Source organism: Shewanella sp. YQ_9 (genome assembly GCF_043103185.1).
GTDB lineage: Bacteria > Pseudomonadota > Gammaproteobacteria > Enterobacterales > Shewanellaceae > Shewanella > Shewanella algae.
Window position 1 is genome coordinate 57,174 of sequence record NZ_JBICJO010000011.1, and the last position, 55,869, is coordinate 113,042.

General features: G+C 53.0%; 55 protein-coding genes, 4 tRNA genes and 1 pseudogene (2 of these 60 running past the window's edge). 27 read left to right on the top strand and 33 right to left on the bottom strand.

The genetic code is table 11. From position 1 onward, the window contains the following. From ACF8D4_RS03080 to ACF8D4_RS03105, 6 genes are all read right to left on the bottom strand, one after another. Positions 1-1,547: the 5' portion of a methyl-accepting chemotaxis protein gene (locus ACF8D4_RS03080; RefSeq protein ID WP_071237049.1), read on the bottom strand. The gene continues 76 nt to the left of window position 1, outside the view; 1,547 of the gene's 1,623 nt are visible here — the first part of the coding sequence; it begins with the start codon at positions 1,545-1,547; its stop codon lies beyond the left edge, outside the window. A gap of 165 nt (positions 1,548-1,712) precedes the next feature. Then, a tRNA-Leu gene (locus ACF8D4_RS03085) sits at positions 1,713-1,799 on the bottom strand. A 32-nt stretch (positions 1,800-1,831) separates the two neighbouring features. Next, positions 1,832-1,918, bottom strand: a tRNA-Leu gene (locus tag ACF8D4_RS03090). Positions 1,919-1,958: 40 nt separating this feature from the next. Further along, positions 1,959-2,045, bottom strand: a tRNA-Leu gene (locus ACF8D4_RS03095). A 52-nt stretch (positions 2,046-2,097) separates the two neighbouring features. Continuing rightward, a tRNA-Phe gene (locus ACF8D4_RS03100) sits at positions 2,098-2,173 on the bottom strand. Positions 2,174-2,438: 265 nt separating this feature from the next. After that, positions 2,439-3,200 carry an outer membrane protein assembly factor BamD gene (locus ACF8D4_RS03105; protein WP_025012059.1) on the bottom strand — a complete coding sequence of 254 codons (762 nt, stop codon included), beginning with the start codon at positions 3,198-3,200 and terminating at the stop codon, positions 2,439-2,441. A gap of 122 nt (positions 3,201-3,322) precedes the next feature. On the opposite strand from ACF8D4_RS03105, the gene rluD reads away from it, so the two are divergent. From rluD to clpB, 3 genes are all read left to right on the top strand, one after another. Next, positions 3,323-4,297 carry a 23S rRNA pseudouridine(1911/1915/1917) synthase RluD gene (gene rluD, locus ACF8D4_RS03110; RefSeq protein ID WP_025012060.1) on the top strand — a complete coding sequence of 325 codons (975 nt, stop codon included), beginning with the start codon at positions 3,323-3,325 and terminating at the stop codon, positions 4,295-4,297. A 1-nt stretch (position 4,298) separates the two neighbouring features. After that, positions 4,299-5,012, top strand: a complete 714-nt coding sequence (gene pgeF, locus ACF8D4_RS03115; protein WP_345851245.1) for a peptidoglycan editing factor PgeF — start codon at positions 4,299-4,301, stop codon at positions 5,010-5,012. A 96-nt stretch (positions 5,013-5,108) separates the two neighbouring features. Next, positions 5,109-7,682 (top strand): ATP-dependent chaperone ClpB, encoded by a 2,574-nt coding sequence (gene clpB / locus ACF8D4_RS03120; RefSeq protein WP_025012062.1) that lies wholly within the window; start codon positions 5,109-5,111, stop codon positions 7,680-7,682. A 115-nt stretch (positions 7,683-7,797) separates the two neighbouring features. On the opposite strand, the gene ispB is transcribed toward clpB, so the two are convergent. After that, positions 7,798-8,769, bottom strand: a complete 972-nt coding sequence (gene ispB / locus ACF8D4_RS03125) for an octaprenyl diphosphate synthase (RefSeq protein WP_025890099.1) — start codon at positions 8,767-8,769, stop codon at positions 7,798-7,800. 273 nt (positions 8,770-9,042) lie between these two features. Between ispB and rplU the strand changes: the two genes are divergently transcribed. The 10 genes from rplU to ACF8D4_RS03175 all read left to right on the top strand — a co-directional run bounded on the left by rplU (position 9,043) and on the right by ACF8D4_RS03175 (position 17,370). Continuing rightward, on the top strand, positions 9,043-9,354 hold the full coding sequence (gene rplU / locus ACF8D4_RS03130; protein ID WP_025012063.1) for a 50S ribosomal protein L21: 312 nt from the start codon (positions 9,043-9,045) through the stop codon (positions 9,352-9,354). 14 nt (positions 9,355-9,368) lie between these two features. Then, positions 9,369-9,623 carry a 50S ribosomal protein L27 gene (gene rpmA / locus ACF8D4_RS03135; protein ID WP_011760936.1) on the top strand — a complete coding sequence of 85 codons (255 nt, stop codon included), beginning with the start codon at positions 9,369-9,371 and terminating at the stop codon, positions 9,621-9,623. A 134-nt stretch (positions 9,624-9,757) separates the two neighbouring features. Continuing rightward, positions 9,758-10,924: an Obg family GTPase CgtA gene (gene cgtA / locus ACF8D4_RS03140; RefSeq protein ID WP_025012064.1), complete on the top strand. Its 1,167-nt coding sequence runs from the start codon at positions 9,758-9,760 to the stop codon at positions 10,922-10,924. 23 nt (positions 10,925-10,947) lie between these two features. Further along, the gene (locus ACF8D4_RS03145) at positions 10,948-11,709 is read left to right on the top strand and encodes a threonine/serine exporter family protein (protein WP_025012065.1); all 762 of its coding nucleotides are present in this window, start codon (positions 10,948-10,950) and stop codon (positions 11,707-11,709) included. Then, positions 11,709-12,176, top strand: coding sequence for a threonine/serine exporter family protein (locus tag ACF8D4_RS03150; RefSeq protein WP_174840187.1), 468 nt, complete (start codon positions 11,709-11,711; stop codon positions 12,174-12,176). Before ACF8D4_RS03145 ends, ACF8D4_RS03150 begins: the two co-directional genes overlap by 1 nt. A 23-nt stretch (positions 12,177-12,199) precedes the next feature. Next, positions 12,200-12,682, top strand: a complete 483-nt coding sequence (gene folA / locus ACF8D4_RS03155; RefSeq protein ID WP_107005010.1) for a type 3 dihydrofolate reductase — start codon at positions 12,200-12,202, stop codon at positions 12,680-12,682. Positions 12,683-12,814: 132 nt separating this feature from the next. Then, the gene (locus ACF8D4_RS03160) at positions 12,815-13,204 is read left to right on the top strand and encodes a DUF3718 domain-containing protein (protein WP_342173312.1); all 390 of its coding nucleotides are present in this window, start codon (positions 12,815-12,817) and stop codon (positions 13,202-13,204) included. Positions 13,205-15,356: 2,152 nt separating this feature from the next. Then, positions 15,357-15,728: a DUF4440 domain-containing protein gene (locus tag ACF8D4_RS03165; RefSeq protein WP_025012069.1), complete on the top strand. Its 372-nt coding sequence runs from the start codon at positions 15,357-15,359 to the stop codon at positions 15,726-15,728. Positions 15,729-15,838: 110 nt separating this feature from the next. Continuing rightward, positions 15,839-16,738, top strand: a complete 900-nt coding sequence (locus ACF8D4_RS03170) for a nucleotidyltransferase (RefSeq protein WP_335903046.1) — start codon at positions 15,839-15,841, stop codon at positions 16,736-16,738. After that, complete coding sequence (locus ACF8D4_RS03175) at positions 16,738-17,370, top strand: hypothetical protein (RefSeq protein ID WP_186264837.1); 633 nt, start codon at positions 16,738-16,740, stop codon at positions 17,368-17,370. The genes ACF8D4_RS03170 and ACF8D4_RS03175 overlap by 1 nt, the downstream gene beginning before the upstream one ends. Before the next feature lie 218 nt (positions 17,371-17,588). Here ACF8D4_RS03175 and ACF8D4_RS03180 read toward each other — a convergent pair whose 3' ends face one another. Beyond that, on the bottom strand, positions 17,589-17,816 hold the full coding sequence (locus ACF8D4_RS03180; protein ID WP_392466309.1) for a hypothetical protein: 228 nt from the start codon (positions 17,814-17,816) through the stop codon (positions 17,589-17,591). 138 nt (positions 17,817-17,954) lie between these two features. On the opposite strand from ACF8D4_RS03180, the gene ACF8D4_RS03185 reads away from it, so the two are divergent. Continuing rightward, the gene (locus ACF8D4_RS03185) at positions 17,955-18,590 is read left to right on the top strand and encodes a glutathione S-transferase family protein (protein WP_342199945.1); all 636 of its coding nucleotides are present in this window, start codon (positions 17,955-17,957) and stop codon (positions 18,588-18,590) included. 252 nt (positions 18,591-18,842) lie between these two features. After that, positions 18,843-19,002, top strand: a pseudogene (locus tag ACF8D4_RS03190) (transposase); the annotation flags it as partial. 193 nt (positions 19,003-19,195) lie between these two features. Here the strand turns inward: ACF8D4_RS03190 and ACF8D4_RS03195 are convergent. Then, a complete protein-coding gene (locus tag ACF8D4_RS03195; protein ID WP_392466306.1) occupies positions 19,196-19,417 on the bottom strand; it encodes a hypothetical protein in 222 nt (73 codons plus the stop codon). Positions 19,418-19,959: 542 nt separating this feature from the next. Here ACF8D4_RS03195 and ACF8D4_RS03200 point away from each other — a divergent pair. Beyond that, positions 19,960-20,313 carry a hypothetical protein gene (locus tag ACF8D4_RS03200; RefSeq protein ID WP_025011367.1) on the top strand — a complete coding sequence of 118 codons (354 nt, stop codon included), beginning with the start codon at positions 19,960-19,962 and terminating at the stop codon, positions 20,311-20,313. Positions 20,314-20,397: 84 nt separating this feature from the next. Next, complete coding sequence (locus ACF8D4_RS03205) at positions 20,398-20,832, top strand: energy transducer TonB (protein ID WP_028781631.1); 435 nt, start codon at positions 20,398-20,400, stop codon at positions 20,830-20,832. 237 nt (positions 20,833-21,069) lie between these two features. On the opposite strand, the gene ACF8D4_RS03210 is transcribed toward ACF8D4_RS03205, so the two are convergent. From ACF8D4_RS03210 to lptD, 7 genes are all read right to left on the bottom strand, one after another. Next, entirely contained in the window at positions 21,070-23,091 is a 2,022-nt protein-coding gene (locus tag ACF8D4_RS03210; protein WP_190533071.1) for a methyl-accepting chemotaxis protein, read from the bottom strand. 98 nt (positions 23,092-23,189) lie between these two features. Continuing rightward, entirely contained in the window at positions 23,190-24,011 is an 822-nt protein-coding gene (locus ACF8D4_RS03215; protein WP_044735045.1) for a symmetrical bis(5'-nucleosyl)-tetraphosphatase, read from the bottom strand. 13 nt (positions 24,012-24,024) lie between these two features. Next, positions 24,025-24,405, bottom strand: a complete 381-nt coding sequence (gene apaG / locus ACF8D4_RS03220) for a Co2+/Mg2+ efflux protein ApaG (RefSeq protein ID WP_025011370.1) — start codon at positions 24,403-24,405, stop codon at positions 24,025-24,027. Positions 24,406-24,464: 59 nt separating this feature from the next. Then, positions 24,465-25,271 (bottom strand): 16S rRNA (adenine(1518)-N(6)/adenine(1519)-N(6))-dimethyltransferase RsmA, encoded by an 807-nt coding sequence (rsmA, locus tag ACF8D4_RS03225; protein WP_190533067.1) that lies wholly within the window; start codon positions 25,269-25,271, stop codon positions 24,465-24,467. Positions 25,272-25,286: 15 nt separating this feature from the next. Then, a complete protein-coding gene (gene pdxA / locus ACF8D4_RS03230) occupies positions 25,287-26,273 on the bottom strand; it encodes a 4-hydroxythreonine-4-phosphate dehydrogenase PdxA (RefSeq protein WP_025889251.1) in 987 nt (328 codons plus the stop codon). Between the two features lie 5 nt (positions 26,274-26,278). Beyond that, positions 26,279-27,583 (bottom strand): peptidylprolyl isomerase SurA, encoded by a 1,305-nt coding sequence (gene surA, locus ACF8D4_RS03235; protein ID WP_028781628.1) that lies wholly within the window; start codon positions 27,581-27,583, stop codon positions 26,279-26,281. A 114-nt stretch (positions 27,584-27,697) separates the two neighbouring features. Further along, positions 27,698-30,010 carry an LPS assembly protein LptD gene (gene lptD, locus ACF8D4_RS03240; protein WP_025011373.1) on the bottom strand — a complete coding sequence of 771 codons (2,313 nt, stop codon included), beginning with the start codon at positions 30,008-30,010 and terminating at the stop codon, positions 27,698-27,700. A gap of 159 nt (positions 30,011-30,169) precedes the next feature. Here lptD and ACF8D4_RS03245 point away from each other — a divergent pair, with 159 nt between their 5' ends. The 5 genes from ACF8D4_RS03245 to ACF8D4_RS03265 all read left to right on the top strand — a co-directional run bounded on the left by ACF8D4_RS03245 (position 30,170) and on the right by ACF8D4_RS03265 (position 34,403). Further along, a complete protein-coding gene (locus ACF8D4_RS03245; RefSeq protein WP_109248027.1) occupies positions 30,170-31,216 on the top strand; it encodes an aminoglycoside phosphotransferase family protein in 1,047 nt (348 codons plus the stop codon). Continuing rightward, a complete protein-coding gene (gene murU, locus ACF8D4_RS03250; protein WP_071237042.1) occupies positions 31,213-31,896 on the top strand; it encodes an N-acetylmuramate alpha-1-phosphate uridylyltransferase MurU in 684 nt (227 codons plus the stop codon). Before ACF8D4_RS03245 ends, murU begins: the two co-directional genes overlap by 4 nt. An 84-nt stretch (positions 31,897-31,980) precedes the next feature. Beyond that, positions 31,981-32,754, top strand: coding sequence for a co-chaperone DjlA (gene djlA, locus ACF8D4_RS03255; protein ID WP_028781624.1), 774 nt, complete (start codon positions 31,981-31,983; stop codon positions 32,752-32,754). A gap of 58 nt (positions 32,755-32,812) precedes the next feature. Beyond that, positions 32,813-33,427, top strand: coding sequence for an outer membrane beta-barrel protein (locus tag ACF8D4_RS03260; protein WP_107006289.1), 615 nt, complete (start codon positions 32,813-32,815; stop codon positions 33,425-33,427). A gap of 22 nt (positions 33,428-33,449) precedes the next feature. Further along, positions 33,450-34,403, top strand: a complete 954-nt coding sequence (locus ACF8D4_RS03265; RefSeq protein WP_221059025.1) for a D-2-hydroxyacid dehydrogenase — start codon at positions 33,450-33,452, stop codon at positions 34,401-34,403. Positions 34,404-34,419: 16 nt separating this feature from the next. Here the strand turns inward: ACF8D4_RS03265 and cyaB are convergent, their stop codons facing one another. Next, positions 34,420-34,968 (bottom strand): class IV adenylate cyclase, encoded by a 549-nt coding sequence (cyaB, locus tag ACF8D4_RS03270; protein WP_107353509.1) that lies wholly within the window; start codon positions 34,966-34,968, stop codon positions 34,420-34,422. Positions 34,969-34,979: 11 nt separating this feature from the next. Further along, the gene (purT, locus tag ACF8D4_RS03275; protein ID WP_208164155.1) at positions 34,980-36,155 is read right to left on the bottom strand and encodes a formate-dependent phosphoribosylglycinamide formyltransferase; all 1,176 of its coding nucleotides are present in this window, start codon (positions 36,153-36,155) and stop codon (positions 34,980-34,982) included. Between the two features lie 184 nt (positions 36,156-36,339). On the opposite strand from purT, the gene ACF8D4_RS03280 reads away from it, so the two are divergent. Then, positions 36,340-37,806, top strand: coding sequence for an AAA family ATPase (locus ACF8D4_RS03280; RefSeq protein WP_062793815.1), 1,467 nt, complete (start codon positions 36,340-36,342; stop codon positions 37,804-37,806). Here the strand turns inward: ACF8D4_RS03280 and ACF8D4_RS03285 are convergent. Further along, positions 37,797-38,324, bottom strand: a complete 528-nt coding sequence (locus ACF8D4_RS03285) for a DUF4136 domain-containing protein (RefSeq protein WP_025011379.1) — start codon at positions 38,322-38,324, stop codon at positions 37,797-37,799. The two genes, ACF8D4_RS03280 and ACF8D4_RS03285, sit on opposite strands and share 10 nt — an antisense overlap. 150 nt (positions 38,325-38,474) lie before the next feature. On the opposite strand from ACF8D4_RS03285, the gene ACF8D4_RS03290 reads away from it, so the two are divergent. After that, positions 38,475-38,786, top strand: coding sequence for a DUF1289 domain-containing protein (locus ACF8D4_RS03290; RefSeq protein ID WP_107110545.1), 312 nt, complete (start codon positions 38,475-38,477; stop codon positions 38,784-38,786). Here the strand turns inward: ACF8D4_RS03290 and ACF8D4_RS03295 are convergent. From ACF8D4_RS03295 to ACF8D4_RS03310, 4 genes are read right to left on the bottom strand one after another with little or no spacing between them, the layout of a single operon-like run. Next, positions 38,773-40,050 carry an ATP-binding protein gene (locus ACF8D4_RS03295; protein ID WP_167717054.1) on the bottom strand — a complete coding sequence of 426 codons (1,278 nt, stop codon included), beginning with the start codon at positions 40,048-40,050 and terminating at the stop codon, positions 38,773-38,775. The two genes, ACF8D4_RS03290 and ACF8D4_RS03295, sit on opposite strands and share 14 nt — an antisense overlap. Before the next feature lie 19 nt (positions 40,051-40,069). Continuing rightward, a complete protein-coding gene (locus ACF8D4_RS03300; RefSeq protein ID WP_025889263.1) occupies positions 40,070-40,783 on the bottom strand; it encodes a response regulator in 714 nt (237 codons plus the stop codon). Further along, a complete protein-coding gene (locus tag ACF8D4_RS03305) occupies positions 40,783-41,202 on the bottom strand; it encodes a DUF3019 domain-containing protein (RefSeq protein ID WP_025011382.1) in 420 nt (139 codons plus the stop codon). The genes ACF8D4_RS03300 and ACF8D4_RS03305 overlap by 1 nt, the downstream gene beginning before the upstream one ends. A 6-nt stretch (positions 41,203-41,208) precedes the next feature. Beyond that, complete coding sequence (locus tag ACF8D4_RS03310) at positions 41,209-42,081, bottom strand: MipA/OmpV family protein (RefSeq protein WP_025011383.1); 873 nt, start codon at positions 42,079-42,081, stop codon at positions 41,209-41,211. 201 nt (positions 42,082-42,282) lie between these two features. Between ACF8D4_RS03310 and ACF8D4_RS03315 the strand changes: the two genes are divergently transcribed. After that, positions 42,283-43,458, top strand: a complete 1,176-nt coding sequence (locus ACF8D4_RS03315) for an acyl-CoA dehydrogenase (protein ID WP_392468313.1) — start codon at positions 42,283-42,285, stop codon at positions 43,456-43,458. A 13-nt stretch (positions 43,459-43,471) separates the two neighbouring features. Beyond that, positions 43,472-44,005 (top strand): GNAT family N-acetyltransferase, encoded by a 534-nt coding sequence (locus ACF8D4_RS03320; RefSeq protein WP_338326950.1) that lies wholly within the window; start codon positions 43,472-43,474, stop codon positions 44,003-44,005. On the opposite strand, the gene ACF8D4_RS03325 is transcribed toward ACF8D4_RS03320, so the two are convergent. From ACF8D4_RS03325 to ACF8D4_RS03365, 9 genes are all read right to left on the bottom strand, one after another. Further along, a complete protein-coding gene (locus ACF8D4_RS03325) occupies positions 44,006-45,100 on the bottom strand; it encodes a calcium:proton antiporter (RefSeq protein ID WP_101059411.1) in 1,095 nt (364 codons plus the stop codon). It lies immediately after the preceding gene. 99 nt (positions 45,101-45,199) lie between these two features. Then, the gene (locus ACF8D4_RS03330) at positions 45,200-46,993 is read right to left on the bottom strand and encodes a diguanylate cyclase (RefSeq protein ID WP_392468317.1); all 1,794 of its coding nucleotides are present in this window, start codon (positions 46,991-46,993) and stop codon (positions 45,200-45,202) included. Further along, entirely contained in the window at positions 46,947-47,219 is a 273-nt protein-coding gene (locus tag ACF8D4_RS03335) for a hypothetical protein (protein WP_028781613.1), read from the bottom strand. The genes ACF8D4_RS03330 and ACF8D4_RS03335 overlap by 47 nt, the downstream gene beginning before the upstream one ends. Then, the gene (locus ACF8D4_RS03340) at positions 47,216-48,028 is read right to left on the bottom strand and encodes an SAM-dependent methyltransferase (protein WP_044735032.1); all 813 of its coding nucleotides are present in this window, start codon (positions 48,026-48,028) and stop codon (positions 47,216-47,218) included. Before ACF8D4_RS03340 ends, ACF8D4_RS03335 begins: the two co-directional genes overlap by 4 nt. Positions 48,029-48,062: 34 nt before the next feature. Next, positions 48,063-48,581 carry a GNAT family N-acetyltransferase gene (locus ACF8D4_RS03345; protein WP_109248039.1) on the bottom strand — a complete coding sequence of 173 codons (519 nt, stop codon included), beginning with the start codon at positions 48,579-48,581 and terminating at the stop codon, positions 48,063-48,065. 8 nt (positions 48,582-48,589) lie between these two features. After that, entirely contained in the window at positions 48,590-49,894 is a 1,305-nt protein-coding gene (locus tag ACF8D4_RS03350) for a pepsin-like aspartic protease (protein WP_144161668.1), read from the bottom strand. Between the two features lie 66 nt (positions 49,895-49,960). Then, positions 49,961-50,920 (bottom strand): TerC family protein, encoded by a 960-nt coding sequence (locus tag ACF8D4_RS03355; RefSeq protein WP_392468321.1) that lies wholly within the window; start codon positions 50,918-50,920, stop codon positions 49,961-49,963. 328 nt (positions 50,921-51,248) lie between these two features. Then, on the bottom strand, positions 51,249-54,128 hold the full coding sequence (locus tag ACF8D4_RS03360; protein ID WP_392468324.1) for a valine--tRNA ligase: 2,880 nt from the start codon (positions 54,126-54,128) through the stop codon (positions 51,249-51,251). Between the two features lie 15 nt (positions 54,129-54,143). Continuing rightward, a complete protein-coding gene (locus tag ACF8D4_RS03365; RefSeq protein WP_208169999.1) occupies positions 54,144-54,608 on the bottom strand; it encodes a DNA polymerase III subunit chi in 465 nt (154 codons plus the stop codon). Between the two features lie 199 nt (positions 54,609-54,807). On the opposite strand from ACF8D4_RS03365, the gene ACF8D4_RS03370 reads away from it, so the two are divergent. Next, entirely contained in the window at positions 54,808-55,713 is a 906-nt protein-coding gene (locus tag ACF8D4_RS03370; RefSeq protein ID WP_208129136.1) for a PhzF family isomerase, read from the top strand. A gap of 154 nt (positions 55,714-55,867) precedes the next feature. On the opposite strand, the gene ACF8D4_RS03375 is transcribed toward ACF8D4_RS03370, so the two are convergent. Next, positions 55,868-55,869 carry a 2-nt sliver of an NADP-dependent oxidoreductase gene (locus ACF8D4_RS03375; RefSeq protein WP_071237081.1) on the bottom strand. The gene runs 1,036 nt beyond the window's last position, so just 2 of its 1,038 coding nucleotides fall inside the window; its start codon lies beyond the right edge, outside the window — the gene reads right to left on this strand; only part of the stop codon is in view: it crosses the right edge, with 2 bases visible at positions 55,868-55,869.

Genomic DNA, 55,869 nt, shown 5'->3' on the forward strand with positions numbered 1-55,869 from the left:
TCGTTGGCTGCCTGGGCCGATTGTTGGGTGATGTCGCTTATTGCTATAATGCTGCGATTGATATCCTCCGCCACACTGCTTTGCTCTTCGGCTGCGGTGGCGATATGAGTATTGAGCTGGGCGATGGAGTCGACTGACACCACTATCTCTTTCAAGGCCTCGCCGGCCATATTGGCCTTGCTGTTGGCCTGCTCGACCTGAGTGATGCCTTGCTCCATGGCTGTCACCGCCTCCTGCACACCTGTCTGCAGGGTGGCTATCATGGACTCAATCTCCTGGGTTGAGCTGTGGGTGCGACTGGCAAGGGTTCTTACCTCATCGGCCACCACGGCAAAACCCCGGCCCTGCTCGCCGGCCCTGGCCGCTTCAATGGCAGCGTTCAGTGCCAGCAGATTGGTCTGCTCGGCAATTCCCTTAATCACATCCAGTACCCTGCCTATGTTTTGGCTTTCATTGGCCAGATGGGTGATCACCTGCGCCGTACCCTGAATTTGCGCTGAGAGTGCCACCATGCTGGCAATCGACTCCTGCACTATTGAGTCGCCATTGGCGGCACTGGCATCGGCGCTGTGGGCCGAGTCGGCAGCGGCCGTGGTACTTTGGGCTACTTCGGAGACTGTGGCGGTCATTTCATTCATGGCGGTAGCCGTCTGCTCTGTCTCGGCCTGTTGTCTGTGCATGCGCTCGTTGGTTTGTTGGGTGAAGCTTGAGAGCTCGGTCGCCGAGTCGCTGACCGTATTGGCGGCATTGGCAATGTTGTTGAGTATCCCCCTGAGGTGAGATATCACATCTCTTAAGTTATCGGATATCTGCCCCAGCTCGTCGGCGTTGAAGGTTTTGAACTGCACGGTTAAGTCTGAGTCACTGCGAATTTTCTTCAGCTGGGTGAGAATATCGCCTATGGGTAACATGACGCTGCGGTTGACCCAAATACTGAGTAGCAAGCTGGCGATAATTGCCACACTGACCAGAGAGATAAACAGCACAACGGAAGAGGAGTAAAGGTTCTGAGCCTGATCTCTTTCCTGCCTGGCGACATCCAATTGCAGGGTTACCAAATCGGCAATCTTGCCACTGATGGGGTCTATCACCTGATAGAGAGGAATAATTTCCTGGCTGAGCTGGCCCTGAATATTACCGCTCATGGTGGCCAATTTATTTTGCAGACGTTTTATTTGCTCATCGGCGGGAATAAACAGCCGCTTGGCCTCATTGACCAGTTGTGACTCTCTGGCGGTTAACTGAGTGGCTGTGTAGTCCTGCCATCTCTGTTTGATGCTCTTGTCTGCTTCATCCAGTGCGGTTCTGGCTTGTTCGGCACTGAAATCTCCGGCATTGGCCTTATTGATGGCATCTATGACAAAGACGGCATAATCATCGCCAATGCTTTTGAGATCTTTGAGTGGTACAACCCGGTCGCTGTAGATATTTTCTACCCCTGAGTCGATTTTGTTCATGATATTGATGGCGATACCACAGAGTAGCAGCATCAAGAGAAGAGGCACGGCCATACCGAGCAACATCTTGTGTTTCAGCTGTAACTTCATGCTTGAGAACCTTAGTCCAGAGGGTAATACATCCTTGGATCAGGCTCTGTCATTCCAATTTGTTGAGCCATACAAAAGGTATAGCAAAAAAGTATGAAGCGCGTGAGACGAGAGAGAGGCAAATTTTGGATACAAAAAAACCTCGCATTGCGAGGTTTAAATGATTGGTACAGGTGAGAAGACTTGAACTTCCACGCCCGTGAGGGCACCAGCACCTGAAGCTGGCGTGTCTACCAATTCCACCACACCTGCACTGTTTTCATTTCGACTCTTTATGTGTTAATTGGTACAGGTGAGAAGACTTGAACTTCCACGCCCGTGAGGGCACCAGCACCTGAAGCTGGCGTGTCTACCAATTCCACCACACCTGCACACTTAGAGTCTAACGTACAGCTAACTATTATTGCAAAGTGGTACAGGTGAGAAGACTTGAACTTCCACGCCCGTGAGGGCACCAGCACCTGAAGCTGGCGTGTCTACCAATTCCACCACACCTGCACTGTACTGCCTTGCAATTTCCTCAGTCGCCTGAGCACCTTAAAGTTGAAGGTGGTGCCCGAACCCGGAATCGAACCAGGGACACGCGGATTTTCAATCCGCTGCTCTACCAACTGAGCTATTCGGGCGACGGCGTGCATTAAAAGACTTTTACGGTTTTGAGTCAACTCTTTTCTGAGAAATATTTCAAAATATCGCGTGTTTGAGCAAGTTTTACTCGAAAAGGCGCATATTGCTTAGCTTTTGAGCGAAAGCCGCGCCATTACTGGGCTAGGGGTGAATTAGCCAAATCGAAAACTCGACCTGTAAAGCCGGATCCTGAGGCTTAAGGGGGCTGGGCTTGGTCTTGCCCTGAAAACAAAACGCCCCACGTTAAAGTGGGGCGTTAAGGGATTAATCCTTGAGGAGGTCATTCCCCGGATAGTTGGCACGCATGACAGTGAGTACGTGCTGTTTTAACTGCTCCTGACCCAGCTCATCGTAGGCGGTGGCCATGATCTCAAGGGCGCGCTCTATCGATGGGGTGCCTGGATAGGTTTCCATTACAGACTGGGCTCTGATGGCGGCTGCGCTCCAGGCATTCATTTTCAGGTAGTATTCGGCCACTTTAACCGAATACAGCGCCAGACGATTCTTCAGGTGCTGCATTCTCTTCTGGGCGTCGGCCGCATACTTGCTGTTGGGATAAGTCTTGATCAGGCGCTCGAAGTCCTTGAAGGCATCGAGGGCAAACTGAGGATCCCTGTCGCTTCTGTCTATATTGAGCATGTCATGGAACAGATAGTTGTCGGCCTGCATATTCACCAGTCCACGCATATAGTAGACATAGTCTATATCCGGGTGGGTGGGGTTGAGGCGGATAAATCTGTCGATGTTGGCGACTGCCGACGGGGTATCATCCAACTTATAGTAGGCATAAATCAGATCCAGCTGAACCTGAGTCTTGTGTGGGCCAAAGGGGAAGCGGGAATCCAATGCCTCCAGTGAACGCACAGCCTTGGTATAGTTACCCAGCTCCATAGAGGTGCGGGCCTGGGAGTAGAGAACGTCCGGAGACAGCTTGCTGGTAATTAAGTCGTCTTCCGGTTTGCTGCTACAGGCCACAATGGCCAGCGAAAAAAAGGCTATGGCAGCGCCTTTGGCAATATTATGCATACTTGAATTCGATTCTTGAGTAAGTTGTAGTTAAGAATTTTTCCATTTCACGATAAAATGGCCGATTCCGAGTGTACCAGAAAGTACACAGTTTTTGACCCCATTAACTGGGGACGGTTCCTATGACGCAAGAGATTAATCTAAAAAGCGAGATATCAGCAACCCAAACCGGTCTGAGATTGGATCAGGCTTTGGCCGAGTTGTTCCCCGATTACTCCCGTACCAGGATCAAGGAATGGATCCTCGATGGCAAAGTGTCCGTTGATGGTACTGTGGTAAACAAGCCCAGAGAGAAGGTGTTGGAATCTCAGGAGATAGAGGTTCAAGCCACTCTGGAAGAAGAGGTGCACGCCGAGGCTCAGGCTATCGATCTGAATATCGTCTATGAAGATGATCATATATTGGTGATCAACAAGCAGGCGGGTTTAGTGGTGCATCCCGGTGCCGGTAACAGTGATGGCACTTTGATGAATGCCCTGCTGCATCATTGCCCTGAGATAGAACATGTGCCCAGGGCCGGTATTGTCCATCGTCTCGATAAGGACACCACAGGCCTGATGGTGGTAGCCAAGACAGTAGAAGCCCAGACTCATCTGGTGGCGGCGCTGCAGGCGCGTGACATTACCCGTGAGTATGAAGCCATAGTGCTGGGCACCATGACAGCCGGTGGTACAGTGGATGAGCCTATAGGGCGTCACCCCACCAAGCGTACTCATATGGCGGTGCACCACAGCGGTAAGCCGGCGGTGACTCACTATCGTGTGGCGGAAAAATTCCGTGCCCACACCCGCTTGCGCTTGAGGCTGGAAAGTGGCCGGACTCACCAGATCCGGGTGCATATGGCTTATATAGGTCATGTATTGGTGGGCGATCCCGTCTATGGTGGTCGTCCAAAACCCCCCAAGGCCGCCAGTGAAGCCTTCTTCGAAGTGCTGAAAAACTTCAAGCGCCAGGCGCTGCATGCGGTGCGACTGGAGTTGGTGCACCCCATCACCTGTGAGCTGATGAGCTGGCAGGCACCTATCCCCGAGGATATGGTCGAGCTGACCAAGGCGCTGCGTAAAGACACCGAAGAGCATCCGCCGGAGTATCTGTAACATGTATGGCTGCCACTGGCCGCTGCCTGCCAATGTCAGAATCGCCATGACCCAGCGTCATGGCGGTGTCAGCCAGCCGCCGTTTGACTGCCTGAATCTGGGGCTGCATGTAGGTGATGATCCCGCATCTGTGCAGGCCAACCGTGCTTTATTGGCAAAGCGGCTGGCTCTGCCCTGCGAGCCAGCATGGCTGGAGCAGGTACATGGCACAGAGGTGGTCGACCTGGCGCGTGACTCCCTAAGGATTGCCGATGGCAGCTATAGCGACAGCAAGGCGCATGTGGCCGTGGTGATGACCGCCGACTGCCTGCCCGTACTTCTGTGTGACAGTGCAGGCACCCAGGTGGCGGCGCTGCACGCCGGCTGGCGCGGTCTGTGTGATGGTGTCATCGAAGCGGGAATAGCCCGTTTTCGTCCCGGCTCTGAGCTTATCGCCTGCCTCGGACCGGCCATAGGCAAAACTGCCTTCGAAGTCGGCGGAGAAGTGCGCGCCGCTTTTTGCGATAAAGACCCCAGGGCCGACGACTGCTTTGTGGCCAAGGGGGACAAGTTTCTCGGCGATCTGCAGGGGCTTGCCAGGCTCAGATTGCAGCAGGCGGGTGTTCGGCAGGTATATGCCTTGGATGTCTGCACCTATAACAACAAAGACTATTTTTCCTACCGCCGAGACGGTCGTACCGGCCGTATGGCCTCGCTTATTTGGCTCACTGATTGAGTGGTTATTTCATTCGTCTGACTTGAAATTAGTTAAAGCATCCCCATCTTTAAGCTAACAAAGTAATACCTTATTTTGAGAGTTTCAGGAGGCTGTATGCGACTCGATCGTATGACCAATAAATTTCAGCTTGCTATCTCGGATGCCCAATCTCTGGCTCTTGGCCGTGACCATCAGTTCATAGAACCTGTCCATTTGATGATGGCTTTGTTGAATCAGGATGGCGGTTCAATTCATCCGCTGTTGACCCAAGCCGGTATCCAGGTCAGCACTCTGCGTTCCCTGGTAAGTCAGGAACTGGAGCGCTTGCCTCAGGTGGAAGGCACAGGCGGTGATGTTCAGTTATCCCAGGCGCTGATACGTTTGCTGAATCTGTGCGACAAGCTGGCACAGAAGCGTAAAGACAAATATATCTCCAGTGAGCTGTTTATTCTGGCTGCACTGGAAGGTAACGACACCCTGGCACAGTGTCTCAAGCAGGCCGGTGCCACCAAAGAGCTGATGGAGAAAACCATCGAAGCCGTGCGTGGCGGCCAGAAGGTGGACGATCCCAATGCTGAGGATCAGCGCCAGGCGTTGAAGAAATACACCATAGATCTGACCGAGCGTGCCGAGCAGGGCAAGCTGGATCCTGTTATTGGCCGTGACGATGAAATTCGCCGCACAGTGCAGGTATTGCAGCGCCGCAGCAAGAATAACCCTGTGCTTATCGGTGAGCCCGGTGTGGGTAAGACCGCCATTGTTGAAGGGCTGGCGCAACGTATCGTCAACGGCGAGGTGCCCGAAGGTATCAAAAACAAACGGGTATTGTCGCTGGATCTCGGCGCATTGGTCGCTGGTGCCAAATACCGTGGTGAGTTTGAAGAAAGACTCAAGGCTGTGCTCAACGAGCTGGCTCAGGAAGAGGGCCAGGTGATCCTCTTTATTGACGAGCTGCATACTATGGTGGGCGCGGGTAAATCCGATGGCGCCATGGATGCGGGTAATATGCTCAAGCCGGCACTGGCCCGCGGTGAGCTGCACTGTGTCGGTGCCACTACCCTGGATGAATATCGTCAGTATATTGAGAAGGATGCGGCGCTGGAGCGGCGCTTCCAGAAAGTTCTGGTGGATGAGCCCAGTGTCGAGGATACCATCGCTATTCTGCGTGGTCTGAAAGAGCGCTACGAGCTGCATCACCATGTGGAGATCACCGATCCGGCGATTGTGGCGGCGGCGACCATGTCCCACCGTTATGTGTCAGATCGTAAACTGCCGGACAAGGCCATCGACCTTATCGACGAAGCCGCTTCCAGCATTCGGATGCAGATAGACTCCAAGCCGGAGCCGCTGGATCGCCTCGAGCGCCGTATCATTCAGCTCAAGCTGGAAGAGCAGGCGTTGGCGAAGGAAAACGATGAGGCCAGTCGTAAGCGTCTCGAACACCTGCGCAGCGAGCTGGTGGAAGTGGAGCAGAAGGCGGCCGAACTCAACGAGATTTGGCACACAGAAAAAGCAGCGCTGGCGGGTACTCAACATATCAAGGCGGATCTGGAGCAAGCCAGACTGGATCTCGATGTGGCACGCCGCGCCGGTGATTTGACCCGGATGTCCGAGCTGCAATACGGCCGCATCCCAGAGCTGGAGAAACAGCTGGATCTGGCGTCTCAGGCCGAGATGCAGGATATGACCTTGCTGCGTAACAAGGTCACGGATGTTGAAATTGCCGAGGTACTTTCCAAGGCGACCGGGATCCCGGTTTCCAAGATGCTCGAAGGCGAGCGGGAAAAACTGTTGCATATGGAAGAGGCGCTGCATGAGCGGGTGATAGGTCAGGATGAGGCGGTCGATGCCGTGGCCAACGCCATTCGTCGTAGCCGCGCGGGTCTGGCCGATCCTAACCGGCCCATAGGCTCCTTCCTGTTCCTCGGCCCCACCGGGGTAGGTAAGACCGAGCTGTGTAAGTCGCTGGCCAAGTTCCTGTTCGACACAGAGAGCGCCATGGTGCGGATAGATATGTCCGAATTTATGGAGAAACACTCAGTCTCCAGGTTGGTCGGGGCGCCTCCGGGCTATGTGGGTTATGAGGAAGGGGGTTACCTCACCGAAGCTGTGCGCCGTCGTCCCTACTCGGTGATCCTGCTCGATGAGGTGGAAAAGGCACACCCGGATGTGTTCAACATACTGCTGCAGGTACTGGATGATGGCCGCCTGACCGATGGTCAGGGTCGTACGGTTGACTTCCGTAACGCCGTGGTGATCATGACCTCGAACCTGGGTTCCGACATTATCCAGGAGCAGTTCAGTCACCAAAGTTACGATGAGATGAAGGCTCAGGTGATGAATGTGGTGCAGCACCACTTCCGCCCCGAGTTCCTCAACCGGATCGACGAAACCGTGGTGTTCCACCCGCTGGAGAGCGAGCACATCAAGAGTATTGCCGCGATTCAGGTCGAGTCGCTGCGCCAACGTCTGGCAGAAAAAGAGTTCGAGCTGGAGATTACAGATGCCGCTCTGAGCTTTATCGCCAGAGCCGGGTTCGACCCTGTGTATGGTGCAAGGCCGCTGAAGCGGGCACTGCAGCAAGAGGTGGAAAACCCACTGGCGCAAAAGCTGCTTAGAGGCGAGTTACTGCCAGGGCAGCCGATCAAGGTGGACTATCGCGACGACAACTTGGTGTTTGAGCAGTAATCACACCATAAACCACACAGCAAAAAACAAAAAGGAGCGCTTTGAGCGCTCCTTTTTTTGCTTGAGTTAAACGACAAATTCAACTGATGGGTTTTAATCCGTCGTCTTTAGCCTATCAGTGACTGCGGGCTACGGCGATTTTGGCCAGGCTTATCAGCGCCTGCTTGTAGTCGGACTCAGGCAGCACCGAAAGGGCTTCTATGGCCTTGTCAGACTCTTCATAGGCCCTTTGTTGGGTATATTCCAATGCGCCACAGGTGTTGAGCGCATCTATTATCGCCTCGATATGCTCGGTGCCGTCACCTTGTTCAATCGCCTGGCGGATCATCTGCCGCTGTGGCTCCGTCCCGTGGGCGATGGCGTAGATGAGTGGCAGGGTGGGTTTACCTTCGGCTAGGTCATCACCTATGTTCTTGCCCAGCTCTTCGGCGTCGGCAGTATAGTCCAGCAGGTCATCGGTTAACTGGAAGGCGGTGCCCAGGTATTTGCCATAGTCGGCCAGCGCCGTTTCCATTTCGCTGTCGCAGCCGGCCAGCACACCTGCAAGACGGGTTGCTGCTTCAAACAACTTGGCAGTCTTGCAGTAAATAACCCGCATATAGCTGGCTTCTGTGGTATCCGGATCGTTGCAGTTCATTAACTGCAGCACTTCACCCTCGGCCAGTACGTTAGTAGTGTTGGCCAGCACCTGCAGTACCTTCATCGACTCCAGCTCTGTCATCATCTGGAAAGAGCGGGTATAAAGGAAGTCGCCGACCAGCACGCTGGCACTGTTGCCAAACAGGGCGTTGGCGGTTTCCCGTCCACGGCGCAGAGTAGATTCATCCACCACATCGTCGTGAAGCAGAGAAGCCGTATGAATAAACTCTATAATAGCAGCCAGCTTCAGGTGTGCTTCACCGCTATAGTCGAGTGATCTGGCCGCCAGAATCGACAGTAACGGCCGCATACGCTTGCCGCCACCGTTGATGATGTAGAACCCCAATTGATTGATCAGGGCAACATCAGATTCGAGTTGTTTGTAGATCAGTTGATTGACGGCTTGCATGTCGGCGTCAGCCAGCTGACGGATAGCAGTTAAATCCATAGTAGACTCTAGGTATGAAGGAACGCCGAATCGGCAGCTCCCGATAAGCTTAAATATTTTAATAGACCGAAGTTTACCTAAAATTAATGAACAAGACAGTAGCAGAGAGATCAATGTGCGAGTTAATCCGGTCTTTTTTTCTTCTTCGTCAATTAGGGCTTGCCAGTAAAGGATTCTTCGCGTAAACTCCGCGCCCATTGTCATTAAAGTTTTTGTAGCACCCAGCCTCATAGAGATGAGCCGGCGTGTTAAGAATTTCGGAGTAAAATAGCTATGTACGCTGTTTTTCAAAGTGGTGGTAAGCAACACCGTGTTGCTGAAGGCCATACTGTTCGTTTGGAAAAAATTGAAGTTGCCACTGGTGAGACTATCGAGTTCGATCAAGTTCTGCTGATCGCTGATGGTGAAAACGTCCAAGTAGGTACCCCTCTGGTAGCAGGCGGTAAAGTTGTGGCTACTGTTGTTAGCCATGGCCGTGGTGAAAAGGTAACTATCCAAAAGTTCAACCGTCGTAAGCACCACGAGAAGAAAATGGGCCACCGTCAGTGGTTCACTGAAGTTAAAATCACTGCTATCAACGCTTAATAGGAGTCTGACTCATGGCACACAAAAAAGCTGGCGGTTCTACTCGTAACGGCCGCGATTCAGAAAGCAAACGTCTTGGTGTAAAGCGCTTCGGCGGCGAATCAGTTCTGGCTGGTAACATCATTGTTCGTCAACGTGGTACTAAGTTCCACGCAGGTGTTAACGTAGGTATCGGTCGTGACCATACTCTGTTTGCCCTGACTGACGGCAAAGTTAAGTTTGAAGTTAAAGGTCCTAACAACCGTAAGTTCGTTAGCATCGAAGACTAATCTTCAAACCAGAATTGCTTGAGCCCCGCCATTGGTGGGGCTTTTGTTTTGGGCGAAAGCCATAGTTTCTGTTTTTTGGCGCCTTGCAGGGTTAGGCAGTATAATTGCCCCATTCCGTGGTGCCAGGAGTATGTATGAAGTTTGTCGATGAGGCAGTGATCAGAGTTGAAGCTGGAGATGGTGGCAGTGGCTGCGTCAGCTTCAGACGTGAAAAGTACGTGCCGGATGGTGGTCCAGACGGTGGCGATGGTGGCGACGGTGGCAGTGTTTATCTGCAAGCCGACGAAAACCTCAACACCCTGATTGACTATCGTTTTGAGCGTTTCCATATGGCCGAGCGCGGTGAAAACGGCCGCGGCCGTGACTGTACCGGTAAAGGCGGCCAGGACTTGGTACTCAAGGTACCTGTGGGTACCCGTGCGGTTGATGAAGAAACCGACGAAGTGCTCGGAGACCTGACCAAGCATGGTCAGAAGCTGTTGGTGGCCAAAGGTGGTTTCCACGGTCTTGGCAATACCCGCTTCAAGAGCAGTGTTAACCGTGCCCCCAGACAAAAAACGCTGGGCACCCCCGGTGAAGTGCGTAGCTTGCGTCTTGAGCTGATGCTGTTGGCCGATGTGGGCCTGCTTGGTATGCCAAATGCAGGTAAGTCGACCTTTATTCGGGCGGTTTCCCGCGCGACACCAAAAGTGGCCGATTATCCCTTTACCACCTTGGTTCCTAATCTGGGGGTAGTAAACCCACGTCCAGGGCAGAGCTTTGTGGTGGCAGATATCCCAGGGTTGATCGAAGGTGCCGCCGAAGGTGCCGGTCTGGGTATTCGCTTCCTCAAGCACCTTGAGCGTTGCCGTGTATTGCTGCATATCCTGGATATCGAGCCTATCGATGGCACCAGCCCGGCCGAAGCGGCCAAGGCGATTGTCACAGAGCTTGAAAAATACTCGCCCAAGCTGGCTTCCAAGCCACGTTGGCTGGTGTTCAACAAGACAGATCTGCTGCTGGAAGAAGAGCTGCAGGAAAGAGTCGACAGCATAGTCAAGGAGATGGGCTGGGAAGGGGATGTTTATACCATTTCGGCTTATACCCGTGAAGGCACCAAGGAACTGGCAGAAAAGCTCTATGACTTTATCAGCAGTCTGCCGGCGGAAGAGCAACAGCAAGATCCTGACGCCGATGTTGAGTTCAAATGGGACAACTACCATCAGGATAGCCTGGAAGATCTCAACGAAGACTATGATGATGAGTTCGACGATGACTTCGACGACGATGATTATGATGTTGAGGTTATTTACCAAAGATAATATCTGAGCGAGCCTGAACACCTGTGTACGCTGATACCCAAAACGATATCACCCGGCAGGTCGTCCGGGTTGCTCAGCTATTGCTGGCCTACGGCGCTGAATCTGAACTGGTTGAAGAGATCAGTCAGCGTCTTGGCCGGGCACTTGGCTTGGCCAGTGTCGAGCTATCCATCTCCTCCAATTCGCTGGTGCTCACCAGCTTGGTTTCCGGTCGTTGTATTACCACTACCCGGCGCATTCGTGAGCACGGCATTAATATGACAGTGGTGTGCGAGTTGCAACGCATTTGCCTGCTGGCCGAAAAAGGCCTCTATGGCCCCAATGAAGTCCGCAAACGCCTCGCCAGACTGCAACCCAAAACCTACCCCAAGTGGCTGCTTATCCCCATGATAGGCCTCTCCTGCGGCAGTTTTTGTCACCTGTTCGGTGGCGACCTGGCCGCATGCCTTTTCACCTTCTTTGCTTCTGTCATCGGCATGTTTGTGCGCCTGGCCATGGCGCAACGTCACTTCAATGTGTTGGTGAATTTTGCCGTGACCGCCTTTGTCACCAGCTTGGCAGCCCAGTTGGGGTATCTCTATCCTGTGACCCAAACCCCAGAGCTGGCGATGGCGGCCTCTGTGCTGATGCTTGTTCCCGGCTTTCCGATGATCAACTCGATATCGGATATGGTTAAAGGTCATATGAATGTAGGGATCTCCCGCTGGGGGCAGGCGACCTTGATGACAGTTTCCTCCGTGATAGGCATTACCATTGCCATGCAGCTTGGGGGGATTTTCCTGTGATGGACACTCTGTTGTTACTGCTGAATGATGCCTTTTTCTCGGCTATTCCCGCCATGGGCTTTGCCATGCTATTCAATGTTCCCAGGCGTTATCTGCTTTACTGTGCTCTGGCCGGGGCCATAGGCCACAGCTCACGGACCTTGATGTTGCAGTTTGGTTTGCCGATAGAGTGGGCCACCTTTGCCGCTGCCGGCATCATAGGCATGGTGACTATTGCCTTTGCCAAGCGTCATCTGGCACCGCCACTGCTGTATGCCGTGGCGGCGATTATCCCTATGATCCCGGGCTCCTATGCCTACAACACTGTGATTGCCCTGGTGCAATTGACTGCCCAGTCACAGCTCAGTACCGAGCTGTGGGAACAAGTGGTCACCAATGGCCTGAAAACCGTGTTTATTCTCGGGGCTTTGTCTGTCGGTCTGGCCATGCCCAGCCTGTTGTATTTCCGTACCCGCCCGGTGATTTAATCCAATAATAACAAGGAGCGTATATGCGCATCGCCATGATTGCCGCCATGGCCCATGACAGAGTCATAGGTAAAGACAACCAAATGCCCTGGCATCTGCCGGAAGATCTGCGTCATTTTAAACAGATGACTCTGGGAAAGCCGGTGGTGATGGGACGTAAGACTTTCGAATCCATAGGTCGTCCTCTGCCCGGGCGCCACAACATAGTGATCAGCCGCCAGAGCGACTATGCCCCGGAAGGTGTTACCCGGGTTTCTTCCTTCAAAGAGGCTGTGGAAGCGGCCGGAAACTGCGAAGAACTAGTGGTGATAGGCGGCGGCCAGCTCTACCGGGAAATTCTGCCTCAAGCCGATACGCTGTATCTGACAGAGATAGACTTGCAAGTGGAAGGGGACACTCGCTTTCCCGAATGGGACGATGGCAGTTGGCAGCAAATTTACGAGGAAAGTGGCCATAGTGTAAATGGGTTGGATTTTCGCTTTATCAATATGGTGAGAAAATGTTAAATTGTGACGGACTTTTGAACCCTGAAACGTGAGTGGCGCCAGCCACGAGCCGATCCTTATGCCAAGAGTCCTCAGCAGATGCGTTTGCTGAGGACTCTTGGCATTAATAACAATTACAAAAAGGAGTGTCAGATGCGTCTGTTGCCCGTGGCCATTGCTGCGCTGATTGCTGTATCCTCAGTGTCAGTCCCCTCAACTGCTAAAGCCGAAGATCTACTGGCTGCCAGTATCTGTGATTACGTCAAATCCAACGACAAAAACCGCCTGCGAAAGAAGCTGAAAGAGAACCGGATGAAGCTGCGCAACATCTATTCCGGGATCTCCTGTGACGGCGAAAGCCTGCTGCGCACAGCCTATCACAACAACGCCGAAGATACCGGCGAGTTTATTGCCAAGCGCTTGTCAAAGACCGAACTGGAAGTGGCGGAAGCCGATGGCAAGAGCATAGTCGACTGGGCCGAAGCCAATGGTTTTGGTGCCAGTATTATCACTCAAGCCATCAAAGAGCGCCTCGGTAGCTGAGGCTAGTATCTTTCTTCGCTTGATATAAAAGCCGGGTTTAATCCCGGCTTTTGCTATCTAACGCTATAACACTCGGGTTTTGGAAACCCATTGTTTTCTTGCTCCGAACAGCAGGTGTGCGAGAACCGTTGTTGAACGCCCTGAAGTTGTGGTGTAAATGCCTCCATGCACAATGGTCAGCTTTCCATCCTTGGTTCGCGCTCGAAAACATGGTGCTGCGCAACTCTCGCCGTGTCACGGGATTGCCTGTGCGAAAGGCAGTTCCCGGACGTCCTGTCCTTCTCTGCATTCAGGCTTCCTGCCTATCCGCACCGCAGGTGATGGGCTACACCATGGCCGGAAGTTCGGCCAGTACTAACTTAGGAACTTTTAGCTGAACGCTATGATAGCCGCTGTGCCAGCGGCCTAAAGTCGTGGAGCTTCGCCCCACACCCGACCAAGAAGGGATCAACAGCAATCCCCTCTTGGATCTCCCTTGCCGCCCCACACGGTGTCGAAAGCCCCTCGGCCCAATGGCGCAAATAACTACCGATTCAGACGCTCATCCCTGATTCGACTGTCGCTGCTTCGGCATCCATGCCTCAGCCACGTTATTTGCGCCAACGGCTTTCGGCGACACCGAGGGGGACTGGTGCAATTCTGTGAGAACTAACTTGTTTGAAGCTACCTATATGCCCACAGAAATACGCCCATATTCCAGGCATAGGCGGAACTGTGACCTTCCGAGCCAGGGATGGCGAGGCAGAGCTTACAAGGAGGTACTCGCAGCGAGTTACAGGATCGCCTGTGCGAAAAGCGCACCGCAGGTGATTGGCTGCTGCTTAACCACGTTATTTGCGCCAACGGCTGTCGGCGACACCGAGGGGGAAATTGGTGCGACCCTGTTAGCCCTGAGTAGCTTGAAACATCTGAAGAGTTTGCAGACATACACCCATTTTCCAGGCGCAGGTGGAACTGTGACCTTCCGAGCCAGGGATGGCGAGGCAGAGCTTACTGGGACGTACTCGCAGCGTGTCACAGGATCGCCTGTGCGAAAGGCGCACCGCAGGTGATGGGCTACACCGTGGCCGGAAGCTCGGCCAGTACTAACTTAGGAACTTTTAGCTGGGAGCTATGATAGCCGCTGTGCCAGCGGCCTAAAGTCGTGGAGCTTCGCCCCACACCCGAGGAAAGGGGGCTGTATCGACTCGCCCCCTTTCCAAACCCCCAGCGACCCCCGACGTAGCCGAAATCCCCACTGGCTTATGAAGCAAATTGGCTACACTCAGGACTCGCATCCTTGCTCGACCTTCGAGCCTCGACATCCCTGTCTCGGCTACGCCAATTTGCAACAACGCCAGCGGCGGCTCCGAAGGGGAGCTGGTGCAATTCTGCAAAAATAACGTTGCTTAAAATTGCCTATATTTCTACAGGCATACACCTCATTTTCAGGCATAGGCGAAACTGTGACCGTCGAAAACAGGGACGTTTTCGTCGAGGCTACATGGACGTATTCACGCCGTGTCACAGGATCGCCTGTGCGAAAGGCGCACCGCAGGTGATTAGCTACACCGTGGCCGGAAGCTCGGCCTGTACTTAGGTGGGACTATGACTGTCAAAAACAGAGAATAATGCAAACACCCAGTCAATTCTGTTGCAAAAATAACCTAAATCAGAGTTTTGTTGCCTTTGTCAAAACTTGACCTTTGGCTAATTGTTTTAACATTCAATGCTGGCTATTGTATAACCAATTCAATACTTTGGATTCAGCACTTTCTTAAGTTCAAGGCCGAAAGCAACAACACTTTTCCGCATTAAGCGGAATTCAGGGACGAACAGAGTTTGGACTCGTGCGGTAGCCATAGCTTTACTTAACGCTTTTTGTAGAGCTGGGTTGTAGGGGCTGGATTGTAGCGTTTGAAGCGCTCATGGTAAGCGCCTCAGAACTGATTTTCTATACAGTATTATTGCCGTTCCAGGAAAAATCCCGGAAATTTGCAGCTAAGTTTGCGCGTTATTTCTGTAACATTTTAGAAAATAGCATTAAATTCATAAGCTTAAAAAATACAGCTGGTAGATAATAGGTTTGGAAACCGCGCATGCGCGTTTACACTCCTCCGAGGACTAAAACGCGCATGCGTACTATATAGCTGTTAGGGCATATGGAGCACCAATGAAAAACTTGATGGAAATATTAATCGAGTTGGAGGAGCATCTTTTCCAGCCTGATGTACGAAGTTCTTCGAGTGAGCTCGTTCAGCTAATCTCTGATGACTTTATTGAAATTGGTGCTTCAGGTTTGCGATTTGGGAAGGCAAATGTATTGGCGCGTTTACCAACTGAGGTTGCGCCTGAAATAACCGCAAGTAATTATGAGTTACGAATGTTTGGCCTGGACTGTGCTCAGTTGTTATACAAAGCGAAGATGTCAAAAATTGATCATCCATCGCCAACTTATTCACATAGGTGTTCAATCTGGCGTCGGAGTACGATCGGTCAGTGGCAAATGATTTATCATCAAGGGACAACATGCGCTCCGTTCTAGCTTGTTGCCCTAACAATCGCCACCAAAACGCCACTGCGTGGCTCGACTCGCAACAAGTTGCTCGCATTTGTGGCGGGCGTTAGTTGCCTTAATAAAGTATGGAGTAATTCGTGAGTAGGGATTGGGAATCAGTATTTACAACTTGGTCGCAAGGGCCAAGTAAAACGGAGCAAGAGAGAGCTGAAAATGCTGAGAGGCAAATAAGGCAAGCAATTCAAGCGAGCGATAAGTTAAAAAATAGAAATATCAAAGTGTTTACACAAGGCTCATACAGAAACAGGGTCAATGTAAGGCAGGATAGCGATGTAGATGTTGGAGTTCTCTGTTTTGATACCTATTTCCCCGAATACCCTGATGACAACGTTAAAATGGAGCTTGCAAAAAGTTTTGTTCCAGCCACTTATGAATATGCGACATTTAAAAGTGAGCTAGAAGAAGCTCTTGTAGCAAGGTTTGGAAGGGCTGCTGTAACACGCGGTAGTAAAGCATTTGATATAAAGGCAAACACTTATCGTGTAGAGTCAGACGTGGCTGCATTTTTCGAGCATCGTAGATACGTTACCGCAAATTATCATCATTCTGGGGTCGAAATGATACCGGATGATCTCGACCCGCCAAGAGTGAAAAATTGGCCAGAGCAACACTATCAAAATGGTGTTTCAAAAAATGACGCTACATCTAGAAGGTACAAAAGGGTCGTTCGAGTATTAAAGAAGTTATCTAATGAAATGGCGGCAAATGGAATCCAGTCGGCAAAAGATGCACCGAGCTTTCTCATTGAATGCTTAGTATTTAATGCTTCAAATTCATGTTTTGAATATCAGTCTTTCAAGCCAATGGTAAGGCATGTGCTTGCAGAGCTTTTCGATAATACTATGTCATATGAAAAATGCTCTGAGTGGGGTGAAGTAAATGAACTTAAATATCTTTTCAGAGGATCACAGCCATGGACGCGCGCGAGTGCTCACCAATTTATAAGTGACGCCTGGGACTACATAGGTTACGAATAATGCTAACTAGACTTCATATTTCATCATTTATTGGTCTCACAATTGCGGTTTGGTTACTTGCTCTCTGGTTTCAAGGCATGCCTGTGCTCAGTGCGGACTTTGTAAAGCCATTTGGTACGGTTGTCGGCGTCATAACTCTATTTGTCACCTTGTTTAATAAATACATGTGGTCATGGAAGATATTTAGAGGCTGGTATGTCAAAAGGCCGGACTTAAGAGGTACGTGGAAAGTTGAGTTAAAGAGTAGCTGGCTAAATCCTGAAGCGGGTGAAGAAATTGCGCCAATCTATGGGTATGCAGTAATTAGGCAATCTTTAACATTTCTTAGTCTGAGATTGATGACAAAGGAATCCAGATCTGTGTTAGTGGCTCATAGTATAGAGCAGCAAGAAGATGAAGATCTGTTTAAGCTCGTTGGTGTTTACCGAAATGAGCCAAAAATAGAATTACAAGGTGTTAGAAGCGAAATTCATCATGGTTCTTTCGCTCTAGAAATACACGGGTCTCCAGTCGAAGAACTTGAAGGACATTATTGGACTGACAGGGCAACCAAAGGTGGTATGAAATTGGTTAACCGTGTTGGAAAATTATATAGCACATACGAGCAGGCAGAACGTGAGATCGGCAACTAACAAGCGCATTTTGTCGGACTGGTTTTCCGCTTCGCTTCAACCAGCCGCAAATGCGGGCGTTGATATGATTCCCTTTGTCAAATAGGTAAAAGTGTCCTTACCGGAGCCCCAAAAAATCTCCGGTAAGGACACTCCTGACAGTCGGACTTTGGCGAGTAAGTGTCGGCGGTTGACCTTGCACTCTTTTTAATAGAGCCGAGCGAGTTTGGTTATTCGCATTACTTGTGTTCGCCGCAGGGACCAGCCTCATAGATAGCACAGATTTTACTGGTCTTGGCTGTTTGATTTTTAATGAGTTTATCGAATGAACGCAGGTTGGTTGGTTGGTTGGTTGGGATTGTGCCATGGTAATGCACAGTCTCAGCAGACTTATCAGAAACCCAGGCCACGTCAGTGGTCTCCTTGTATACGTCCAACCCGATAAAAAGTGTGTTAGCTTTAGACATGTCGGCCTCCTGTGATTGTTTGCCTATTGGATCAACAAACAGTGTGGCTCTGGTTTAACTAATCCACGAGAAAACACGAAGGCCGACACCTGCACAGGGAATCATTATGTCTATGCGGATTATCGAGAGGTTAGAAAAATGAGCGAGTTGGTCATATGGACATTAGATTGGGTGCCCGAAGGTCCGCGGGGATTTGTGCGCGATTTGCGCTTGCGATGGGCGTGTGAGGAGGCTGGATTTCCATACTCTGTGCGAACGATCCCGTTCGAGGGCCGAGAGACCAATCACCTTGACCTCCAGCCTTTTGGGCAAGTTCCGTTTATGAGTGACGGCGAACTCCAGCTATTCGAAAGTGGAGCTTGTCTTCTTCACCTCGCACAGAAAAATGACAAGCTGATGCCGCATGACTCCATTGTGCAAGCGCACACGCACCAATGGATATTTTCCGCACTGAATTCAGTGGAGATGGTGAGTGTACCTTGGTGGTTTCTAACAATTTCTGGCAATACCGAAAATGATCTAACTGGATGGCTCAATACACGACTCAATCAACTTGAAGCTATTCTAAATGAGAGAGATTGGTTGGTGGCCGATAAGTTTACAGTAGCTGATCTATTAATGGCTGATGTGCTTCGAGTGCCTTTGGTGCGTGCTTTCGGTAACCGCCCAGCTACAGAGGCCTATATAACTCGTATAACTGATCGGCCCGCATTCAAGAAAGCTTATGCAGATCAAATGGCGCATTTTGAACTCGCAGACGCGAGTCGAGCTTAGTTAGTGCCACATCCGCCTAACAAGCACATGTTGTTGGACTGGTTTTCCGCTGCGCTCCAAACCTGCCGCAAATGCATGTGGCATGGCGAATCAAGTGTGCCCGCCGGCAGCGTTCTGATAGACGTAGAAGGGGGGAAGGATGGACCCAACGTCCATGCGCTTATTCAGGCCAAGAGCATTTTGGCTGAATTAGATCGAATAAAGATCGATGTTACAGCATACATCGAAAGCGAGTGACATTTCCCCGAGATTAGTGCCAGGCTGCTGACGCGGTTGAATATCCCTCATGATACTGAATTTGAAACTATTTCGTGGACCGGTAGGCTCCTTGCAAGAGCTCAGCTGCTACGGCGAACACTTGGAGAAGCGACGACATTTTGCAACCAGCTGTCAGTACTTTCAAACGGCCTGAACTCTGCGCTACCTCAACCACAGTTGTTGAAATCCCCTGAAACATGGAGGGAGGGTTAGCACGGCTCAAACCTCGCATTTTTGCGTGAAATCGGTTCAATTTCATCAAACCTATGCAACTCACGGTGATCTTTCGGCCTCAGTGTACTCAAATCCACTACCGGTGCTTGAACGCAGACTGAAAGAAGATTAAGTTATTGTTTTACATTGGGTGGCTTGATTTTTCGATTTTTCGCTACACAGATTTTACTGGTCTTGGCTGTTTGATTTTTAATGAGTTTATCGAATGAACGCAGGTTGGTTGGGATTGTGCCATGGTAATGCACAGTCTCAGCAGACTTATCAGAAACCCAGGCCACGTCAGTGGTCTCCTTGTGTACGTCCAACCCGATAAAAAGTGTGTTAGCTTTAGACATGTCGGCCTCCTGTGATTGTTTGCCTATTGGATTAACAAACAGTGTGGCTCTGGTTTAACTAATCCACGAGAAAACACGGAGGCCGACACCTGCACAGGGAATCATTATGTCTATAAGGCAAGCTTAAGTGACTGAGATCATCTTTATGTCCCTATTTTCAGTAGTCTTCTATCTATGGTTCAGGGCGTGCCTGAAGTTACATGAACTGACCCAAAAAGCTCACGGAGGAAATAGGAAGTTTGTGCGAGAAATAGGCGATCAACTAAGTTACTTCGATCAGTACTTTGGGATGTTGTTTGGGAAGCCTGAGAATTATTCGTTGTATCGAACAGAGCTTGTTCCGCTAATCACTGGTACAAAAATGGCTTTTAAGCAGGCGCTATGGGGAATACTTTTTTTCATTTTGTACTTGGTATTCAACTTTGCCTTATAACAAGTTAAATCATCGGAAAACCACCCGCAGGCCAAAAAGCAGCCTAAGTGCGTGTGTTTTTCGCTGTTTAAAGCGTTATGTTTAAAATCCATCGAAGGAACTCTTATTAATGCAGAAATTAATCGCGATTATTGTACTTGTAGGCTTCCTGAGCGGGTGTAACTTTGAAGTGCCGGGGGCTGATGAAAAGTTTGGAACACAAAACTTCGTTTCCGCGGTGTCAATAATTGAGCTTCATAAACTTAGAAATGGTGTATACCCCAAAAGCCTTAGAGATTTAGAGTTCTTGGGCGATTGGGATGGAATATGGCTTTCAGCCGTTCGATATGAACAGAACGGTGACGGATACAATCTCTATTTAGAGCGTGGCTGGGTTGGCAAACCTAGCCTAGAGTTTCCTGTCAAATTCAAACAGGGTCTTGGTATTAAAGAAAGTAACGTTACATGGTCTGCAACCAAATAAACATAACAAGCAAAGGTAGCATTGTCCTGCGGGCTGAGCGCACCGCTGTTTTTGCCTTTATGTGAACTCACTAAGGAAGGTTTTATGAACTACAAAAATTTACTTTTCACCATCTGTTTTTTGTCTACTGGAACACTCGCTGCCAGTAACTATGCCTCTGTAGAATTAACCTATTTGGAACCAACAAAAACGGAAAGCACTTGGCTTCGAGATAAGGAATTCATGCCTCGCTATCCCGTTGAGTTAGCAATGAAAGGTGTAGCTGGTTGCGGAGTATTTAAGGTCACAGTCGATAAAAACGGTTCAACCGAGAGTATCACTCTCATAAGCTCTGTGCCTAAAAAGACCATTTCAAAGCCAGCAACTGACGTAATTAAAGACTGGCATTGGAAGCTAGCAGAGGACAAAACGCCAGTAAGTGAAGAAAAGTTGTTAAGGTTAGATTTTTGTATGGGTGGTAGTTCAGAAGCAGAGTCACTCTCAAAATGTAAGCAACAGGCAACTATGGTATGTGAATAACGTTCACAGAATAAATCAGTTCAGCGGGACCATTAAATGCTGGCTCCTGTCACTTCATTCTGTATTTTAGCCTGCCCCTTGCTTGCAGCGTTCATCCTGTTCTTCACGGCATTATCCCCGCTGCAGGCAATGAAACATCCGTCATCGGAAGCCCAATCAATGTTATTTGGCTATTTTGAGCTAGGCCGTCGTCCCCGCGACAAAACCTCCTGGGGGAGACGGCCGATGGTTTTAAGATTAGACTTTGAACTCGCCAACCGAAGCCTGCAACTCTTCGGCGAGTTGCGCTACCTGGTGGCTGGATTGGGCGGTCTGATCTGCGCCTGAGGCGGTTTCTTCCGATATCAGCGCAATATGTTCCAGTTTCTCTGAAACCTGCTGGCTGACCAGGTTCTGTTCCTGAGCGGCGTTGGCGATTTGGGTTCCGGCATCGAAAGCCTGATGAACAGATTCGCTGATGGCTTCCAGAGCCTGATTGGCTTGCTCTGTCTTGGCGACGCAGGAGTTGGCCTGGGCGCGGCCTTGTTCCATAACGGCGACCGCCTCTTGGGTGCCGGTTTGCAGCACCTGGATCATCTGCTGGATCTCCTGGGTCGACTCCTGGGTGCGGGATGCGAGGTTGCGTACCTCATCGGCCACAACGGCAAAGCCGCGTCCCTGTTCACCGGCCCTGGCGGCCTCGATGGCGGCGTTGAGTGCCAGTAGATTGGTCTGCTCGGCAATGCCGCGAATAACATCCAGAATCGAGCCTATGGCATCGCTGTCGGAATGCACCTTGTTGATCACTTGCCCCGCCTTGGCGACTTCTTCGGCCAGCGCTTCTATAGTGCGGCGGTTTTCTTCGGCAATCATCCGCATATGCTGGGCTTCTTCATCGGCCTGTTTAATTTGGTTCAGGGCGTGGTCGGCGCTGTGGGATACCTGCTGGGCACTGGAGCTCAGCTCTGTGGTCGCCGTTGCCACTTGATCCACCTGGCTCTTCTGCTCCTGGATCCCGATAGTGGTTTGTGAGGTAACCGCCGAGGTTTGTTCGGCGGCGGCTGCCAATTGGTTGGATCTATCCAAAATGCCGCGAATAAGACCTCTGAGACTGTCGATCAGGCGGTTGCAGTTGCGGGAAAGCTCGGCAAATTCATCCTGACCAGAGTCATCCAGCTTATGGGTCAAGTCACCGGAAGCGAGGATGTTCAATGCCTGATTGATACGGTTGAGTGAGGCGGTCAGTGGTTTCACCACGGCAATACTCACAGCTATGGCAACCACTATCGCCACAAGCACCACCAATAGGGTCTGCATACTGGCCGAGTCTATACTGGCCAGGGTTTTGGCGTTAATCTCGTTGGTCAGGGTTTCGATGGCACCGGAAAGAGCCCCCATTGCCTGATTGACGTTCTTCTTGTCGGTTTCCACTTGATTCAGCGCTACTTGAGTACTGGCTTTGAGCTCAAGTTGGGTCGCTTTCTGGGCCTGAATGGAGTTTTTGCCCTTAAGATGTTGGCTGAGTTTGCCAAGCTCGCTGTTCATTTCGCTGAGCACATCGGCATCGATGACACCGGCGCCATGGCGACTGATGTACTCCAGCTTGGCCTCGGCTTCATTGATGATATAGCTAAGTTCTTTGACTATGATTTCGTACTTGCTGCGCTCTTCGGTGGCGACCAGATCGTAAACAGTGCTGATCACATTGGTGACATTGCTGTCCAGAGCGGCGGCGGAAGCGGCAATCTCCCGCTCAGTCGTGTCCTGGCTCTGTTCCAGATCCATCAGATCCAGCAGCAGACTGGCGGCATCATCGGCGGTTGTTTCCAGCTGATCCCGCTGTTTATTGAGGCTTTCCTGTTGCTCCAGGGCGCTGAGGTGGTCGGCCATCATGCGTTCGCTGGTGTTGATAAAGGCTTGATAATTGTGCTCTACCTGGGGCAGGATCTCTTTGAGCCCGGGCTCGTGCTGTACCAGCTTTGACAGACTGGCAAATTGCGCCTTGAAGTTTTGCTTTTGACTGGCAAACTGCTGTTGGATAGGCGGGAGTTTATTGGCCTTGGTGACATGGTAACCCACCAGAACCAACCTTTGCTGTTCGCTGAGGGTTTCACCCAGCTCGCCGGTTGATTTGAGTGCCGGGATACTCAGTTGCTGTAGAACTTCGGTGGTGTTTTTCAGCTCATTGTTGGTGAACCAGGAAACAGCACCAAGCAGGATCAATAGCAGGGTGACTACGGCAAACCCTGCTATGACTCGGGTCGCTACATTCAACTTCATAGGCTACTCCGGAAAAAGTTATGGTTTTTCTCTTGGGAAAAATCTTTTAGTTTTCATGGGCACGTTACCAGATGGTTATCGGCCGACGTCCACTAAGTTTAACCTTTTTTTAACCTGGGTTGGGTAATTTTTTGATCTGATTCCAGGTGCCAGAGTGTCAGGTATTCTCCCCAGCAACAGCCGGTGTCCAGCGCCTGCAGTCTTTCGCCTTGGACCTTGCCCATCAGGGCGGCCCAATGGCCAAAGACCCGGGTGTAGTCAGCGGTGTTGGATGGGAATAAAAACCAGGGTTTGAGATTGGGGTCTTCACATTTGGCCGGCGGCACCTTGCAGCTGAAATCCAGCGTGCCGTCGAGATAGAGGTAACGCATCCGGGTCAGGGCGTTGATACAGTACCTGAGTCTGGGCAGGCCGCTGAGCGCTCCGGACCAGTCTTCCGGCTCTTCTGTGTACATCCTGGCGATGAGACTGTCTAAATAGTCGGCTCTTTGCAATGCCTGGCTGACGGCGTCCGCTTCCTGGCGTAAGGTTTGGATATCCCACTGGGGCGGCACGCCCGCATGGGTCATGATGAGTTTGTGCTCGGGCAGTTCGCGCATCAGGGGCTGGGTTCTAACCCAGTCGATGAGACTGTCGATATCAGCGGCTTCCAACAGTGGTTGCAGCTTGTCGCTGGGTTTGACCCGTTTGAGCCCGGCCTTGACCGCCAGCAGGTGCAGATCATGGTTACCCAGTACCGACTTGGCCGAATCGCCGAGATCGCGGAAGAATCTCAAGGTCGAAAGAGAATCCGGACCGCGGGCGACCAGATCGCCGACCGCCCAAAGCTCGTCCTTGGAGGGATTGAAATCGACTTTCTCCAGCAGGCGTTGCAACTCGTTGAAACAGCCCTGAATATCGCCGACAAAATAGTGAGCCACTGTTATCTGCCCATCAGTGTACCTGGCCGGGTACGGCCAAGCGGAAAGGAGGGATCTGGGCGTAGAAACTCTCGCCCGCATCGGTTTCCATCAGGTAACGGCCTTCCATAAAGCCCAGCGGCGTTTCCAGCACTGTGCCGCTGCTGTATTGGTAGGCGGTATTGGGCTTGATCCTCGGGGTTTCACCGACGACACCGGCGCCCTGAACCTCGCTCTGTTGGCCATTGCCATCTGTGATCACCCAGTGGCGACTCTTGAGGGTCGCCGCCTCATCACCCAGATTGATAATGGTGATGGTGTAACTGAAAAGATACTTGTCTTCATCCGGCGCAGACTGGTGTTCTATGTACTGGGTCTGTACCTCGACTCTGATACGGCTTTTCTGGGGATTCATCTTAAGTTCCTGGCCAAAATCTCTGATGGAAAGGAAGGACGCCGCCCGGCGTCCGGGTGTTACGCCTGGCGGTCGCTCAGCAAGTTGGCGATGGCAACATACTGCTCGACACTGATCTGCTCGGGTCTGAGGCCGGGATCGATTCCCAGATTCTCATAATCGGCATCACCAAGCAGCCCCTTGAGGTTATTTCTCAGGGTCTTGCGGCGCATGTTGAAGGCGGTGCTGGTTACTTTGCCGAGCATGGCAACGTCTTTGGCCGGCCAGGGTTTGGTTTCATAGGGTACCAGACGCACCACGGCGGAATCGACCTTAGGTGGCGGCGTGAAGCTGCCCGGAGGCACTTCCAGTACCGGCACTACCTGGCAATAGTATTGGGCCATGACAGTCAGGCGGCCATAGGCCTTGCTGCCCGGGCTGGCTGAAAGCCGCAACACCACCTCTTTTTGCAACATAAAGTGCATGTTGGTGATCTGCTCGGCATATTCGAACAGATGGAACATCAGCGGTGTGGAGATATTGTATGGCAGGTTACCAAAGACCTTGAGCTTCTTGCCCTCGACCATGAGTTTGTTGAAGTCAAACTGCAGGGCATCGCCCTGATGAATTTCCAGCTTGTCTTTCAGCACAGGATGCTGCTTCAGGCGTTCTACCAGATCTCTGTCCAGCTCGACCACGGTCAGCTTGTCTATGGCACTGGCCACAGGTTCGGTCAGGGCCGCCAGACCCGGGCCGATTTCGACCATGACATGCTCATTATCCGGGGCGATGGCCGCCACAATACGGTTGATCACATTGTCATCGGTCAGGAAGTTTTGTCCGAAACGTTTTCTGGCGGTATGGCCTAAGTGTACTTTATTGCTCATTGATACTCAGTTGGATCAGTTTTTGCCGGCCAGTTCTATGGCCTTGTTGAGTGCACAGACGAAGCTGCCGATATCGGCCTTGCCTGTGCCTGCGAGTTCCAGCGCCGTGCCGTGATCCACCGAAGTGCGGATATAGGGCAGGCCCAGAGTGATGTTTACCGACTTGCCAAAGCCCTGTGACTTGAGCACAGGCAGGCCCTGGTCGTGGTACATGGCCAGCACCACATCGGCGTCTTGCAGATACTTGGGTTGGAACAGGGTATCGGCAGGTAGAGGGCCTATGATACGCATCTGTTCCTGCTCTCTGAGCTCGTTCAGCGCCGGGATGATTACATCCAGCTCTTCCCGTCCCAGGTGGCCATCTTCACCGGCATGGGGGTTGAGGCCACAGACATAAATCTTGGGGTTGTCCAGGGCAAACTTATTCACCAGATCCTGGTGCAGTATCCTGATGATCTGATGCAGGCGTTCACGGGTGATCGCCTTGGAGACGTAAGCCAGTGGAATGTGAGTGGTCACCAGGGCTACCTGCAGACCGGGGCAGGCGAGCATCATCACCACATCCTGGCAACCGGCCTGATGGGCAAAGAATTCGGTATGGCCGGAGAAGGGGATCCCGGCCTGATTGATAATGCCCTTGTGTACCGGACCTGTCACCACGGCATCAAACTCGCCGTTCATATTCTTCTCACCCGCATAACGCAGGGTGTCGACCACATAGGCGCTGTTTTGCTCATTGAGCACGCCGCAGCGAGGCTCACAGGCCATGGGGAAGGGCACTATGGTCAAACTACCGGCTTGCTGTGGCTTGGCCGCTTGGCTTGGCTGATAAGGCTTGAGCTGGAGACTGAGCCCCAGCATTTTGGCGCGCGCCTGCAACAAGGCAGGATCCGCGCACACAACCAGCTCGGCCGGCCAGTCGCGCTGCGCCAGCTGTACTACCAGATCCGGACCTATGCCGGCAGGCTCTCCGGGGGTAATGGCAATACGTTTAATGTCCAAGCGACTTAACCTCTGTCAGTTTCTGGGTCGAAGAGTTCAATGTATGCGTCGGCCCGCATTTCGTCCAGCCAGTTTTGTAACTCTTCGTTGAATTTGCGGCGGAAGATCAACTGATGCGCACGGTTGGTGTTGAACTGATCTGTGGCATCTGTTTTGCGTCTCTCTTCCAGCTGAGTGATGTGCCAGCCATGAGTTGAACGGAACGGCTCACTGATTTCACCCTGCTTCAGGCTGTTGAGTGTCTGGGCGAACTCGGGCACATAAATGCCGGGATCGGCCCAACCCAGCTCACCGCCTTTGGTAGCACTACCGGGATCTTCCGAGTACTGGCGCGCCAGATCTTCAAACTTGGCTTCGCCGCTGCGGATCTGTTTGAGGAACTGTTGCAGCATCGCCTTGGCTCTGTCTTCAGACAGAATCGGTGACGGCTTGAGCAGGATATGGCGGGCTCTGACTTCCTCGACTTCTTTGGTCTGCAGGCCGCGGGCGTCCATGATCTTGATGATATGGAATCCGGCACCACTCTTGATAGGGCCTATGATGTCGCCTTTCTTGGCATCTGTGATCACTTCGGCAAACAGGGTAGGCATCTCATTGATGTTCATGTAATCCCAGATACCGCCTTCCAGCGCCTTGGGACCGGCGGAAGAAGCAATGGCGGTTTCACGGAAGTCGGCACCGGATTTCAGACGCTCCAGTACGGCATTGGCACGCTTGCTGGCTCCTTCCAGTTGCTCTGAAGTGGGGTTGGAAGGCACTTCAATTAGAATGTGGCCAACCTGGTATTCCACGTCTTTCAGGCCCTGTTCCTTGATCAGTTTCACCAGGTTATTGATTTCCTGGGGTGAAACCTGAATTCGGCGCTGTACTTGAATACGCTGGATCTCGCCTATGGTTACTTCTTCACGCAGTTGCTCGCGGTATTGGCTGAAGCTGCTGCCATCGGCTTCAATTTCGGCGCGCATCTGGGCGACAGTCATGTTCTGTTGCTTGGCAATGTTTTCTATGGTTTGGTCCAGCTGCAGATCCCCGATATGCAGGCCGATACGGTCAGCCATCTGCAGTTGCAGACGGGTCAGGATCAAACGCTCAATAACCTGAGTGCGCAGCGCCTGATCCGAAGGCAGACTCTGGCCGGCGGCCTTGGCGTTGGCCTTAACAGTGTCGACCATGTTCTGGACTTCGCTTTCCAGCACTATGCCGTCGTTGATCTGCACTGCAACGCGATCCAGCAGCTGTGGTGCTGCCAGGGCAGCCTGGCTCATGACTAGAGCAAAAAATCCAAAAATCAGTTTCTTACAGGGTTTCATCCACAAAATCCTTGCCACATTTTCGTTTCGTTGGCCGCCGATGGCAGCGGCCTGGGTTGTCCAGATTGGACTCTCTGTCCCGTCCGAGGTTCAGCAATCTACCACAAATCTTGATTAATTCCTCAGATAAAGTGGTTTGCGGTAGTTGAACAGACCTTCATCCAGCATGTCGCTGACCCCCAGCGGGCCTGAGCCGCCGAGGCCTTTGATCACAAAGTTGAGGTAGACGCCGGTTTCGAACATCTCACGCTCGTTGAGCACTGCATTCTTGAGGTCGTCCTCGTAATTGGTCTTGATGCGGTAGTGGTAGCTCAGACGCACTGCCCAGCAGCATGACTCGTACTGGAAGCCGGTATAGGTTTCCACCGAACGTTCCTCTTTGAGGTCGTAATACCAGTTGCCGACAAAATAGAGGCTGTCGGTAATTGGCCAGGTGGTACGGACACCGGCCTGGGAGATATCCACTCTGTCATTGGTGTTGCTGTTGAGCAGATCCGGCACGTAACGATAGCTGAACTGTAGCAGCTTGTTGGGGCCGGGGCGGTAGTCCAGGGTTGCTTCACTCTTCTTGTTGGAGCTGTAACGGGTGTCGTATTGAATAGCACCGCTGACAAACCAGTCTTTGTAGATTCTGGCATCCAGCTCGGCGGCCAGTACCGAAGTGGACGGCTGCTCGGTGAGTTCATTCTCATAGAGGCTGACTTTACTGTCGTCGAAGTAGATGATCTGGCCCAGGCTGAATTTCAGCTGTTCCAGGTTACGCTCATCAAACAGTCGGGTGGTCAAACCCAGAGTCAATTGGTTGGCATCGGCGATACGGTCCAGGCCCGAGAAGCGGCGGTCGCGGAACAGGCCAAAATAGTCCTGCTGCAGTTCACCTGTGTCGTAGAGACCGATATTGGACTGATCTTCATAGCCAACATACAGGTATTGGAACTGGGGCTCCAGCGTCTGGCGGTAGTTCTGGTTGAAGTATTCGGTATAACGCTCGAAGTTTATCTGACCGTGAACCCTTACCTGAGGTAAGGTACGGCTGACACTGTCATCCAACTCGGGCTGCTGAATATTGTGCTGCCAGTAGTTGGTTTGCATCAGCTTGACTTCACTGGTCAGCGACCCCGCCGGGCCATGGATTGGCAGACGAATGCTGGGCTCCATATGTACCCGGCTGGCGGTGGTGTAAATATCTTCTTTATGACGGAAGTTGGTTATCTCGGAGGCGAAGCTGAAATCCAGGCCTTCCCACACCCCAGGGGTACGGTAGTTGAAGTTCAGCTGTGGCATCACCTGATAAGGACGCTCTTCCTTGCCCAGTACCTTGATGTCCTGCACTCTGGCGCTGAAGTCCCAGTTGTCGGTGAAGTAGGCGATTTCGCCAACCCGGGATAACTGGTTGTCCGTGGCGCGATTGACATCGGACTTGAGATCGTTGAAGTAGTTGTTGTCCGAGACATCGGTATAGTTGGCCAGCACCCGCCAGTTTTCATCCAGGGCATCGCTGTGCTCCCAGTGATACATATAGCGGTTGGGGCTGCCATCGAGCATGTTATCGCTGCCCAGATATTCGAGGTTGAACTGGCCGGTAGGCGTTTGCCGGTCGCCGGGATCGCCCAGCAGATAGCGGAATTCTGTCTTGGTAAACAAGCCCCGCGACGACATATAGTGCGGGGTAAAGGTCAGATCGTACTCAGGCGCTATGTTCCAATAAAACGGGGTGGCGATTTCGATCCCGTTAGTGGTGCTGGAACTGAAGCTGGGGAACAGGAAACCTGTCTTGCGTTTCTCCGAAACCGGCACTGTCATATAGGGAATATAGAATACCGGCACGCCACCTATTCTGAGTTTGGCATCCCAGATCTCCCCCCACTCTTCCTTGCTGTCGATTTTGATCTTCTCGGCTTCCAGCAGCCAGGAGACATTATCCGGTGGGCAAGTGGTGAAGTTGGTGTTGTTCAATACCAGGTTGTTGTTCTGGGTAATTTCCAGTTTCTGGGCGTCACCGTGAACTTGCTGGCCGTGGAGCCAGTACTGAGCGCCTTCCAGGGTGGCGTTGTTGGAACGCATCTGCGCCATCAGCGAGTCGGCGGTCACGGTAAACAGCGGGTCTTGAAACACCAGGTTGCCCTGAGCGGTTAGCTGCTGCTCCTGCTGGTTGACCGTGGCTCTTTCGGCGGAAATTTTGCGCCCGGCCTGAGAAAAGGTCACATTGCCTTCGAAGGTTGCCTCGCGTCCCAATTGCGCCGAAGAGGCGTCAGAATGGATCTGTATTTTTTGATCGGCCAAAGGGCCGCTGCTCTCCCCATCCTGATGATAGGGAACCGGAGGCAAGATAACACATTGAGCGTTGTTGCCGCCCTCCTGAGGAAGGGTTTCAGCCAGCGTCAGGGGAGGTAAAAGGCTCAATGCCAGAAAATATCGGATCTGCATCTTAGGTCAATTATTTAGATTTCTTTGTCTGGACAAGTTTCGGAGGGAAAAGTTGCATCCTGCCTCGGGCAACGCAGCCATAAAAAACTCTGTATTTATTGGCTGTTTCCTGTTTTTTACCTCGGTATAATAAAGCAATTTTTCGTCAAGAGCCATGAGATGACCTTGTCTGATCCCAGATTTCTTTCCATGTCGTGCTGGTTGCAGCAACTTTTCGGTAAGCCCTTGCAAGCCAAGCTGATTTCCGGTGATGCCAGCTTCAGGCGTTATTTTCGTCTCAATGTCGATGGTTGTGATTACATAGTCACGGACTCTCCTCCCAACTTATTGGATAACAAGCCCTTTATTGCCTTGGCGCGGGCGTATCACCAAGCGGGCATTCGGGTGCCCAAGGTGCTTGAGTTCAATGAGGAAGCGGGTTTTATTCTGCAGCAGGACCTTGGCGATAACTTGTTGTTGCCCGAGTTGACCGAAACCAATGTGAGTGACTGGTATCTCAAGGCGCTGGCGATTTTGCCGGATATTGCGGCGGTGCGGGAAAGTGAACTTGGCCCCTTGCCGGACTATGATGCGGCCTTTGTCGAACGCGAGCTGGCGATTTTCAGCGAGTGGCTGCTGGATAAACACTGGCAAGTCTCCCTGACAGATGCTGAGCATACTATGTTGGCTGAAAGCTTTGCTATTTTGACGGCCAGCGCGCTTGCGCAACCCCAGGTCGGCATGCACAGGGATTTTCACAGCCGTAATCTGATGCTTAAAGAGGGTAAGCTTTGGGTAATAGATTTTCAGGATGCCGTGTTGGGGCCTGTGACCTATGATGCAGTCTCGTTGCTGAGAGATTGCTATATACGTTGGCCGGATGCGATAGTCGAGCCGCTGCTCAAAGCCTTCTTTAAACAGTGTCGCGAGCTGGGGTTGGTTGGCGAAGATGTTGATTATGCCACCTTCAGTCGCTGGTTCGATCTCATGGGAGTGCAGCGACACCTGAAGGCGGCGGGTATCTTTGCCCGTTTGCACCACAGAGATGGCAAGTCAGGTTATCTCAAGGATATACCGCTTACACTCGGCTATGTGGCCGATATCTGCGAGCGTTATCCTCAGTTGCAGGCGCTTTCCTCCTGGGTCAGGCAGAGGTTATTGCCGCTGACTCAACAAGAGTCACAATCACAGTCCCGACCACAAGCAGAGGCACAGGAGCACAAATGAAGGCGATGATTCTGGCAGCCGGCAGAGGGGAGCGTCTGCGCCCCTTGACCGACAAGCTGCCTAAACCTCTGGTGACAGTGGCCGGTAAGCCCTTGATTGAGTATCACATTGAACGTTTGGCCGCCATGGGCGTGACTGAGTTGGTGATCAACTGCGCCTGGCAGGCAGACAAACTGATTGAACGCCTGGGAGACGGCAGCCGTTTTGGCGTGACGATTCATTACAGCCGTGAGATTGAGGCGCTGGAAACCGGCGGCGGGATCAAAAAGGCTCTGCCGCTACTTGGCAACGCGCCTTTTTTAGTGATTAACGGCGATGTGTTTATCGATGCCATGCCTGAGCTGCCCAATTTGGCTGCAGATACGCTGGCGCACCTGTTTCTGGTGGATAACCCGGCGCAGCATCCCGAGGGAGACTTCGCCTTGCTGCCGCAAACATTCGGCTATTCGCGGGTCAGTGACAAGGGCGCGCCCAGGTACACTTTCTCCGGGGTGGGAATATATCGCCCCGAGCTATTCGATGGGGTAGCCCAAACACATTTTGCCTTGGCGCCGCTGCTGCGGCAAAAGATGGCGCAGGGGCTTATCAGTGGCAGTCATTTCACGGGTTACTGGTGTGATGTCGGCACACTGGACAGGTTGCAACAGCTGGAGCTTAGGCAGGCGAAAGGGACTGTTTAACCACGAGCCCGCAACCGGATAAGACAAGACAGTTCAAGATTGAGTATTGGCCCGGCCAAGCACGGGCGCACTATGGGATAACAGATGCGTATTTGGGGTAAATTTTTCGGCGGTGTCATTGGCTTTATGTTCGGGCGTTTCTTCGGCGCCTTGCTGGGGATCTGGCTTGGGCATCTATATGACAAGCGGATGGCGGCCTCTCAGGGGCTTCCGGGGGGCAGTCGGCAGGCACAGTTTTTCAACACCACTTTTGCCGTTATGGGGCATATCGCCAAGGCCTCGGGGAGGGTGACCGAAAACGATATCCGCATGGCCACCAGTCTGATGGATATGCTGCGCCTCAGCGGCACGGCACGAAAAGACGCCCAGCAGGCGTTTCGCGAGGGCAAGGAGCCGGACTTTGAACTGGAAGCCAGCCTGCGCCGCTTTCGACGCATCACCTTTGGTCGCCGGGAAGTGCAGCAGATGTTTCTGGAAATTCAAATCCAGACTGCCCTATCTGACGGTGAGCTGCAGGACAAGGAATATGCAATACTGCAGGTGATTGCCAGAGAGCTGGGATTCAGCAGCTTTCAGCTCGATGAACTGCTCAAGCGTTGGCAAGCGGAGCTGCGTTTTCAACAAGCTCCCGGCGATCATAGACCATCGGTTGCCGATGCCTATGAAGTCTTGGGGCTGTCAGAATCTGCCAGCGATCAGGACATCAAACGCGCCTATCGCAAATTGATGAATGAACACCATCCGGATAAGTTGGTAGCCAAGGGCTTACCGGAAGAGATGATGGAGTTGGCCAAGCGTAAGGCTCAGGATATTCAGGCGGCTTACGACAGGGTCAAGAGCAGTAGAGGAATGCGCTGAGCCTCGCCCTTGGGTGTTGGCTCATGCTGTTAAAGAGGGTTCACCCAAGGAGAGCGCCATGAAACTTGCTTATTCAATTCCCTTGTTATTGGCCCTGAGCGGTCAGGCTCAGGCCGAAGTGTTTGTTGCGCCGTTCGGCGGCTACAGCTTTGGCGGCAATGATCTGGACTATAGGTCCAGCGAAAGCACGGCTAATAACAACAGTAGTGCGGATATTACCGAGGCCGGTCATTTTGGCTTTATGTTGGGGCTGACGACGTCAGAGCCGGGTGACATGTATCTGCTTTACTCCCATCAGGGTACAGAGCTCAGTGGCAGCGGTTTCCCGGGCTCTGACAAGCTGATGGACCTCAGCGTCGATTATCTGCATCTGGGGGGCACGCTCTATTTTCCCAAAGACAAGCTGCGGCCCTATGTCACCGCCAGTGCCGGTTTGACGCAATTGCGTCCCGAGCTTGGCAGCAACGAAACCCGTTTTTCCATGGGGCTTGGGCTGGGGCTGGATTATCAACTGCTGGAGCAGCTATCCCTGTTTGCCGATGTGCGCGGCTATGCGACCCTGATAAACAGCGACAGCAGCCTGTTTTGCGATGCCAATCAGTGCTTATGGCATATCAGGGGCGATACCCTGTGGCAGGGGCAGGCCAATCTGGGGTTAAGATACCGTTTCTGAGTGGGGTAACAAAGAGGTGAGTATGAGCTTAAAAATAGTGGTTCTGGATGGCTTTTGTCTCAATCCTGGCGATCTCGATTGGTCGCCACTCAAGGCGCTTGGGGAGTTTAGCGTCTATGACAGAACCCCGGCGGAGCTTGTGCTGCAGCGCGCCGAAGGCGCCGATGTTTTGCTCACCAACAAGACTGTGCTCGGGGCGCAGCAACTGGCGGCGCTGCCCGGGCTCAAGTACGTAGGCATTCTTGCCACGGGTACCAATGTGGTTGATTTACAGGCCGCCGGCGACCTTGGCATCACAGTCACCAATGTGCCAGGCTATGGTCCGGATGCGGTGGCGCAGATGGTCTTTGCCCATCTCTTGTATCACACCCAACAAGTGGCGCAGCACCACCAGGCGGTGGTGGCGGGGGCCTGGAGCCAGTGCGCCGACTTCTGTTTTACTCTGTCACCGCTGATGTCACTCTCGGGCAAGGTGATGGGAATTGTCGGTTATGGTGATATAGGCTCGCGAGTGGCGAATATAGCCAGGTCACTGGGGATGCGGGTGCTGCTGCATACCCGAACTGAGCGCCATGACCTGGCCGAAGGCATCAGCTGGGCGCCACTGGAGCAGCTGTATCGTGAAGCCGATGTGATCTCGCTGCACTGCCCGCTGACAGCGGCGACCGAGAAGATGATCAATCAAGACTCGCTGCAGCTGTTAAAGCCAGGAGTGATTTTGATTAATACCGCCCGTGGCGGGCTGGTGGATGAAACTGCGCTTGCCACAGCACTCAATCAGGGCAAGTTGCGGGCCGGAGTGGACGTGCTCTCCAGTGAACCCCCTATGCCGGATAACCCCTTGCTCAATGCCAAAGGAGTCAGCATAAGTCCGCACAATGCCTGGGCGACGCTAGAGGCCAGGCAGAAGCTGTTGGATATTGCCGTGGACAATCTGCGCGCCTTTATTGGCGGAGACTCTGTTAACCAGGTTTAGACGCTATTAACCGAGTTTAACTGTTGCACAGTTGCCGATAGGAGCGGGACTCCAACATGGCTTGGGTCAGCCCGAACCGGGCCGCCAGTTGCCAAAGCTCGCTGCGAAGCTGCTCCAGCTTATCGCTATCGTCGGTCATGATCGCCAGCTCGGCAAAATCGCCGAGTCCCGCCAGGCTGTCCAGAGTCATATGCCACTTGCCGATAAAGTAGATGCTGCGGCGTTTTTGCAGCCGCTGCACCGGCACATAGCCCATGGCGCTGAGCATGCTGCGGGCCCTGGCGGCATCCGAGATATTGACCGCTTCACAGCAATCTGCTCCCGGGCCCTTGAGGATCCACAGCAGATTGTTGGATGGCTGCATCTCCCGGATGCACAGTGACTTGTCCGCCGCGGCCAGTTGACCATCCGGGGTATCGAAGTAGCAGTCGTCCTCCTGATTATCGGCAAACATGCACTCATGCTCCATGGCATTGAGGTGCTCAAGCAGTTGTTGTTTGCTGCAAGACTCATTCAAACGGAACTTGAGTTCCACTTCATACTTACCCTGAAAATGCTGGCTCATGGCGGTCTCTTTTAAAAAATCACTTCTACTTTGGCGGCGCAGCGTAGCGCCTTGTCTATGGCGCTTTGAATATCCAGATCCCTTGCCAGGGCAACTCCCAGACGGCGGCGACCATGGATCTCCGGCTTGCCGAAAAGTCGCAGTTGGGTGTCGGCTTCGCTCAGCGCTGCTGCAAGGCCTGTGTAACGCAGGTTGTCTGAGTCGCCTTCTTTGAGCACCACAGCCGAAGCACTGGGGCCGTGCTGGCGGATATTGGCGATCGGCAATCCGAGAATGGCACGCACGTGCAGGGCAAACTCGGACAGATCCTGGCTTATCAGGGTCACCATGCCGGTGTCGTGTGGGCGGGGCGAGACTTCAGAGAAGTAGACTTCATCGCCCTTGATAAAGAGCTCTACCCCAAACAAACCGTGGCCGCCGAGCGCCTCAACCACTTTGGCGCCTATCTGTTGCGCCTTTTCCAGGGCCGCTTGGCTCATGGCCTGTGGCTGCCAGGATTCGCGGTAGTCACCGTCTTCCTGCCTGTGGCCTATAGGCGCACAGAAATGAATGCCGTTAACTGCACTTATGGTGAGCAGGGTGATTTCGTAGTCGAAAGGCACAAAGCCTTCGACTATCACCCGGCCTTGACCGGCGCGGCCACCTTGCTGGGCATACTCCCAGGCCGCGGCTATCTGGGCTTGCTCGCGGATCACGCTCTGGCCCTTGCCCGATGAGCTCATCACAGGCTTGACCACGCAGGGCAAACCTATTTGGGCCACCGCCTGATTGAATTCTGTCTCAGTGTCGCAAAAGACGTAGGGCGACGTGGGGATCCCCAGCGTCTCTGCTGCCAGACGGCGAATGCCTTCTCTGTCCATGGTCAACTGGGTGGCTCTGGCAGTGGGTACTACCTTCAGGCCTTCGGCCTCCATCTTTGCCAGCGTTGCTGTGGCTATGGCTTCGATTTCCGGAATGACCAGATGGGGTTTCTCCAGCTCTATGACGGCGCGCAGCGCCTCGGGATCGAGCATGTTCACCACATGAAAACGATGACTGACCTGCATGGCAGGGGCATTGGGGTAGCGGTCGACGCCAATGACTTCGACGCCCAGGCGCTGCAGTTCAATCGCAACTTCTTTGCCCAGTTCGCCGCAGCCGAGCAGCATGGCGCGCACGGCGCCTTGGCTAAGGGGAGTGCCTAACATAGTGTGGGTACCTTTGGTTATTGTAGCTGCCTGTGGCAGCGGATTTTTTTGCTAGTTTACCCTTTGGCAATCGGCTTGGGCGGAAGGCTTGATAAATTGTGCGCTGGATCACTGCTTGCGCTGCTGTGGCGGATGTTGAAACTTTGTTATTCTTAAGTCCGCTATTATCGTGCGGGAAGCCAGAATGCAGGATGTCAAAGACTTAACCGGGGTGCTCAGGGGCGGTACGCCCTTGGTGATAATTGAAACGTATGAGGAGCCCAGGGTACTGGAGCTGCTCAAACGAGTGGCCGGTGTGCTGATGCGGCCCCTGTATGGCTGGAGTGTTACCCAGGGGCTCAAGCGGCTGGACAGGGAAGTCGGGGTGCAGAAATTCAATGCCGAACCGACCGATATTCTGGCGCACATCAAGGCCAGCCAGCAACAGGGGATCTATGTGCTCTGTGACTTTCACCCCTATGTGGTCGATGCGCCGCGTAACGTGAGAATGATCAAGGAGATTGCCCTTGAGCACGAAACCTTGCAGCACACCCTGGTGATGGTCAGCCACGCCTTTGATGTGCCCCCTGAACTGAGCCGATACTGCGCTCATTTCTCCCTCTCCATGCCAGGGCAGGCCCAGTTGGAAAACCTCATTATAGAGGAAGCGCGCCTGGCCCGAGCCAAAGGGGTATTGAATCGTCTCGATGAAGCCGTGATCCCACTGCTTGCCGGTAATCTTCGTGGTCTGAGCCATGCCGATGCACGACGTCTTGCCCGTAAGGCCATCTGGGATGATGGTGCCTTGTGTCACTCGGATATTCCCGTGGTCAACAAGGCCAAGTTTGAGCTTTTGGATATGGAAGGTGTGCTGCAATTTGAATACGACACTTGTGACTTTGCCGATGTTGCCGGGCTTTCCAGACTCAAGGAGTGGCTGAACCACAGGCGCCTTGGCAGCGATGCGCAATCGTTCGATACGCCCAAGGGCGTGATGCTGCTCGGGGTGCAGGGTAGCGGCAAGAGCCTGGCGGCCAAGGCGGTGGCCGGGATCTGGCAGCGGCCTTTACTGCGCCTGGATATGGCCGGACTCTACAATAAGTACATAGGCGAGACGGAGCGCAACCTCAAGAAAGCGCTGGAGATGGCCGAATTGATGGCGCCCTGCGTACTCTGGATAGATGAAATTGAAAAAGGGCTGGGCAGCAGTAACAGCGATGAAGGCACCTCAAAGCGGATCCTCGGCACCCTGCTGACCTGGATGGCAGAGCGCAAGTCCGAAGTCTTTATGGTGGCGACTGCCAACGATATCAGCGCGTTGCCCCCCGAGCTGCTGCGTAAGGGACGCCTGGATGAGATCTTTTTTGTCGACCTGCCGGACAGCTCCACCCGGGAGGAGATCTTCCGCATCCACTGCCGCAAGCGCAATATCGATCCGGCCGCGCTGGAATTGGCGAGTCTGGCAAGCGCCAGTGAAGGTTTCTCCGGCGCCGAGATAGAGCAGGCGGTTATTTCTGCCCGTTATGCTGCGAGGGCAGCGGGGCAGGAGGCCAATCAGGCCTGGCTGCTCGATGCCCTGAGTCGGACCCGCCCCTTATCTGTGGTGATGGCCGAAAAGCTCAATGCCCTGCGTCAATGGGCCAACGGCCGCACTGTGATGGCTCACGGTTGAGGCGGAAACTGGCTCAGGATCCGCATCACGGTTTCCCGGGTTGCCTGAGCCTTACCTTCGCCGCCATCGCTGAAGCTGAACTGATCGCTGCCGCGCCAGATGAGGCGGTTGCTGGTGGCCTCTATGATATCGATTTGTATGGTCTGGAGTTTGGCATCGGCTCCCAGAGGTACACCCACACTGGTGCCCACGCCTATGCCACCGCCAGATCCCCAGGTGCCGCTGCCAAGGCCGATGGAGAGGCCCTTGTCTTTCGGCTTATCTGTTGTGCGAAAGGCAAAGGAAACCTTGAAGTCCGCCGACTCGGTGACTTCGATAAATTGTTTGCTTTTCAGCGTGTCGACAATCGCCTGATTGATCCGCTCGGCGCTCAGGGGATCATCACTGCTGGAAATCGGCAGGGGGGTGAACTTTTGTAGCTTGGCGAAGCTGTATCCTGGGTCGTAGTCTTGTTTCGGCTGCTGGGCGCAGGCTGTCAGCAGCAGGGGTAACAGCAGCAAGAGTGTCCTGAATTTCATCGCTTGTCCTCCGTGAAGGGATATACCTTACCCTGTGACTTTGTGCCAAAGCAGCCGTCGTTGCAAGAAGTGGATAAAAAATCGCCTTTTTAAGAATGAGATGATATACCTAAGGTTCAGCCGTCAGAGAGAGCCTGCATTTACGCCCCTATGGAACAACTGGTCTTTTTTGATATCCCCAGCCCTTGTATCGGTGTCTGCCAGACAGATGCCAAGGGCTATTGCAAAGGTTGTTTTCGGAACCGCGAAGAGAGGTTCGATTGGCTCAACTTTTCTGATGCCCGTAAGTTGGATGTCATTCGCCTGTGCAAGGCGCGCAAAAGGCGCTGGCAACTGGCGCAGATAAAGGCGCGCAGGGAACAGCTCAAGGAGGAAGAGCTGCAATTGAATCACAGCCTGGACTTTGATGCCCAAGGCGACGAAGACGAGCCTCTGGACTTCAGCGATTTCAGTCTCGATTGAATTCCCGCTTGGGCAGGCCGATGCAAAAACGGGTTTCCCCGGGGCGGCTGAACAGCAGGATTTCGCCGTGATGGCGCTCGACTATGCGCTTGATAATTGCCAGCCCCAACCCAAAGCCTTTATTGCTGTTGCGTGAGGTATCGCTGCGGACAAAGGGCTCGAAAATCTTGTGCTGTTCCTCTTCTGGGATCCCTTCACCATCGTCTTTAACCTCGATAGTTACCCTGTCTTTTTCCTCATTCAGAGTCACCAGAATTTGGCTTTCGGCAAAGCGCTGGGCGTTGGTGAGCAGGTTTTGCAGCGCTCTTTCAATCAAGGCCGGTTCACAGGTGAAGGGCAGTTTGGCGACTGAGCTATCCAGGGTTATCGGAATCGGGCTCAGGCTCTGCAGTCTGTCTATCACTTGGCGGCAGAGGGCGGTGAGATCGCAGCTCTCCTGTCTCAGCCCTGTTTGGGCCGACTCAAGGCTGGCGTAGGTGAGCATCTCCTGCAGCAAGGATTCCATCTCTTTGACATCTTCTGTCATGCCGGCAATAAAGTCGGCTCTGGCCGCTTCATCGGCGCCTTCACGGCAATAGTTGGGGATCAGCGCCAGGGCAAACTTGAGCCTGGCCAGCGGCGTGCGGATCTCGTGGGAGACAGCATTGGCCAGGTGGCGCTGGTTGTCGATAAGAGCACCGATATGTCGCGCCATCTCATTGAAGGTGTGCGCCAGGGGTTTTACCTGAGAGCGGGGTGACAGCTTGATACGGGTATCCCATTTGGCCTGACCAAGTGCCTGGGTGGCTTGTTTCAGCACTTTGAGATCCCGTGACAGCGGCCAGACCCAAACCAGGGCAACCCCGGCCAGAGATAGATAGAAGAACAAAGTGAACAGGCCGCGCAGACTGGCTCTGGGGTCTGTATCTATTGGGCCTGTCATCAGCACCTGTTGATCCAGACGGATAAACTGCATCTGCTTGCCAGAGTTGGTCAGGGTGGTGAAGACTTCACCGGGAGCCAACTCGCCATCGTCGGCCAGGGTGATCTTGTCGGCACTGAACAGACGCAGCGGGTAAGTGGCATTGACATTGGCGGCGGCAATCGCCTGTTGCCGCTGCTCTGGGGGCATGGGCTTCAGCATGGCCGCCATCGCCATCAAAGGCGCATCGGCCAACAGTTCCGCCTCGTCATCGTGTTGCTGCCAGAGGGCGTCGAGGGTCCATCCCAGCCCGAGAAAACTCAGGCTGATCAGCAGGTACAAACTGATGAAGAGGCGTTTCACGCGGTAACCTAAAAGAGGATCAGCTGTTCCAGGCCTCGGGAGCAAATAGATATCCCTGGCCCCAGACCGTCTTGATCCTGAACGGTGTTTCTATGTTATCGCCCAGCTTCTTGCGCAGGCGGGAAATGCGCACGTCTATCTTGCGATCCTTACCGTCGAAATCGATATTCAGCAGGCATTGGTAGATATACTGGCGGCTAAGCACCTGGCCGGCCTGGGATGCCAGCAGCCACAGGAGTTCAAATTCGTGACTGGTGAGATCGACCTCTTTCTCGCCCAAACGGATAGCCTGAGTGTGAGGATCTATGCTCAGCTTGCCAAAGCTCAGGCAATGGGATTCTGCCATAGGTGGCTTGGTATGACGTCTCAGCAGATTGTTGATCCGCGCGACCAGGAGTGCCGGGTCAACCGGTTTAACCACATAGTCATCTGCGCCCAGTTCCAGGCCCTTGATTTGATCTTCATTGGAGCCAAGTGCGCTCATCAGCAGGATAGGGCCGGCAAAGTAATCCGGCAGCTTTTCACATAATGTCAGTCCATCCATCCCCGGCAGCATGATGTCCAACAGGATAATGTCCGGTTTGTAGTTAAGCAGTCTGGTCAGTACTGTGTCACCGCGGCGCTCAACTTCTACATGCATGCCATGGGACTTGAGATAATCCACAATAAGGTTGGCAAGACGAATGTCGTCTTCCACCAATAAAACTCGGTGAGTCGATTGCGCTGAGGTCATCAGAATAAACTCCAAGGGTTACGATATCTTCGCCTGACGCTGGTGTCAGACACGGGCGTAGTTCTAAAGTAAACGCCGGCTAAGGTTTGCCATGTGTCTTTATCTACCATGACAAAGTGAATGTCCTCACTGGTTGTGAGTCGGAATGTGAGGCTGTGCACATCTTCAGTTTCACTGCACCAACGTTGTAACCCTTCGTAATCAGAAAGGATACAAACCGCACCGTTTGTATTACTCCAGCTTAAACTGACGTCAAGCGAACAGGTGTCCTCTTCACTCTTGAGAATACAGAGCTGTGGTGTGATAGCCAGCTTGGCTTCTTGATTATTATTATCTGGTTCGGCCTGTACCTTGGCTGCAAATATCATTGACAACATCAGCAGCGGGAACAGCCAACACCAGCCTTTTGCTAAGCGCACCTTGTTTTAAAACCTATAGGCAGCACCAATGAAAAAAGCTCTGACATCATCTTCATCCAGCAGAGGGCTCTTGGCTATTTCATCGGCAAGTTGGGTATAACGCAGTCCTAATACAAGATCCCAGTCCTCGTTGAGGCTATAGCGACCGGTAAACTCCAGTCCGCGGTTAAAGCCTGAACTCCCCTGGTACGCCTGACTCCAATAGGCATTCTCGCTTGGTCTTACGCCAAAGTAATAGTCGACTATTTCTTTACTCTTCCATTCTATGTTCAGGGCAAACTCCAGTTTCCAGCGTTCCAATGTCAGATGATATAACCATCTGGCTTTGGCTTCAGTGCCCCGGTGAACATTGAACATATCATGTGTAAGCGAAAGATTCAGTATACCGTATCGAGTGTAAATAAAAGCCTCGGCTCCGCCAAGAAATGTAAAGTGCCTGTCCTCTAATTCGTTAAAAACTTTTGGTGGTTCACTGCTTTGCATTAACATTACCGGCGCGGCGCGGCTCTCCGGAGTAATGGAGACTTGAGATCCGCCACTGAAGGTAAACACATTGCTGGGATCCCAGCGGTAGAAAAAAGCCCGCTCTCTGCTGTAAGCCGTCACCAGGTTGATGGTGTAGTTTTCCGACTCCGCCAGGGTCAGTCCCAGATTACCGTTGTCAAAAAACCAGTTCTCACCATAGTAGGCAATACTGGGGATCACATAGAGGGGAATATCGTCCTGATGGCGCAAGGGGTTGCTCTTTTGGCCGTAACCCAAAGCCAGTCCAAGATCCCATTCACCAACAGGTATGCACTCTCTCTCCTCGCAATAGGGATGGGCCCAGGCGCTGAGAGAAAAGAGGCTGATAATGAATAAACAGAGCCGTACAGACATGAATACCGGAAATATCAGTAATAACTATGACCAAGATTGTGCAGAAGATTAGCATTTGTCCGGCGCAAATTCAGAGATTTCTTTCATAAAGGTTGCAATTTGATACAGACGTAATCTTTGTTTGGCAGAGGTTTCAGCTCTGGGCAGACATCCGGGACTGAGGTAGCATGATGAAAATCAGCTGAAAAAAAGGACAAAGCTATGGCCCGTAATCCCTTCGATTGGCAAGATCCCTTGCAGTTTGACAGTCTGTTGCAGCCGGAAGAAAGGATGATCCGTGACACTGTGCATGAATATGCCCAAAGCAAGTTGCAACCCAGGATCCTGCAGGCAAATCGCGAGCAATACTTTGATCCCGAGATCATGACAGAGCTCGGTGCTCTGGGGTTACTCGGGGCGACTCTGCCGACTGAATATGGCGGCGCCGGGGTCAACTATGTCAGCTATGGCCTAATTGCCCGGGAGATAGAGCGGGTCGACAGTGGTTATCGTTCGGCCATGAGTGTGCAGTCCTCTTTGGTGATGCATCCGATTTTTGCCTACGGCAGTGAAGAGCAGAAACAGAAATACCTGCCAAGGCTGGCACGGGGTGAGCTGATTGGCTGTTTTGGCCTGACCGAGCCGGATGTAGGTTCAGATCCCGGCGGCATGAAGACTCGCGCCGAAGCCATACCGGGAGGGTATCGGCTCTATGGCAACAAGATGTGGATCACCAATTCACCGATTGCCGATCTCTTCCTGGTTTGGGCCAAGCTTGATGGGGTCATTCGTGGCTTTTTAGTGGAAAAGGGCACCCCTGGGCTGTCGGCGCCCAAGATAGAGGGCAAGTTCTCTCTCAGGGCCTCGATAACCGGCGAAATCGTGCTGGACGGGGTTGAAGTGGGTGTCGATGCTCTGCTTCCCAATGTCGAGGGGCTCAAGGGGCCCTTTGGCTGTCTCAACAAGGCCAGATACGGCATCGCCTGGGGCGCCTTGGGCGCGGCCGAGTTTTGCTGGCATGCCGCGCGGCAATACAGTCTGGACCGAGTCCAGTTCGGCAGGCCACTGGCGGCCAATCAGCTGATCCAGAAAAAGCTGGTGGACATGCAGACAGAGATCACCACGGCGCTGTTTGCCTGCTTGCAGGCCGGTCGCTTGCTGGATCAGGACAGTTTGGCTATCGAGGCCATCTCGTTAATCAAGCGTAACTCCTGCGGCAAGGCGCTCGAAATCGCTCGCCAGGCCAGGGACATTCACGGTGGTAATGGTATCAGTGACGAGTTTCATGTCATCCGGCATCTGATGAACCTGGAAGCGGTCAATACCTATGAGGGGACCCATGATATTCATGCCTTGATCCTGGGACGGGCCCAGACAGGCTTGGCGGCTTTTAGTTAAGGAGAACAACAGAGTGCAGGTAACAGAGTTTGAACCCAAGGTGAGTCAGTCACAACAAGAGGTGGTGGTGCGCCACAGCGAGCACGCGGATATTCCGGCAATACGGGCGCTATTTACTCAGCCCAGCTGTTATGCCGGCACCTTGCAGCAGCCTTTTCCGTCACTCGAGAAGTGGTATAAGCGCCTGGGCGAACTGCCGGATGGTTATTATTCACTGGTCGCAGAGTGGCAAGGGGAGGTGGCCGGTCAGCTCTCCTTACAGGTACAAACCAACCCCAGACGTAAGCATGTGGCCGATCTGGGGATGGCGGTGAGTGAAGAGTGCCGCGGTATCGGCGTGGGTTCTACGCTGTTGGCAGCCGCGGTGGATTTGGCCCATAACTGGTTGGCGGTGAGACGCCTTGAGCTGACGGTTTATACCGACAATCACGCCGCCATAGCGCTCTACAAACGCCATGGCTTTGTGATTGAGGGCGAGGCGCGGGACTATGCCTTCCGTGATGGCGAATATGTGGATGTGTTTTTCATGGCCAACATCCGCGAATGATTATTCAAACATCAAGAACAGATAGACCACAAACAACACCAAGTGAGTCGCCCCGTGCAGTGCATGGGTGCGGCCACTGCTGAAACTCACCTTACAAACCATCAGCGTGGTCACCAGCAGTACCATATCTGCGGGACTGAGCCCCAGCCTGACCTCTTCACCGGCAATACTGCCCACCAGAAGTACGGCAGGTACGGTCAGGGCTATGGTGGCCAGCACAGAACCAAAATAGAGATTCATCGCTCTTTGCAACTGATTATTGAGCGCGGCTTTTATGGCCCCTACGGCTTCCGGCGCCAGAATAATACAGGCTACCAGGAAGCCACCCAGGCTCGCCGGTGCGCCCAGAGTGGTAATGCTGTAGTTGATGGGCATGGCCAGGGTCTTGGCCAGCAGCATTACGGTTACCAGGCAGATGAGCAACAGCACTCCGTGGTAGAGGTTGGAGTGGCTGGAGGCATGATGATGGTGCTCATCATCCAGGTGGTCGGCATCAACAAAAAAGTGGCTATGGCTCTTGGTTTGGATCACCAGGAAGATGCCGTAGAGCATTATCGACACCAAGCCAAGCATCCAGGACATGGAAACCGATAGGCCGCCTATGCTGCCGCCTTCGGTAAAATTGGGCAGCACCAGACACACCAGGGCCAGCGGGATAATGGCGACCAGGTAGGATTTTACCCCATCGAGATTGAATTGCTGGGTATGATAACGCCAACCGCCCAGCAGCAGCGTCAGCCCCACCAGGCCGGTAGAGATGATCATCACCACGGCAAACATGGTGTCTCGGGCCAGGGTTGGGTTGGAGTCACCTGTCAGCATCACAGAGGAGATCATCACCACTTCCAATGAGATCACCGACAGGGTGAGGATCAGGGTGCCATAGGGATCGCCCAGTCGAATAGCCAGAATATCTGAATGGCGCACGACTCCGAAAATGGTCCAGATCACTACCACAAGCAGCAATATCGACAGCGGGATATAAACGGCGAGCGGAGTTCCGTCCGCCAGATACTCAGCGCCACCTGTCTTAAAGAATAACAAGGTAATCAAGGCGATAAGCAGTGATATTTCTTCTTTGATAAAAGCCAGCATGGCAGGTTTCCATCGTCGCTATAAAGCCGCATTATACTTTGGCATTGGTGTCAAAAAAAACACCAATATGCTGTTTTGCCCTGTTTTTTCCACCCGAATTCAGGGGATATCGGCAGCACTGCACACCTGGTTGCGACCATTTTTCTTGGCCTGGTACATGGCCTTGTCGGTATCTGCCAAGAGCGCCTCCAACTGATAGCCCGAAATTGCAGCTTCAGAGACCCCAAAGCTGGCGGTCAAGGTAAAGCTGTGGCCCGAATCCGAGGTATCGACCTGCTCCAATAATTCCCGCAGAATTTCGGCAAAGGCTATCGCCTTGTCGATACGGGTCTCAGGCATCAACAAGCAAAACTCTTCGCCACCAATGCGCCCTAGTATTTCCTTGCCGTTACATAGGTTTCGGGCGATACGGGCCACTTCCCTCAGCGCCCAGTCTCCGGTCTTGTGACCTTTGGTGTCGTTGATACGTTTGAAATTATCCAAATCCAGCATGATGCAACTCACCGGCAGTTGCTGCAGCTTGCAGTATTCCAGCGCGCTGAGCCCGACCTGAGTGAAATGCCCGCGGCTGAAAATCCCGGTGAGGCAATCAAACTCGGCCAGCTCCCGTAACCGTTTCTGGGTTTTCCAGGATTGGTATCCCCATGTAAGCAGCAAAGTGATGACACAGAAAAGTGCCGCTATCAGCAGCTTGTGGTTGTGGGACTCTGTCTCGGCCAACTGTTGTTTGACCTTGAGCAGCTTGTTCTGTTCATCCAGCAGTGCGATACGGTTTTTTTGCTCCACGCTTTGGTGTTCCGCCAACTGGAATGCCAGGGTCTTGGCTCTGATCTCGTCGAGAAAGGCTTTATCGGCTTCGGAATACTGTATATAGGCATCCAACGCCGCATCAAGGTCGCCGCTTTGCCAGTAATACTGATACAGCACCCGAAAGGCTCGGATACTGGGGTCGCCCTTGCCGGCTTCGGCACCGCCTGCCACGGCTTGGATGGCAAACTCTTTGGCGAGTTCTGGTTCATCTGTGCGCCAATAAGCTTCGGCAAGCAGCGAATAATAGCTGGCAATCATAGGGGCATAGCGAGTCGACTCCATTTGGGGAAGCTGATGTAACAAAAGCTCCAGCGCCTGCTGTGGTTTGCCCTCATTGATATACAGCTCTGCCTGGTAACTGAGTATAGCGCTGGCGCCCACGGGTTCATTGGCTTCCCGGCAGATATTCAAGGCTTGGGCAAAAGCTCTGTCAGTGGCTTCAATACGCTTCAAGCCAAACAGCGCCTGCAGGCTGAGTTGGTCGGCAAAACAGAGGCTGCGACCATCATTGTGGCCCTTTTCCCTGAGCCTGGTGGCAAAGTGCAGCCCTTGTTGATACTGCCCCAGAAGGTTGTAGAAAACCGCAGCTACCGCCAGACCATGAACATAGAAGCCGTCGTCCTTGATTTGTGGCAAGAGTTGCAGGGTTTGTCGCAGGTTTTCGGCACCTTGGCTCCACTCGCGCTTGATGGCATTGGTATTGACCAAAGAGGTCAGCGCCCGAAAGCGGATTTCGAGCACAGCGCTAGATTGCACCAGCTCCTGATAGATACTGCGGGCTTTTTCCAAGCGGCCGTTGAAGGAGTGCTCGTAGGCGAGCAGGTAAGACAGGTAGTCCTGCTCGGCAGCAGACATATCGGTACGGCGCAGCTCCAGCTTTCTGAGCATGGCGCTGAACTGCCCGGGCGAACTCGAGCGGATTTCGTCGCTGCGTTGCAGCGCTTCTCCGAGTTCGTCCGAGCCTTGGGCCGCAGTGCTTGCTATCAGGCACAGCAGGGCGCAAATGAGCCGCCTGCCGCTGAGCCTCAGGTGCTGTCTAGCTGGCCACAGCTTGTAGCTGTGAAGCTTGATTCTCTTCGTCATCTTCCTGCTCGTCTTTTTCCGGTTCATCTTCGGCCGGGAAAAATATACAGAATACGTCCGGGCAAAGATCCAGCTCGGCCTTCAACTGCAGCAGATCTTTATCTTTGATGGCCGTGGCTATTTCGGCGGATACCCCGGCTTCAGTCAGGGCTTTATCCAGCGCCTCCGGGGCTTGCAGGCTCGGGTCGGCGCCCAGTCGGGCTAGCAGGTTAATCACTTTACTCATACACTCTCCTCGGGTTGATGATACAAGGGCGCCTTGCTACCCAATGCCGCAAGGCGTGCTCGCATTTCTAAGTTAGGTTCGGGTTTTGCAGCAGGAGGGATCACCAAAGTGGTATGGAGCGCCAAAGTGGCCTCTACAAGCTCGCGCAGTTTTATGGCTTCTCTTCTGGGTGAGGCCAGCGCCGTGGTGGCGGCTTCATAAAGCCAGCAGGAGTGCTCTGGACTGTAGAGCCGATAGAGTTCTTCCAACAAGAGTTGCCGATTCTTGGCGTCTGTGATTGTCAGCCCCATGTCGAGATCGCCTGCCAGGCCTATCTGCCACAGGATCAGAGTGGCAGTTGGATCGACTCGCCTGTGGTAGAGCATGAATTGGGTTGCTTCAAAGTGCTGGCAACCATTTTGACCGGGATCTATGCCAAGGTCGGCATAGAGGCAATCGGCAGCGGATATGCCTGGCAGCATCTGCGCCTCAAAGCCTTCATTCCTGGCAATGGTCACTGCCTGGTGAGGCGCTTTGGCAAACACGCCGGGATGTCCATAGAAGGCACCGACCACTTTTTTACCCAAACGAACTTCACTTAGCATGGTATCGACCATCTCCCGATAGCTGAGATGGCGGGATTTTCCGTGAGCATAGCAAGGCTGTAGCGAGCGGACATTGGCATTGAGTTCCTTAAGCCAGAGTTCGACCAGAGGGTCGGATACTCCACAAAACACTATATCGGCCTGCTCAATATGACTAAGGCTGACTGGACTCAGGTGAGCCCCCAGCATCATACCGACGCCGACACAGGTGATAGAGCCTTGCATTGATTTGGCCTCTTTAATTGTTTTTCTAATGTTATCAATGTTTATTATTTTTTAAAGCGCTATTGCTGGTCTGCCACAGAAATGACATCAAGCGGGAGTGCTCAGGCTCGGCCATGACTGGCTTAAACCCCATAGCCAAGGCGACTTTTTTCATCGGTTCGTTCTTTTTATGAGTACGAAGCAGCAGCTCATCGAGGGTCGCTTCGCTTGAGAGTCGCTGCTGCATCAGGTGCAGTAGCTCCTTGGCATAACCTTGTCCCTGAGCCTGTGGGCGCAACAAAATGCCTATTTCGCCCACTCGTCCGTATCGGCTGAGGCCCAGTATGCCTATCGGGAGCTGCCTGCGGGTTTTGATACACCAACAATATGTTCGGGGCAGCAACTTGTTGTTGGCTGTCAGGGTATGGGTAAATCGTCTTTCGGCCTCTGTTTCACTGAGCTCAGTTGCGATAAAAGACATGACTTGAGGATCGCGATAAAGGCCGGTGAACAAGCCTTTATCCTCTGCTTTCAGAGGCGTTAACAGCAGTCTTGGACTGGTCAATCTGTTCATGACTCTCCTTAGGGGACTGCCGGCTTGGAAACATTTTTCTTACGGGCAAAGCGAACCGTGCCGCTCGCTCCCAGATCGCGACGGAACACTACATAGTAGGGATTGAACAGCGGAAGCCCCAGAATGCTCTGGGCCGGCCAATGGGGCAGTTGTCCCATGAGTTTGAATACGGCATGGCCATGCTTGGGGGCATTTGTTTGCCAATAACAGTCAGCCGGGCAGGTGAGTATGCAGGTCTCCCCCTTTTCTCCTTCGAGGTAAAACAACAGCTCCGGCCATTGCTCAAGCTTGAGTTGGTTGCAGGGGATACCTTCTGCCAGCATTTGCTGCACCTTGGAAAGCTCATGGATAAAGGGCTCCAGCACAGAGGCAGCGTCAGGGTGAAGACGGTAAAGACTCTGCAGCAAGCGCTTGAACAGACTCTCGGGCAGGCAGATGAGGGAAGCGCCCGAGTCCAGAATGGCGTTACTCGACCCTCTCTGTTCCAGCTTGCTGTCGGTGGGAGGAAGAGGAATGGCATCCTCACCGTGCCAGCCGACGGCTTTGAGATTGAGGTTATAGTAGCGGTCATGGACGACCTTGATATCGATAAATTGGCCATCGTAGAGATGGGTCTGCTCTTCGCCGCCGCCGAGTATCAGTATTCCTTGATTGAGACTGTCGTCTTTTAAGCTTGCTTGCCTTGTTTCGGCACAGGCATGGTGAATACTGGATCTATGACAGAGTAGGGCAAACCTGTTGGCGCACAGACCATGTTGTTCCATCAGGGTAAAGCAACTGGGAATATCCTGCTCTGGTGCCTGCGAGATTAAGGCCTTAAAGTGCTGCAGCTGCCTTTGATCAAGCACTTGTGCTTGATCACCAAAGGGCCAGGGAAAGGTGTATTTCTGCCGCTGATGTTGCAGAGCGAGATAATGGCTCAAATCATAGCTGCGATTGAGGGGGTGATAGGCCAGTCCCCAGATACCGTCAGCCTCCAGGAATGTGTGCCGGGTTTCCTTGTGTACCAAGGCCAGTGGCGTATCTGTTAATTTCAGCTGCGCCGCCTGAACCTGAGTGTGAATGACAGAGCCCAGCCAGCCTCCCTGGCCATAGCAAATCTCCTGTGCCAAGGCCGTTGGCTTGAGTGACATATCCTGTTCAGGCTGATAGCGCCTGTGCAGCACAGCCATGGTGGAGCTGCCGCTATCTATGATGAGGTTAACCTCACACTCTTCACTGCCGAGTTTGAAAGGAGCGGTATAAACGCCGTCTGCCAACAGGTTGTTGAGTGGCAGCAAAGTGCCGTTGACCAGGGTCGCTCTCTGGGTCATAAGAATAACGTTTGTTAATTTTTTGTTGTATTATAAGCCCTTCGAGCGACTGACAAGTGACAGATATTATGCCTGTGGTTGTTTGCCCTTATCCCGAGTCAGCCACAAACTGCCCAATACACTGATCAGCAGGATAGCGGCGATGACCGCCAGTGCCAGCATGATAGGCAGATGATAGATATCCAGCAGAAGCATCTTGGTACCGATAAACATCAGGATCAGCGCCAGGCCATATTTGAGCAGCACAAAACGTTCGGCGGCGCCCACCAACAGAAAGTACATGGCCCTAAGTCCCATGATGGCAAAGATGTTGGAGGTCAGTACGATAAAGGGATCTGTCGTGACCGCGAAGATGGCCGGAATACTGTCCACCGCGAAGATGATGTCGCTGATCTCTACCAAAATCAGCGCCAGTAACAGGGGGGAGGCAAATAACATACCGCGGCGACGCACTACAAAGCGCTCACCCTGAAGCTTTTTCACCACCCTCAGGTGTTTTCTGAGCCAGCCGAGCAGTTTGCTGTTGGAGAGATCGGTTTCATTCTCTTCCTTGGCAAACAGCATCTTGGCACCGGTAAACAGCAAAAAGGCCCCGAATAGATACAACACCCAGTGGAACTGATTAATCAGCCAGGTGCCGCCAAATACCATGGCGGCGCGCATGACTATGGCGCCCAGCACTCCGTAGAGCAGCACCCGCCTTTGCAGCTCGGCGGGGATGGCGAAATAGCTAAACAACATCAGCCAGACAAATACATTGTCCACTGCCAGGGCTTTTTCGATGAGATAGGCGGTGAGAAACTCCAGCCCTTGCTGATTGGCGACTTCGAGACCTGCGGTCTGTTTCAGATAGAACCAGACTCCTAAGTTGAACAGCATGGCGACGCTTATCCACACCAGGGTCCAGATCCCCGCCTCTTTGACCGAGACTTTATGGCTGTGACCACCGCCGACAAACTTAAGATCTATCCAAAGGATCCCCAGTACTATTACCAGAAATCCGCTCCACAACCACCAGGTACCCATTTCGTTATCTCCAAATACAACAAAGCCTGCCACCGACGGCAGGCCAGCTGAAGGAGCACGGATCTTGCCTGTCGGCAAGGTCTCACTTACAAAGCACAGCTCAGTGGCTTTGCCCGGTTGCCGGGTGCGCAAACACCGTAATGACGACAAACCGGCGAGAAGTTACTCCCCTTGGAATATTCCCCAATTTAACAATATGTTGCCCCGATAGCCAGCACTGGCAGATGAAATTATCTTAATCTTGCCAACCCTCTGCCCAGGGCGCAAACAGAATGAAAAAAGGGCAGTCGATTGACTGCCCTTACGTTTATCGCTCTTGGGTTAACCGTTAGGCTTCCAGTTTGGCCAGCTCGGATTGCTGCTCTTTGAGCTTGTCCATATCGCGCTTGAGATCAGCCATCTTGCTGCGCTCTTTGTCGATAACGGCGGCCGGGGCTTTGGCAACAAAGCCTTCATTGGACAGCTTGCCTTCAATGCGGGCCACTTCGCCACTCAGCTTCTCCAGCTGTTTGTCGATACGAGCCATCTCAGCCGCTACGTCGATAAGCCCTGCCATAGGGATCAACAGTTCCATCTCACCCACCAGTTGGGTGGTGGACATGGGCGCGTTGTCGCCATCGGCCAGAATCGTCATGCTTTCCAGCTTGGCCAAGGTAGTGAAGAAGGTTTGGTTGGCTTCTACACGGGCCTTGTCGCGGGCACTGACACTGCGCAGCAAGGCGTTGAGCGGCTTGGATGGGGCTATGTTCAGCTCGGCGCGGATGTTACGCACGGCAACAATCACTTGCTTGACCCATTCCAAGTCGGCCATGGCCTCGGTATCGACTTTGTCGGCCTGATACTCAGGGAAGGCGGCCAGCATCAGGGTTTCCCCTTCCACACCGGCAAGTGGTTTGACACGGTGCCAGATGGTTTCAGTGATATATGGCATCAATGGGTGCATCAGGCGCAACAGCTGCTCGAGTACAGTCACCAGAGTATGACGGGTGCCACGCTGATCGGCTTCAGATCCGTTTTGCAGCACAGGCTTGGTCAGCTCAAGATACCAGTCACAGAACTGGTTCCAGGTGAATTCGTACAGGGTATTGGCGGCCAGGTCGAAACGATAGGCGCCCATATGCTCTTCGAAGGTCTTGACCGTTTGGTTGAACAGACCTGTGATCCAGCGATCCGCCAGCGACAGCTGCATCTCACCGCCGGCCTTGCCGTTGGGTGAGTTGGGGCCGCAATCCTGATCTTCTGTATTCATCAGTACATAGCGGGAAGCATTCCACAGCTTGTTACAGAAACTGCGGTAACCGTCCAGGCGCTTCATGTCCCAGTTGATGTCACGGCCGGTGGATGCCATGGCGGCCAGGGTAAAGCGCAGCGCGTCGGTACCGTGGGCCTCGATGCCGTCGGCAAACTCCTTGCGGGTGCTCTTTTCTATCTTGGCGGCCAGCTGCGGTTGCATCATGTTACCGGTGCGCTTGCCAACCAGAGATTCGAGATCTATGCCATCGATCATATCCAGAGGATCCAGCACATTACCCTTGGACTTGGACATCTTGTTGCCTTGCTCATCACGGATAAGCCCGGTCACATAGACAGTCTTGAAAGGCACCTGAGGTGTGCCGTCTTCATCCTTGATGAAGTGCATGGTCATCATGATCATCCGGGCTACCCAGAAGAAGATGATGTCGAAACCTGTCACCAGCACGTCTGTGGGGTGGAAGGTTTTCAGCTCAGGAGTTTGCTGTGGCCAGCCCAGGGTGGAGAAGGTCCACAGGGCAGAGGAGAACCAGGTATCCAGTACATCATCATCCTGACGCAGAGCAATATCGCTTGCCAAGTTGTGCTTGGCACGGACTTCGGCTTCGTTACGGCCGACATAGACCTTGCCGCTGTCGTCATACCAGGCCGGAATGCGATGCCCCCACCACAGCTGGCGTGAAATACACCAGTCCTGAATGTCACGCATCCAGGAGAAGTACATGTTCTCGTATTGCTGAGGCACAAACTTGATATCGCCGTTTTCCACCGCTTCTATGGCTGTCTTGGCCAGTGGTTTGACAGACACATACCATTGGTCTGTCAGCAGCGGCTCAATCACCACGCCGCTGCGGTCGCCATAAGGCACTTTCAGGCCGTGGGGCTCGATTTTTTCCAAAAGACCCAGGGTCTCGAATTCGGCGACAACTGCATCGCGGGCCTTGAATCTGTCCATACCGGCGTAACGGCTTGGCAAAGAGGCGTCCAATTCGGTGTTGAGGCTACCGTCGACATTCACCACTTCGGCCACAGTGCGGATGGCGGCATCCTGGGTGAGTATGTTGAACATAGGCAGATTGTGACGCTTGCCGACTTCATAGTCGTTGAAGTCGTGGGCCGGGGTGATCTTCACGCAACCGGTACCGAACTCCATATCCACATAGTCATCGGCCACCACAGGAATACGGCGGTTAACGATTGGCAGAATGATCTCTTTGCCTATCAGGGATTGATAACGCTCATCGTCAGGGTGCACGGCAACCGCGCTGTCACCCAGCATAGTCTCCGGACGTGTGGTGGCGACAATCAGATAGTCTTTACCGTCGGCGGTCAGGGCGCCATCGGCGAGTGGATAGCGGAAGTGCCACATGTGGCCTTGCTTTTCCTTGTTTTCCACTTCCAGATCGGAGATCGCAGTGTGCAGCTTGGGATCCCAGTTAACCAGGCGCTTACCGCGATAGATGAGATCATCTTCATAGAGGCGAACAAACACTTCCTGCACGGCTTCCGACAGGCCTTCGTCCATGGTGAAACGCTCGCGGTCCCAGTCTACCGAGGCGCCCAGGCGACGCATCTGGCGGGTAATGGTGCCACCGGACTGGTTCTTCCATTCCCATACTTTGTCCATAAAGGCTTCACGGCCCAGGTCGTGGCGGCTCTTGCCTTCTTCGGCGGCGACTTTGCGCTCCACCAACATCTGGGTGGCGATACCGGCATGGTCGGTACCCACTTGCCAGAGGGTGTTCTTGCCTTTCATCCGCTGGTAACGGATCAGGGTGTCCATAATGGTATCCTGGAAGGCGTGTCCCATATGCAGGCTGCCGGTGACATTCGGCGGCGGGATCATGATGCAATAGTTGCCCTGGGACTCGTCACCGTGGGGCTTGAAGTAACCTTTCTCTTCCCATACACGGTAGAGCGCTTGTTCAATAGACTGCGGATTGTATGTTTTTTCCATGGGAACTGTCGTTTCTCAAACAAAATTAAGTGGTTGTGTTGCCAAATCCTGGGTGCTGAGCGTGACTCCCAGATTACGATACTGGCGGTATCTGTCCCTGGCCAGGGCCTTGTGTTGCTCATCACCGGCAACAAAATCTATGATCCTGCCAAAGTTTACCGCAAACGCCGGGGCTTCTGTGGCCAGATTGATCAGTATCGGGCGGCGTTGATTGGGCCCCAGCCTGTCAAAGCCGATTTCAACCGGTGCACCGGCGGCAGGGCCTTCCCCTTTGAGGTTGTGGGGCACAAAAGCACTGGGCTCAAACTGCCACAGCAGCTCGTCAATCCCATGGGCCTGAGCCTGATCCTCACAGTGAATATAGAGCCATTCACCCTTGGCATAATGCTGCCCGGCCAACTGACAGGCAAGCAGTTGCAACTGCTCGGCGCTTGGTTGCTGTGCTGCATTCGGCAGCAGATAAAAAGTTGCCTTGCTCATCGCCTGCATCTCACCCCTGCACAGAACACTGGTAGCCATTTGACATAAGAGGAGGATTTTACACCTTTTGGCCAAAGGTTGAAATGGTCAGCGCCATCCAGATAAGGCTCTTGAGCTATCGGGTGACAAGCTACGCCTATATTGCCAAGGGTTGGGAAAGTGTCGATACTCGTTTGACGCTTTTGTTCCGGAGTCAATCATGGAGTTACAACTCTTTCAAGTGGATGCCTTTACCACTGAGCTGTTTGCCGGTAATCCCGCCGGTGTAGTGCTCAATGCCGATGGCTTGAATGAGCGGCAGATGCAAAATATCGCCAGAGAGCTAAATAATTCGGAAACTGCCTTTATTTTTAATACTCCAGGGGCCGATTACGATATCGAAGTCAGGTTTTTTACTCCCACTCAAGAGGTCCCTATCTGTGGCCATGCCACGGTGTCGGCCCACTATGTTTATGCCAAAAGTCGCAGTGTCACAGATGGAACCGTGATTCAAAAGACGGGAGCAGGAAAGCTACCGGTTACCATAGCACCGGAAGAGGGCGATATTTCAGTGCTGATGACTCAGGGAAAGGTAGAGTTTGGCGCCATCTTGAGTGCTGCCCAGGTTGAGTCATTGTTGCTGGGTACCGGCTTGCCTGAAGGGGCCCTGGTGACGGATTTGCCGGTACAGATAGTTTCTACCGGCCACTCCAAAGTGATGGTACCACTCAAGAGTAAAGCGCTGCTCGAGCAGGTCACCTTGGATGAGCCCAAGCTGGTGGCGTTGAGTCGGGAAATTGGTTGCAATGGTTTTTACCTGTTTACACTGGAGTCTGAAGAAGAGGGCGTGCTGGCTGCAGGGCGTATGTTTGCACCTGCCATAGGGATAACAGAGGATCCTGTGACGGGTAATGCCAATGGGCCTTTGGGCGCTTATTTGACTCACTACGGCAGCTTGCCTGCCAGCATGCAGGGCTCGGAGTTTTCCATCGCTCAGGGCGAACAGATGGGCCGCAAGGGATATATGCAGGTGCGGGTCTTTGCCGATAAAGAGACTGTTCACAAAGTTCAAATCAAAGGGCGTGCCCGGATTGTCTTTGAAACCAGGCTTAAGCTGGAGACCTGATCCAAAGCTTTGTTAAAGACGGCGTGAATAGCCTGAATTAAGCCATCAAAATTGGCGGCCCTCTTGGCGTTTATGCTTATAGAGGACCGCAAGTCTTGCTTTGCTGGTTACCGAATGGCCGCAGGACTCAACTTGGTGCAGCCATTAGTTTTTATC

Bases quoted from the DNA above. Each gene is read 5' to 3' on its own strand.
- ACF8D4_RS03105 (WP_025012059.1), bottom strand. From the start codon at position 3,200: ATGCATAATATTGCCAAAGGCGCTGCCATAGCCTTTTTTTCGCTGGCC.
- rluD (WP_025012060.1), top strand. From the start codon at position 3,323: ATGACGCAAGAGATTAATCTAAAAAGCGAGATATCAGCAACCCAAACC.
- pgeF (WP_345851245.1), top strand. From the start codon at position 4,299: ATGTATGGCTGCCACTGGCCGCTGCCTGCCAATGTCAGAATCGCCATG.
- clpB (WP_025012062.1), top strand. From the start codon at position 5,109: ATGCGACTCGATCGTATGACCAATAAATTTCAGCTTGCTATCTCGGAT.
- ispB (WP_025890099.1), bottom strand. From the start codon at position 8,769: ATGGATTTAACTGCTATCCGTCAGCTGGCTGACGCCGACATGCAAGCC.
- rplU (WP_025012063.1), top strand. From the start codon at position 9,043: ATGTACGCTGTTTTTCAAAGTGGTGGTAAGCAACACCGTGTTGCTGAA.
- rpmA (WP_011760936.1), top strand. From the start codon at position 9,369: ATGGCACACAAAAAAGCTGGCGGTTCTACTCGTAACGGCCGCGATTCA.
- cgtA (WP_025012064.1), top strand. From the start codon at position 9,758: ATGAAGTTTGTCGATGAGGCAGTGATCAGAGTTGAAGCTGGAGATGGT.
- ACF8D4_RS03150 (WP_174840187.1), top strand. From the start codon at position 11,709: ATGGACACTCTGTTGTTACTGCTGAATGATGCCTTTTTCTCGGCTATT.
- folA (WP_107005010.1), top strand. From the start codon at position 12,200: ATGCGCATCGCCATGATTGCCGCCATGGCCCATGACAGAGTCATAGGT.
- ACF8D4_RS03160 (WP_342173312.1), top strand. From the start codon at position 12,815: ATGCGTCTGTTGCCCGTGGCCATTGCTGCGCTGATTGCTGTATCCTCA.
- ACF8D4_RS03165 (WP_025012069.1), top strand. From the start codon at position 15,357: ATGAAAAACTTGATGGAAATATTAATCGAGTTGGAGGAGCATCTTTTC.
- ACF8D4_RS03175 (WP_186264837.1), top strand. From the start codon at position 16,738: ATGCTAACTAGACTTCATATTTCATCATTTATTGGTCTCACAATTGCG.
- ACF8D4_RS03180 (WP_392466309.1), bottom strand. From the start codon at position 17,816: ATGTCTAAAGCTAACACACTTTTTATCGGGTTGGACGTATACAAGGAG.
- ACF8D4_RS03185 (WP_342199945.1), top strand. From the start codon at position 17,955: ATGAGCGAGTTGGTCATATGGACATTAGATTGGGTGCCCGAAGGTCCG.
- ACF8D4_RS03195 (WP_392466306.1), bottom strand. From the start codon at position 19,417: ATGTCTAAAGCTAACACACTTTTTATCGGGTTGGACGTACACAAGGAG.
- ACF8D4_RS03200 (WP_025011367.1), top strand. From the start codon at position 19,960: ATGCAGAAATTAATCGCGATTATTGTACTTGTAGGCTTCCTGAGCGGG.
- ACF8D4_RS03205 (WP_028781631.1), top strand. From the start codon at position 20,398: ATGAACTACAAAAATTTACTTTTCACCATCTGTTTTTTGTCTACTGGA.
- ACF8D4_RS03210 (WP_190533071.1), bottom strand. From the start codon at position 23,091: ATGAAGTTGAATGTAGCGACCCGAGTCATAGCAGGGTTTGCCGTAGTC.
- apaG (WP_025011370.1), bottom strand. From the start codon at position 24,405: ATGAATCCCCAGAAAAGCCGTATCAGAGTCGAGGTACAGACCCAGTAC.
- rsmA (WP_190533067.1), bottom strand. From the start codon at position 25,271: ATGAGCAATAAAGTACACTTAGGCCATACCGCCAGAAAACGTTTCGGA.
- surA (WP_028781628.1), bottom strand. From the start codon at position 27,583: ATGAAACCCTGTAAGAAACTGATTTTTGGATTTTTTGCTCTAGTCATG.
- lptD (WP_025011373.1), bottom strand. From the start codon at position 30,010: ATGCAGATCCGATATTTTCTGGCATTGAGCCTTTTACCTCCCCTGACG.
- ACF8D4_RS03245 (WP_109248027.1), top strand. From the start codon at position 30,170: ATGACCTTGTCTGATCCCAGATTTCTTTCCATGTCGTGCTGGTTGCAG.
- murU (WP_071237042.1), top strand. From the start codon at position 31,213: ATGAAGGCGATGATTCTGGCAGCCGGCAGAGGGGAGCGTCTGCGCCCC.
- djlA (WP_028781624.1), top strand. From the start codon at position 31,981: ATGCGTATTTGGGGTAAATTTTTCGGCGGTGTCATTGGCTTTATGTTC.
- ACF8D4_RS03260 (WP_107006289.1), top strand. From the start codon at position 32,813: ATGAAACTTGCTTATTCAATTCCCTTGTTATTGGCCCTGAGCGGTCAG.
- ACF8D4_RS03265 (WP_221059025.1), top strand. From the start codon at position 33,450: ATGAGCTTAAAAATAGTGGTTCTGGATGGCTTTTGTCTCAATCCTGGC.
- cyaB (WP_107353509.1), bottom strand. From the start codon at position 34,968: ATGAGCCAGCATTTTCAGGGTAAGTATGAAGTGGAACTCAAGTTCCGT.
- purT (WP_208164155.1), bottom strand. From the start codon at position 36,155: ATGTTAGGCACTCCCCTTAGCCAAGGCGCCGTGCGCGCCATGCTGCTC.
- ACF8D4_RS03280 (WP_062793815.1), top strand. From the start codon at position 36,340: ATGCAGGATGTCAAAGACTTAACCGGGGTGCTCAGGGGCGGTACGCCC.
- ACF8D4_RS03285 (WP_025011379.1), bottom strand. From the start codon at position 38,324: ATGAAATTCAGGACACTCTTGCTGCTGTTACCCCTGCTGCTGACAGCC.
- ACF8D4_RS03290 (WP_107110545.1), top strand. From the start codon at position 38,475: ATGGAACAACTGGTCTTTTTTGATATCCCCAGCCCTTGTATCGGTGTC.
- ACF8D4_RS03300 (WP_025889263.1), bottom strand. From the start codon at position 40,783: ATGACCTCAGCGCAATCGACTCACCGAGTTTTATTGGTGGAAGACGAC.
- ACF8D4_RS03310 (WP_025011383.1), bottom strand. From the start codon at position 42,081: ATGTCTGTACGGCTCTGTTTATTCATTATCAGCCTCTTTTCTCTCAGC.
- ACF8D4_RS03315 (WP_392468313.1), top strand. From the start codon at position 42,283: ATGGCCCGTAATCCCTTCGATTGGCAAGATCCCTTGCAGTTTGACAGT.
- ACF8D4_RS03325 (WP_101059411.1), bottom strand. From the start codon at position 45,100: ATGCTGGCTTTTATCAAAGAAGAAATATCACTGCTTATCGCCTTGATT.
- ACF8D4_RS03330 (WP_392468317.1), bottom strand. From the start codon at position 46,993: ATGACGAAGAGAATCAAGCTTCACAGCTACAAGCTGTGGCCAGCTAGA.
- ACF8D4_RS03335 (WP_028781613.1), bottom strand. From the start codon at position 47,219: ATGAGTAAAGTGATTAACCTGCTAGCCCGACTGGGCGCCGACCCGAGC.
- ACF8D4_RS03340 (WP_044735032.1), bottom strand. From the start codon at position 48,028: ATGCAAGGCTCTATCACCTGTGTCGGCGTCGGTATGATGCTGGGGGCT.
- ACF8D4_RS03345 (WP_109248039.1), bottom strand. From the start codon at position 48,581: ATGAACAGATTGACCAGTCCAAGACTGCTGTTAACGCCTCTGAAAGCA.
- ACF8D4_RS03350 (WP_144161668.1), bottom strand. From the start codon at position 49,894: ATGACCCAGAGAGCGACCCTGGTCAACGGCACTTTGCTGCCACTCAAC.
- ACF8D4_RS03355 (WP_392468321.1), bottom strand. From the start codon at position 50,920: ATGGGTACCTGGTGGTTGTGGAGCGGATTTCTGGTAATAGTACTGGGG.
- ACF8D4_RS03360 (WP_392468324.1), bottom strand. From the start codon at position 54,128: ATGGAAAAAACATACAATCCGCAGTCTATTGAACAAGCGCTCTACCGT.
- ACF8D4_RS03365 (WP_208169999.1), bottom strand. From the start codon at position 54,608: ATGAGCAAGGCAACTTTTTATCTGCTGCCGAATGCAGCACAGCAACCA.
- ACF8D4_RS03370 (WP_208129136.1), top strand. From the start codon at position 54,808: ATGGAGTTACAACTCTTTCAAGTGGATGCCTTTACCACTGAGCTGTTT.